This window comes from Mycobacterium sp. E735 (assembly GCF_001666955.1).
Taxonomy (GTDB): Bacteria; Actinomycetota; Actinomycetes; order Mycobacteriales; family Mycobacteriaceae; genus Mycobacterium.
In genome coordinates this window covers 1-46,262 of sequence record NZ_LZIX01000133.1, presented here as the reverse complement: position 1 = coordinate 46,262, position 46,262 = coordinate 1, and the positions used below count along the sequence as shown (strand labels likewise).

General features: G+C 68.3%; 47 protein-coding genes and 1 pseudogene. 22 read left to right on the top strand and 26 right to left on the bottom strand.

Annotated features, from left to right (window positions below; all coding sequences use genetic code 11):
* Positions 1-235 precede the first annotated feature (235 nt).
* The 8 genes from A5704_RS10685 to A5704_RS10655 form a co-directional block, all read right to left on the bottom strand.
* Positions 236-799, bottom strand: a complete 564-nt coding sequence (locus A5704_RS10685) for an amidohydrolase family protein (RefSeq protein ID WP_197508471.1) — start codon at positions 797-799, stop codon at positions 236-238.
* Between the two features lie 145 nt (positions 800-944).
* On the bottom strand, positions 945-1,634 hold the full coding sequence (locus A5704_RS10680; protein ID WP_067784112.1) for a TetR/AcrR family transcriptional regulator: 690 nt from the start codon (positions 1,632-1,634) through the stop codon (positions 945-947).
* Positions 1,635-1,750: 116 nt separating this feature from the next.
* Positions 1,751-2,188: a nuclear transport factor 2 family protein gene (locus A5704_RS10675; RefSeq protein ID WP_067784110.1), complete on the bottom strand. Its 438-nt coding sequence runs from the start codon at positions 2,186-2,188 to the stop codon at positions 1,751-1,753.
* Entirely contained in the window at positions 2,185-3,408 is a 1,224-nt protein-coding gene (locus tag A5704_RS10670) for a CaiB/BaiF CoA-transferase family protein (protein ID WP_067747501.1), read from the bottom strand. Before A5704_RS10670 ends, A5704_RS10675 begins: the two co-directional genes overlap by 4 nt.
* Positions 3,409-3,433: 25 nt before the next feature.
* Positions 3,434-5,029: a GMC family oxidoreductase gene (locus A5704_RS10665; RefSeq protein ID WP_067888943.1), complete on the bottom strand. Its 1,596-nt coding sequence runs from the start codon at positions 5,027-5,029 to the stop codon at positions 3,434-3,436.
* 240 nt (positions 5,030-5,269) lie between these two features.
* On the bottom strand, positions 5,270-5,503 hold the full coding sequence (locus A5704_RS10660; protein ID WP_067747497.1) for a hypothetical protein: 234 nt from the start codon (positions 5,501-5,503) through the stop codon (positions 5,270-5,272).
* A 46-nt stretch (positions 5,504-5,549) separates the two neighbouring features.
* Positions 5,550-5,690 (bottom strand): hypothetical protein, encoded by a 141-nt coding sequence (locus A5704_RS28320; protein ID WP_156669853.1) that lies wholly within the window; start codon positions 5,688-5,690, stop codon positions 5,550-5,552.
* A gap of 84 nt (positions 5,691-5,774) precedes the next feature.
* Positions 5,775-7,250 carry a DUF4185 domain-containing protein gene (locus A5704_RS10655; protein ID WP_067747495.1) on the bottom strand — a complete coding sequence of 492 codons (1,476 nt, stop codon included), beginning with the start codon at positions 7,248-7,250 and terminating at the stop codon, positions 5,775-5,777.
* Between the two features lie 394 nt (positions 7,251-7,644).
* Between A5704_RS10655 and A5704_RS10650 the strand changes: the two genes are divergently transcribed.
* From A5704_RS10650 to A5704_RS10630, 5 genes are all read left to right on the top strand, one after another.
* Positions 7,645-7,866 (top strand): hypothetical protein, encoded by a 222-nt coding sequence (locus tag A5704_RS10650; protein ID WP_067784105.1) that lies wholly within the window; start codon positions 7,645-7,647, stop codon positions 7,864-7,866.
* Between the two features lie 329 nt (positions 7,867-8,195).
* The gene (locus A5704_RS10645) at positions 8,196-9,608 is read left to right on the top strand and encodes an MFS transporter (protein ID WP_082954827.1); all 1,413 of its coding nucleotides are present in this window, start codon (positions 8,196-8,198) and stop codon (positions 9,606-9,608) included.
* 256 nt (positions 9,609-9,864) lie between these two features.
* Complete coding sequence (locus A5704_RS10640; protein ID WP_067888940.1) at positions 9,865-11,091, top strand: acetyl-CoA acetyltransferase; 1,227 nt, start codon at positions 9,865-9,867, stop codon at positions 11,089-11,091.
* Position 11,092: 1 nt separating this feature from the next.
* Positions 11,093-12,607 carry a carotenoid oxygenase family protein gene (locus A5704_RS10635; RefSeq protein ID WP_067888937.1) on the top strand — a complete coding sequence of 505 codons (1,515 nt, stop codon included), beginning with the start codon at positions 11,093-11,095 and terminating at the stop codon, positions 12,605-12,607.
* Positions 12,607-13,086, top strand: coding sequence for a VOC family protein (locus A5704_RS10630; RefSeq protein ID WP_067747479.1), 480 nt, complete (start codon positions 12,607-12,609; stop codon positions 13,084-13,086). Before A5704_RS10635 ends, A5704_RS10630 begins: the two co-directional genes overlap by 1 nt.
* Before the next feature lie 4 nt (positions 13,087-13,090).
* Here A5704_RS10630 and A5704_RS10625 read toward each other — a convergent pair whose 3' ends face one another.
* From A5704_RS10625 to A5704_RS10595, 7 genes are read right to left on the bottom strand one after another with little or no spacing between them, the layout of a single operon-like run.
* Entirely contained in the window at positions 13,091-13,525 is a 435-nt protein-coding gene (locus tag A5704_RS10625) for a hypothetical protein (protein ID WP_067747477.1), read from the bottom strand.
* A 41-nt stretch (positions 13,526-13,566) separates the two neighbouring features.
* On the bottom strand, positions 13,567-14,040 hold the full coding sequence (locus A5704_RS10620) for an SRPBCC family protein (protein WP_067747475.1): 474 nt from the start codon (positions 14,038-14,040) through the stop codon (positions 13,567-13,569).
* A 4-nt stretch (positions 14,041-14,044) separates the two neighbouring features.
* A complete protein-coding gene (locus tag A5704_RS10615) occupies positions 14,045-14,233 on the bottom strand; it encodes an antitoxin (RefSeq protein ID WP_067888933.1) in 189 nt (62 codons plus the stop codon).
* Between the two features lie 59 nt (positions 14,234-14,292).
* Positions 14,293-16,665 carry a cation-translocating P-type ATPase gene (locus tag A5704_RS10610; RefSeq protein ID WP_067888930.1) on the bottom strand — a complete coding sequence of 791 codons (2,373 nt, stop codon included), beginning with the start codon at positions 16,663-16,665 and terminating at the stop codon, positions 14,293-14,295.
* Positions 16,662-18,239, bottom strand: coding sequence for a serine hydrolase (locus tag A5704_RS10605; protein WP_067888927.1), 1,578 nt, complete (start codon positions 18,237-18,239; stop codon positions 16,662-16,664). The genes A5704_RS10610 and A5704_RS10605 overlap by 4 nt, the downstream gene beginning before the upstream one ends.
* Before the next feature lie 40 nt (positions 18,240-18,279).
* Complete coding sequence (locus A5704_RS10600; protein ID WP_156669852.1) at positions 18,280-19,392, bottom strand: MBL fold metallo-hydrolase; 1,113 nt, start codon at positions 19,390-19,392, stop codon at positions 18,280-18,282.
* Between the two features lie 5 nt (positions 19,393-19,397).
* A complete protein-coding gene (locus A5704_RS10595; RefSeq protein WP_067888924.1) occupies positions 19,398-20,129 on the bottom strand; it encodes an enoyl-CoA hydratase in 732 nt (243 codons plus the stop codon).
* 27 nt (positions 20,130-20,156) lie between these two features.
* Here A5704_RS10595 and A5704_RS10590 point away from each other — a divergent pair, with 27 nt between their 5' ends.
* Entirely contained in the window at positions 20,157-21,629 is a 1,473-nt protein-coding gene (locus A5704_RS10590) for a carboxyl transferase domain-containing protein (RefSeq protein ID WP_067888921.1), read from the top strand.
* A gap of 79 nt (positions 21,630-21,708) precedes the next feature.
* On the opposite strand, the gene A5704_RS10585 is transcribed toward A5704_RS10590, so the two are convergent.
* Positions 21,709-22,260: a TetR/AcrR family transcriptional regulator gene (locus tag A5704_RS10585; protein ID WP_067888918.1), complete on the bottom strand. Its 552-nt coding sequence runs from the start codon at positions 22,258-22,260 to the stop codon at positions 21,709-21,711.
* Between the two features lie 104 nt (positions 22,261-22,364).
* Here A5704_RS10585 and A5704_RS10580 point away from each other — a divergent pair, with 104 nt between their 5' ends.
* The 5 genes from A5704_RS10580 (at position 22,365) to A5704_RS10560 (ending at position 27,694) form a co-directional block, all read left to right on the top strand.
* Complete coding sequence (locus A5704_RS10580; RefSeq protein ID WP_067888915.1) at positions 22,365-23,504, top strand: NAD(P)/FAD-dependent oxidoreductase; 1,140 nt, start codon at positions 22,365-22,367, stop codon at positions 23,502-23,504.
* 186 nt (positions 23,505-23,690) lie between these two features.
* Positions 23,691-24,401 carry a two-component system response regulator PrrA gene (gene prrA, locus A5704_RS10575; RefSeq protein ID WP_007168707.1) on the top strand — a complete coding sequence of 237 codons (711 nt, stop codon included), beginning with the start codon at positions 23,691-23,693 and terminating at the stop codon, positions 24,399-24,401.
* 14 nt (positions 24,402-24,415) lie between these two features.
* Positions 24,416-25,756, top strand: coding sequence for a HAMP domain-containing sensor histidine kinase (locus A5704_RS10570; protein WP_067747459.1), 1,341 nt, complete (start codon positions 24,416-24,418; stop codon positions 25,754-25,756).
* Between the two features lie 115 nt (positions 25,757-25,871).
* On the top strand, positions 25,872-26,135 hold the full coding sequence (locus A5704_RS10565) for a DUF2630 family protein (protein WP_067747509.1): 264 nt from the start codon (positions 25,872-25,874) through the stop codon (positions 26,133-26,135).
* A complete protein-coding gene (locus tag A5704_RS10560) occupies positions 26,132-27,694 on the top strand; it encodes an NAD(P)/FAD-dependent oxidoreductase (protein WP_067747456.1) in 1,563 nt (520 codons plus the stop codon). Before A5704_RS10565 ends, A5704_RS10560 begins: the two co-directional genes overlap by 4 nt.
* A gap of 23 nt (positions 27,695-27,717) precedes the next feature.
* On the opposite strand, the gene A5704_RS10555 is transcribed toward A5704_RS10560, so the two are convergent.
* Both A5704_RS10555 and pdxH read right to left on the bottom strand, forming a co-directional pair.
* Positions 27,718-29,010, bottom strand: a complete 1,293-nt coding sequence (locus A5704_RS10555) for a citrate synthase (RefSeq protein ID WP_067747454.1) — start codon at positions 29,008-29,010, stop codon at positions 27,718-27,720.
* 129 nt (positions 29,011-29,139) lie between these two features.
* On the bottom strand, positions 29,140-29,799 hold the full coding sequence (pdxH, locus tag A5704_RS10550; RefSeq protein WP_067747452.1) for a pyridoxamine 5'-phosphate oxidase: 660 nt from the start codon (positions 29,797-29,799) through the stop codon (positions 29,140-29,142).
* 72 nt (positions 29,800-29,871) lie between these two features.
* Between pdxH and A5704_RS10545 the strand changes: the two genes are divergently transcribed.
* Positions 29,872-30,993, top strand: coding sequence for a citrate synthase 2 (locus A5704_RS10545; protein WP_067888911.1), 1,122 nt, complete (start codon positions 29,872-29,874; stop codon positions 30,991-30,993).
* Between the two features lie 214 nt (positions 30,994-31,207).
* Positions 31,208-31,666: a VOC family protein gene (locus A5704_RS10540; RefSeq protein WP_067273505.1), complete on the top strand. Its 459-nt coding sequence runs from the start codon at positions 31,208-31,210 to the stop codon at positions 31,664-31,666.
* On the opposite strand, the gene A5704_RS10535 is transcribed toward A5704_RS10540, so the two are convergent.
* On the bottom strand, positions 31,663-33,354 hold the full coding sequence (locus A5704_RS10535; RefSeq protein WP_067747448.1) for an FAD-dependent oxidoreductase: 1,692 nt from the start codon (positions 33,352-33,354) through the stop codon (positions 31,663-31,665). The genes A5704_RS10540 and A5704_RS10535 overlap by 4 nt on opposite strands.
* Positions 33,355-33,374: 20 nt before the next feature.
* On the bottom strand, positions 33,375-34,400 hold the full coding sequence (locus tag A5704_RS10530) for a diiron oxygenase (RefSeq protein ID WP_067273514.1): 1,026 nt from the start codon (positions 34,398-34,400) through the stop codon (positions 33,375-33,377).
* Positions 34,401-34,645: 245 nt separating this feature from the next.
* Here A5704_RS10530 and serC point away from each other — a divergent pair, with 245 nt between their 5' ends.
* Both serC and sepH read left to right on the top strand, forming a co-directional pair.
* On the top strand, positions 34,646-35,764 hold the full coding sequence (gene serC, locus A5704_RS10525; RefSeq protein WP_067747507.1) for a phosphoserine transaminase: 1,119 nt from the start codon (positions 34,646-34,648) through the stop codon (positions 35,762-35,764).
* Positions 35,765-35,925: 161 nt separating this feature from the next.
* A complete protein-coding gene (gene sepH, locus A5704_RS10520; protein ID WP_067747443.1) occupies positions 35,926-36,702 on the top strand; it encodes a septation protein SepH in 777 nt (258 codons plus the stop codon).
* A gap of 14 nt (positions 36,703-36,716) precedes the next feature.
* Here sepH and A5704_RS10515 read toward each other — a convergent pair whose 3' ends face one another.
* The 3 genes from A5704_RS10515 to A5704_RS10505 are packed head-to-tail and all read right to left on the bottom strand — an operon-like array spanning position 36,717 to position 38,247.
* Complete coding sequence (locus tag A5704_RS10515; RefSeq protein ID WP_067747441.1) at positions 36,717-36,989, bottom strand: DUF2537 domain-containing protein; 273 nt, start codon at positions 36,987-36,989, stop codon at positions 36,717-36,719.
* Positions 36,986-37,819, bottom strand: coding sequence for an RNA methyltransferase (locus tag A5704_RS10510; protein ID WP_067888908.1), 834 nt, complete (start codon positions 37,817-37,819; stop codon positions 36,986-36,988). The genes A5704_RS10515 and A5704_RS10510 overlap by 4 nt, the downstream gene beginning before the upstream one ends.
* Positions 37,816-38,247: a MarR family transcriptional regulator gene (locus A5704_RS10505; protein ID WP_067747437.1), complete on the bottom strand. Its 432-nt coding sequence runs from the start codon at positions 38,245-38,247 to the stop codon at positions 37,816-37,818. Before A5704_RS10505 ends, A5704_RS10510 begins: the two co-directional genes overlap by 4 nt.
* A 198-nt stretch (positions 38,248-38,445) precedes the next feature.
* Here A5704_RS10505 and A5704_RS10500 point away from each other — a divergent pair, with 198 nt between their 5' ends.
* Together A5704_RS10500 and A5704_RS10495 are read left to right on the top strand one after the other, a co-directional pair.
* Positions 38,446-38,721, top strand: coding sequence for a DUF2530 domain-containing protein (locus A5704_RS10500; protein WP_067747505.1), 276 nt, complete (start codon positions 38,446-38,448; stop codon positions 38,719-38,721).
* 30 nt (positions 38,722-38,751) lie between these two features.
* Positions 38,752-39,207 carry an SRPBCC family protein gene (locus A5704_RS10495; RefSeq protein ID WP_067747435.1) on the top strand — a complete coding sequence of 152 codons (456 nt, stop codon included), beginning with the start codon at positions 38,752-38,754 and terminating at the stop codon, positions 39,205-39,207.
* A gap of 272 nt (positions 39,208-39,479) precedes the next feature.
* Here A5704_RS10495 and A5704_RS10490 read toward each other — a convergent pair.
* Positions 39,480-40,256: pseudogene (locus tag A5704_RS10490) on the bottom strand (DUF3027 domain-containing protein); the annotation flags it as partial.
* A gap of 130 nt (positions 40,257-40,386) precedes the next feature.
* Between A5704_RS10490 and A5704_RS10485 the strand changes: the two are divergent.
* Positions 40,387-42,039, top strand: a complete 1,653-nt coding sequence (locus tag A5704_RS10485) for an MFS transporter (protein WP_156737658.1) — start codon at positions 40,387-40,389, stop codon at positions 42,037-42,039.
* Between the two features lie 8 nt (positions 42,040-42,047).
* Complete coding sequence (locus A5704_RS10480) at positions 42,048-42,524, top strand: DUF2771 domain-containing protein (protein WP_067747429.1); 477 nt, start codon at positions 42,048-42,050, stop codon at positions 42,522-42,524.
* Positions 42,525-42,533: 9 nt separating this feature from the next.
* On the opposite strand, the gene A5704_RS10475 is transcribed toward A5704_RS10480, so the two are convergent.
* Together A5704_RS10475 and A5704_RS10470 are read right to left on the bottom strand one after the other, a co-directional pair.
* The gene (locus tag A5704_RS10475; RefSeq protein WP_067747427.1) at positions 42,534-43,538 is read right to left on the bottom strand and encodes a glutathione S-transferase family protein; all 1,005 of its coding nucleotides are present in this window, start codon (positions 43,536-43,538) and stop codon (positions 42,534-42,536) included.
* 44 nt (positions 43,539-43,582) lie between these two features.
* Positions 43,583-43,996 (bottom strand): cold-shock protein, encoded by a 414-nt coding sequence (locus A5704_RS10470; protein ID WP_067273548.1) that lies wholly within the window; start codon positions 43,994-43,996, stop codon positions 43,583-43,585.
* Positions 43,997-44,158: 162 nt separating this feature from the next.
* Here A5704_RS10470 and A5704_RS10465 point away from each other — a divergent pair, with 162 nt between their 5' ends.
* The 3 genes from A5704_RS10465 to A5704_RS10455 are packed head-to-tail and all read left to right on the top strand — an operon-like array spanning position 44,159 to position 45,913.
* Positions 44,159-44,557 (top strand): YccF domain-containing protein, encoded by a 399-nt coding sequence (locus tag A5704_RS10465; RefSeq protein ID WP_067888899.1) that lies wholly within the window; start codon positions 44,159-44,161, stop codon positions 44,555-44,557.
* On the top strand, positions 44,554-45,633 hold the full coding sequence (gene moaA / locus A5704_RS10460; protein WP_067888896.1) for a GTP 3',8-cyclase MoaA: 1,080 nt from the start codon (positions 44,554-44,556) through the stop codon (positions 45,631-45,633). Before A5704_RS10465 ends, moaA begins: the two co-directional genes overlap by 4 nt.
* Positions 45,634-45,637: 4 nt before the next feature.
* Positions 45,638-45,913, top strand: a complete 276-nt coding sequence (locus tag A5704_RS10455; protein ID WP_067747420.1) for a MoaD/ThiS family protein — start codon at positions 45,638-45,640, stop codon at positions 45,911-45,913.
* Positions 45,914-46,262: the final 349 nt, after the last annotated feature.

Below are 46,262 nucleotides of genomic sequence, written 5' to 3'. Positions count from 1 at the left end.
TTGTGCCGATGTGGGATCCGGAATTGTGCGCGGCCGAGGTGCGGCGTCTGGCCGGCAAAGGCTGCAAGGCCATCAGCTTCCTCGAGGCGCCGCACGCTTTCGGCTTCCCCAGCTTTCACAGCGAGCACTGGGACCCGATGCTGACCGCGATGTCGGAGACGGGCAGCGTGCTGTGCATGCACATCGGGGCCAGTGGCGGCCTGATCACGCTGGCGCCTGACGCTCCGATCGACCATCACATCATCCTGCCCACCCAGCTCACGCTGATGGCCTTGCAGCCTTTGCCGGCCAGACGCCGCACCTCGGCCGCGCACAATTCCGGATCCCACATCGGCACAATGCCGATCGGGATGAACCGGCCCAGATGCGATCCGCACCACTCGTCGACGTGCCAGTCGTTGTAGGCCTTCAGCATGATCAGCGCGAGGTCCTTGTCCGCCGCCTCGCAGAACGTTCGCGCGTTGAACCCCGCCATGGTCGGGAAGTTCATCGACGCGAGGACGCCCCCGGCGTCCATGTCGCGCACCCGCAGGTTGACGTCGTAGCAGGCGGGCCGAATCTCGGAGAACACGCCGGGGTTGAAGCCCCATTCCTCTTTGGGCCACGTGACCACCGCGCACATGCCGAACGGCGTCGAGGTCTCGATGCCCTGAAATACCCAGCGATCAATGCCCTCCGGGCTGCGCTCGACCTTTGGCGCCTGGTCCGCCCACTTCTGGGGGACATGACCTTTGAACATATCCGGCGGTTCGATCACGTGGTCATCGATGCTCACCAAGATCATGTCGTCAAGATTCACCGCAAACTCTCCTCGCAGTCCGATTCGGTGTATCCGCTAGAGAAGAACACCGTTCTCATGCGAGGCTAGCCGACGCCGCAGCCTCAGGCAATGCTTGCGATACCCAGTGCAGATCTTGTCCGGGTGCGCGCCTTTCGCGCCCCGGTCAGGGCCGGGTAAAGGCGGTTTCCAAGAAGGTCCAGAACTGGTCGAACGCGACGTTCTCGCCCACATAGAAGCCGAGCACGCGCGCCTGCAGCATCTCCATCGTCGTGTGCAGCAAGATCGACGCGATCGTCGAATCATCCAGCGGCGGGCTGCGCATACCGGCGTCACGGCACGCGGCAAGTAGCTCGGTCAGCGCTCGGTGCTGGGGCTGCAGCAAGGCCGACAGCTCGGCCGGACGGGTTTCGCTGAGCCGCTGATGAAAGCTGACCAACGAGCGCTGCAACAGTGGCGGGGCCGGATCGGACGCCAACCACTCGGCTTGCATGAAGGCCCGAAGGCGATCCAGCGGGTCGGTGCCCGCTTCGGCGACCGCGGCCAGCTGCCGCTCGAGGCCGCCGAGCGTGGCTTCCTCGTAGATGGCCAGGAAAAGGTCGTCGGTACCGCTGAACGATTGGTAGAAAGACCGCAGTGACATGCCGGATCGTTCGACGACCTTTCGGACGGAGAGATTTTCCGCGCCTCCCTCACTGAGCAATTCCAGCGCGATGTGCAGGAACCGGTCGCTGCGCGCCTGAGCCCGTTTGCGCACATCCTCGGTCGCCCGCTCCGTCGAGCGCACCCGCCAGCGCGACTCCGGCCGTGGCGCCGACGTCAACCAGGCCGACACGTCGGTTCCCGATTTGCTCACACACCACAGCGTAGCGAGCCGGCGTTTCCATTAGCCGATAACGTTGGCCTCGGCCAACGGATACACGCAGTGCTCATGATGAGAACATGTAGTGACTTCGATGACGCACGGGGCCGTCAGGTGCGTTGTTCGGCTGTTGCCGCCGGCCTGGCAAGGGTCTGCACGCGGCGATCGGTGAAGCGCCACACCCCGTCGGATCCGCGGGCCAATCTATCCAGGTAGCGCCCCGCCAGGGCGATGACCGTCGCACCTTCCTGACCGCTTCGGTCCAGCATGGCCCAACCACTCACAGCGCTCGCACGGTCGCCGTCGACGGTGATGACGGGATTGACGACAGCATGCAGGGTGCCAGGGCGGTCGGTGGGCCGCAGAACCGCCCACAGCGCCGCCAGCTCGGCGCGGCCCCGGTAGGTCCGTCCCATCGCGGCGAACGAACAACTCTCGTCGAACAATTCGAGCAGTTCATCGGTCGCGCCGCTGTCGAGTAACGCGCAGTAGCGCTCGATCACCCCGCGGATACGCAGCTCGTCGACCAACGCGTCGGCGGCGGTCACGCGACGACGCCCTTGACCTTTAGGTCGATGATGTCGTCCCAGTCCATGCCGAGGTCGTCGGTCAAAATCGCGTCCCCGTGTTCATTGAAATCGGGCGCGCGTCGCGTCGGTGCCGACTCCTCGTCGAACTGGACGGGCGTGGCCACCAGCGGGTGCTTCTCACCCGAGGCGGCCTCGGCCTGAACCACATACCCGTTGGCGATGACCTGTGGGTCGGCGGTCACCTCGATAGAGTCCTGCACCGGCGCCCACTGGCCACGGAAGTCGCCGAGGCGTTGCTTCCATTCGGCCAGCGGCGCAGAGGCGAACCGCTCGGCGAGGATCGACCTCGCGACGGGGCTGTTCGCGGCGAAGCTTGCGACATCGGCGAACCGCTCGTCATCGACCAATTCGGCCAGGCCCATCACCCGACAAGTCTCGGGCCAGTAGTGGAATCCCTGCAGGCACGCCAATTGCAACCAGTGCCCGTCCGACGTCTGGTAGGTGGCCACCAGCGGGTTGCCCACATCTGTGCCGACCGGGAACTGGCCCCACGGATGGTTCAACTCGTGCGACAACGCGATGGCGGCCCCCATCGCCCACATTCCGGTGGCGAGAAGCGACACGTCGACAACCGGCGGCTGGCCCGTGCGCTCGCGATGCAGCAGTGCCGCCGAGATGCCGCCCGCGATGGTCATCGCGCCGATCGAGTCGCCGTACGCGGGCGCGGGTTGGCCCGGAATCGCCTCGAATTCAACGGGTTTGGCCCCGTAGGCGACCCCGGCGCGGCACCAGTATCCCAACACGTCATATCCCCCGCGATCGGCGTCCGGGCCGCGCGAGCCGAACCCTGATCCACGGACGTAAACGATGTTGGGATTGGCGGCCCGGATGTCGTCGACGTCGATGCGCAGCTTGGAACGCACCGCGGGCAGCTTGTTGGTCAGGAAGACGTCGCACGTCGCCGCCAACTTGTAGAGGATGTCGACGCCTTCGGGCGTGCTCAAATCCAAACCGATGCTTCGCTTTCCGCGATTGGAGTGTTGCAGCAGCGGATGCCATGCACCACCGTCGAGGCCCAGGTTGCCGGTCGACATGATGCCGCGCATCGCGTCGCCGCGCTCGGCGGGTTCCACCTTGATCACGTCCGCGCCCCAGTCGGACAGGATCGCCGAAGCCGCGGGAACGAAGGTGTGCTCGGCGACCTCGAGGACGCGGATCCCTTGCATCACAGCGGTCATGGCAACTGTCCTAACTGTCGATCGGTCATCGGTCCTCGAGGATCATTTCGGCGGCCCGCCAGGCCATCGCCATGATGGGGCCGTTGAGATTGCCGGCCACCATCGTCGGCAGGATGGACACGTCGACGACGCGCAGCCCGGGCACCCCACGCACACGCAGGCGGGCGTCCAACGGGTCGGATTCCGCCGGGCCCATCGCGCACGCCCCGGACGCGTGATACCCGGCGCCGCCGTAGAGGAGTCCCGCCCGCAGGATGCTGTCGTCGTCGTCGACCGCGGGCCCGGGTTCGATCTCGGAAAAGATCATGTCGGCCACGGGATGCTGCTCGACGATGTCCCGCATGCGCCGGAACATTGCCACCGATACCCTTTTGTCGTAATCGGTTTCGAGGTATGCGACCTCGACGCGCGGCGGCTGACTGGGGTCGGCCGATCGAATCCGCACCGAGCCCTGACTGGTCGGCCGCAGAACGAAGCCCAGGAGGGATAGGCCCGCCCGGCCTTCGATGCCCCCGTCAACGGGCCCGACACCCAACGAGAAGGGTGTCATGAGCACTTGCGCGTCGGGCCGTTCGCTGGCCGGGTCGGCGCGGATGAAAGTGAGCATGTCGTAGGCGGCGGTGCCGATCGGCCCCTTGCGGGTGGTCAGATAGCGCAGCCCCGCGCGCGCCTGGCCAACGGGGGTGGACAGAAACCGGTTGTAGCCCTTGTTGTCTTTGAGCCGCATCTGCAGCGGTATGCACCGGTGCTCGCGCAATCCCTCGCCGATTCGCGGGCTGTCCACCCTGACGTCGACGCCGGCCGCGGTCAATACGTCTTTCGGCCCAATCCCCGACAGTTGCAACAGCTTCGGAGTTGCCAAACTCCCGCACGAGACGATCACCTCGCGGGAGGCCCGGAACTCCTGCTTGCCCTTGGCCGAACTCACCTCCACACCCACGGCGCGATCGGATTCGAAGACGATTCGTTGGGCGATTGCGCCGGTCAGCACCGTGAGGTTGGGCCGCTTCATGGCGGGGTGCAGAAAAGCCCTCGCGGAGTTGACTCGTTTACCCTTCCGCATCGTGGCCGCGGTGTACCCGGTGCGCTCCTCGTCGGAGGCGTTGATGTCCTCGACCCGCTTGATGCCCAGAGTGGTCGCGGCATCCATCAGCGCCTCGGAGACCTCGTCGTGGGTGTTGATAACGCTTACACCGAGGGGGCCGCCGGCGCCGCGGACCGCGGAGGGGCCCAGACTGTGATCCTCGATAGTCCGGAAGACGCGCAGCATCTGGTCCCAACCCCAGCCGGGATTGCCGCGGGCGACGATATCGTCGTAGTCGGCCGCCTGCCCCCTGTTGTAGACCAGCCCATTGATCGAACTCGACCCGCCGAGTAGCTTGCCCCTGACCCAATGCTCCTGCTGTCGGTGCGGCCCAAACGGTTCCACGTCGTATTCCCACACGTAGCGCGGGTTTTTCATCAAGAACGCGAAGCCCTTGGGCATTGACACCAAGGGGTTGCGGTCGGTGCCGCCAGCCTCGAGGAGCAAGACTTTGTTGCCGGGGTCAACACTGAGCCGATCTGCCAATACGCACCCCGCAGACCCGCCGCCCACCACGACGTAGTCGAACTCGCTCACCGTCAGCCCTTCCGAGTCGGCGTACTCGCTGCAGGAGAACAGCGTTCTCAGCAGAGTAGCCTCGGCGGTTCAGCGACGGAAGTACCTCAGCGAATCCCTAGCGTCGAGGCGGCGCTGCGCGCGCCTGACGATTGAGATGATCGGCAGCAATTCTCGAACCCGGTGGCATCGTCACGGGGCGAGCTCGTTGCGTGTTGGTGTAGTCGGTCTGGGAACCGGCAAGCCGTTCGGCCGCAAGGCCTACGGTCGAATGCCGTATCCCTCGCCGTCGTCGGCCAGGTAAGTGACGTCGTACCACCGCCTCGGCGGCCGGACGGTGGCGTCGTACTCCTCGGTCGGGGTCGCCCGCTCCAGCCGGACGTCCGTCAACTGCGGATTGTTCGCGCGGACATAGTCTTCCAGCTCAGCGAGCAACGCGTCGCCGGTCAGACTCGTCTCCGCGAGCGCCCTCGCTTCGCGCTTCGCCCAACTCACGCGTCTATATTGCCCCGGCCCTTGCGGCCGGCCGCGACGCGCTCGGCTATGTGGCCATCCGCCCGTCGAGCAGGATGCCAAGGCGAACGGCGCCGTCTCTGCGGTGCACACCCTCGATGCGCACCTCGATGTCTGGCCGCCGTGGCTTGCCGGCGGTCGACGTGGCCGGGTTCTCGAAGGTGATCATCGCCGATCTCCTCTCTCGCTGGGCCCCCGCTTTCTTCAGGGTGCGCCTGCTTTGCCGACTATTCGGGGTGCGACACGGTCACGATTAGGGCAAGACGGTGTGCATCAGCATCACGTCGTATGCCGACCACAGCGACAGGTTGAAGTAGAGGTCCCGGCCCGACGACCAGGGGTGGATCATCGGCGCATAGATGCCGCCGGGCATCGAGAACGACGACACGAGCGGTTGCTCGGGGCTCCACGGTCCCTGCGGGGCGGGCGCGGTCCGCGCCACCACGTCGTTGCTGCCGCCGTTGGTGTAGAGCACCAGGTACTGCTTCAGGTAGCTGTTGTACTGGGCCGACATCTCGCCCACCGGCCCGGGGAAGATCGGCGTCGCCGCGCCCGGGTTGTTGGGGACCCAGCGGCCGCCCTCGTCGCCGTTCCAGTACTGATATTTGGTGAGGTCGGGCAATTGGCCCGGTGGCACTCGCGACAGGAATGCGGCGCCGCCGCGCCCCGAAGGGGTTCCGAACTGGTAGAGGTAACCGTCGTTGCCCTTCATGAACGCACCCATTTGGAAGTTCTCATTGCCGGGGGTGAACCCGGCTCCCGGGATGGCGTCCGCGGAGGCCGTCCGGATCGAAGTCGGGAAGATTCCCCAATTCTGGCCATTGTCATTGGACCTGGCGATCGCCGAGTAGTTCGTGGACCATTCGCCGTCGCGGCCCCACTGCCGGATGGACATGTAGCTCATGTACTGCGTCCGGCCGATCGAGATGCCGGCGGTCGGGATGATTCCCGTCTCGTGCGCGGCCTTGTGGATCGTGTTGACGACCTGCTTGGACAGGCTTGTCGTCCACACCGGTGACCCGGAGTACCGATCGTTGGGGAGGCCGTCCGCGATGTGGATGCCGTGCGACAGGTCATGGTCCGAGCTGCGGAACAACGTGTTGTAGCGCCACTGCTGACCCTTGACTTTGCAGTAGCCGAAGGTGTCCCCGAACGCCATCAGAACCTGGCGATTCATGGGATCGCCGTTGTCCCAGGCGATCCCGAGGTCGGTACCCGAGATGCTGAAACGCTGCAGGGTCTTGTTCGGGCCGTCGGGCCCGGTCACCCAGTCGACGAGCGACGTGGGCGCGCCCGCGATCGAGGGCGGCGGTGGCGCCGGCTGCGGCTGCGGGACCGGGGCGGCGTTGGGCTGCAGCTGACCGGCGTTCGGTGGCTGCGGCAGACCGGGTACGGGCGGATTGGGCCCGGGCGGGAGGACCTCGGCCTGGGGTCTCATCGGGGCGACCTGGCGACCCGGAGTCGTCGGTTTGAGGAACTGGGAGATCAGCGGGCCCAGCCTGGGCAGGGGTGCCTGGTCATTCGTGTGCGTCGGCCGGCGTCCGGTCGGCGGCTGGACGACCGGCTGGGGTGCGGGCATCGCCGGCGGCGCGACGGGCGGCTCCACGTTCGCTTCCGGTGCGCCACACGGGGTGGCAAAAGCCATCGGCGCGGGCCCGACCACGAAGACGAGTCCGACTGCGGCCGCCGACGCCATCGAGAGCGACACACTTCGAAGAATCGCCGACATGTAACACCTTTCGAGCGGCGGGACACCGCATTGACGTCCGCAGTTGGCTCATGTGACGATAGTGATTAGAGCGGTTGTTGTGACTAGTGATGCGACGATAGGTATCCATCCGTGACCGTGTCGCAACGCGGCCGATCGCACGGGAATTGCGCGTATCGAGCGATTAGCTCGCGCACCTCCTGGGCTAACGCCATCACCCTGCGAGCCGGCTGCCGTTTTCCGCAGTAGACCGCTCGGAACTTCCCGTAATCCATGGCGGTCGAGCGACGTTCTCGCCTTGTTTGCAGGTGTTGCCGACGCCGATTTCGGTGTTATTCTTCCGTGACATGTTGATCCGTATAACGGGTTTAAGTGATTCGCTATGCGGATCTTGTCTTCGAGCAGGGAGGTCCTGATGAAAGACCAGCGCAACGCACTGCTGACGATCGCCGGCGTTTCCGTCGCCGCGGCGGCTTGGCTGGGCCACGGCGCCGGTCCCGCCATGACCGCGGCACCGGCGGGCACCGAAACCCAGGCGCCCACCACCACGCCCACCCCGCTCACGACCCTGGCGCCGCCGTCGACTCTCTCCGCGCCGCCGGCCCCGTCGGCGCCACCGGCACCGCCGCTTCCGTAACGATCGTCGGCGATGCGAGTGGCTTCGCGCCGCTCAACCGAGCGCGTGCCCGCCCGCCTCTGAGCGTCAATCCGGTCGCGACGTCCGGCCACCCCAACTTTGTCGCTGTGCGGCGGGCACTCCCGCCTGTGCCCGTTTCGTCGTGATTACGGGACCCGTGAGCCGGACGGCCGCGACGGGCGCACGGGCGGGAGACCGTGCGTCGAGCGTGCTCGCCAGGTACGCTCCGATCCGCCAGCACACCCGCCGTCGCCGCGGTCTAGCAGTAACGCCGGTCTCGGCAAACTCGGTCGGCGCCCCGGGTGGGCGGCCCGCCGAGGAGGGCGACCATGAGTGACCGTAATGGCCTGCGTGGCAAGCTATTCGAAAGCCAGGCGTATCTGCGCCGCGTGGTCGCCGCATCCATGGTCGGCACGGTCGTCGAATGGTACGAGTTCTTCCTCTACGGCACCGCCGCAACCCTGGTCTTCAGCAAGGTGTTCTTTCCCCGCGGCGGCAACGAACTCGACGCGATCCTCGCCGCCTTCGTGACCTACGCCGTCGGCTTCGCCGCCCGCCCGCTCGGTGGGATCGTCTTCGGTCAGCTCGGCGACCGGTACGGCCGCAAGAGGCTGCTGCAGCTCAGCCTGTTGTTGGTCGGTGTCTCCACGTTCGCGATGGGGTGCCTGCCCAGCTTCGCCCAGATCGGGTACTGGGCCCCGGCGCTGCTCGTGGTGCTGCGGTTCGCACAGGGCTTCGCCGTCGGCGGCGAGTGGGGCGGGGCGGTCCTGCTGGTCGCCGAGCACAGCCCGACGTCCAGTCGCGGCTTCTGGGCCAGCTGGCCGCAGGCCGGCGTGCCGGGCGGAAACATGCTGGCCACCGTCGTGCTGCTGATTCTCACCTCGACGCTGTCGGACCGGGCATTCCTGAGCTGGGGCTGGCGCGTCGGCTTCTGGCTGTCCGCGATCGTCGTGCTGATCGGCTATTACATCCGCACCAAGGTGACCGACGCGCCGATCTTCTACGAGGCGCAACGGCAGCTGGAGCGGGTCAGTACCGCCCGCGTCGGCGTGGTCGAGGTGTTAAAGCGTTACCCACGTGGCGTTTTCACCGCCATGGGCATGCGGCTCGGCGAGAACACGATGTACTACCTCGTCGTCACCTTCTCGATCACCTATCTGAAAGTCCACGTGCACGCCGACACCAAGACCATCCTGTGGTGGCTGCTGGTGGCGCACGCGGTCCACTTCGTCGTCATCCCGCTGGCCGGACGACTCAGTGACCGATTTGGCAGGCGCCCAATCTATTTCATCGGTGCGATCAGCGCGTGCACCTGGGGCTTCTTCGCGTTCCCGATGATGAACAGCGGCCGTAACGCCGTCATCTTGTCGGCGATCGTCCTCGGCCTGGTGATTCACGGCCTCATGTATGCGGTCCAGCCCGCGGCCATGGCCGAGATGTTTCCCACCCGGATGCGCTATTCGGGGGTGTCGCTCGGCTACCAGGTCACCTCGATCGTGGCCGGTTCGCTGGCACCGATCATCGCGGTGCGCTTACTCCAGACGTACAAATCCGCGGTGCCGATCTCCTGGTATTTGGCGGCGACCGCCGCGGTGAGCGCCGTGGCCGTCGTCACCGCCGTCGAGACGAGGGGCATAGACCTGGCGGCAATCGACCTGGCCGACGCCCGCAAACACGGCGGCATCACGGCAGGTCAGCCGGACGGACCGGACCCCACCGAGCTCGTCCCCGGGGCCGTCTGAGCCGCGGGTGGGCGCGGCACCCAAGCGGTGGCCCCCCATCGAACAGGCCAGGAGGTTGACTTCACATGTTTGTCGTCCGCGGTACGGGGCAATGTTCCATGAGAGGCGCACGCGTCGGCCGGCCTTCGCGTTCGCCTAGGTCCCGTCGGTTCAGCCCGAGAGCCGACGGGGCCGCCCCATCTTCGGGCACCCCGTTCACCCCGCCCCCTCGCGGACAGACCTCAACGCCGAGGCGATCCAGGAGTACCGTGCGCGTATGGATGGCTCGACGGACGTGTGGATCCTGGGCGGCTGGCAAACCGACTTCGCCCGCAACCTGAACAAGGAGGGCCGCGACTTCGCCGCCCTGACCGCCGAGGTCGTCGAGGGCACGCTCGCCGCCGCCAAAGTGAACGCCGCCGACATCGAAGTGGTGCACGTCGCGAACGCGTTCGGCGAAATGTTCGCCGCCCAAGGCCACCTCGGCGCGATGCCGGCCACGGTCTGCGCCGACCTCTGGGACACCCCCGCGTCCCGGCACGAAGCGGCGTGCGCGTCGGGCAGCATCGCGGCGTTGTCGGCGATGGCGGATCTGCGGTCGGGCGCCTACGACACCGCCCTGGTGCTCGGCGTCGAGCTCGAGAAAACCGTGCCCGGCGACACCGCGGCCCAGCATCTGGGGGCCGCCGCCTGGACGGGTCACGAGGGGGCCGGCGCCCGCTACCTGTGGCCGTCGATGTTCGCTCAGGTCGCCGACGAATACGACCGCCGCTACGGCCTGGACGACGCGCACCTGCGGGCGATCGCGCAGCTCAACTTCGCGAACGCGCGGCGCAACCCGAACGCACAGACGCGCGGGTGGACGGTCCCCGACCCCATCACCGACGACGACACCACCAACCCGATCACCGAGGGCCGGCTGCGGCGCTTCGACTGCAGCCAAATGACCGATGGCGGCGCGGGATTGGTTCTGGTCGGCGACGCCTATCTGCGCGCCCATCCCGATGCGCGGCCCATCGGCCGCATCGACGGCTGGGGACACCGCACGGTGGGACTGGGTCTGCGGCAAAAGCTCGACCGGGCCGCCGACGACCCCTACGTGCTCCCGCACGTGCGGGCCGCCGTGCAAGACGCGCTGCGGCGCGCGCGGCTGGCCCTCGACGACCTCGACGGGTACGAGGTGCACGACTGCTTCACACCCAGCGAGTACCTGGCGATCGACCACATCGGCCTGACCGGCCCGGGCGAGTCGTGGAAAGCGATCGAGAACGGCGAGATCGAGATCGGCGGCCGGCTGCCGATCAACCCGAGCGGCGGTCTGATCGGTGGTGGCCACCCGGTCGGGGCGTCGGGCGTGCGCATGCTGCTCGACGCGGCCAAACAGGTCAGCGGCGCGGCCGGCGAGTACCAGGTCGACGGGGCAAAGACCTTCGGCACCCTCAATTTCGGCGGCAGCACCGCCACCACGGTGAGTTTCGTTGTCAGCACGGCAGCAGGTGTGTGACATGGACGTCGCGATCGTCGGCAAGTTTCTGTCCACGCTGCCCGAGGACGACGACCACCCGTACCGGACCGGACCGTGGCGTCCCCAGACCACCGAGTGGGACGACGACGACCTCACCGCGGTGGAGGGGGAGATCCCGCGCGACCTGGACGGCATCTACCTCCGCAACACCGAGAACCCGCTGCACCCGGCGCTGAAGACCTACCACCCGTTCGACGGCGACGGCATGCTGCACATGGTCGGCTTCCGCGACGGAAAGGCGTTCTACCGCAACCGTTTCGTACGCACCGATGGCTTCCTGGCGGAGAACGAAGCCGGCGAGCCGCTCTGGCCGGGGCTGGCCGAGCCGGTGCAACTGGCCAAGCGCGAAGACGGCTGGGGCGCTCGCACCCGGATGAAGGACGCGTCGAGTACCGACGTCATCGTGCACCGGGGCGTGGCGCTGACCAGCTTCTACCAGTGCGGCGACCTGTACCGGGTCGATCCGTGTTCGGGTGAGAACCTGGGCAAGGAGACCTGGAACGGGCGGTTCCCCACCGATTGGGGCGTGTCCGCGCACCCGAAGGTCGACGCCAAGGCCGGTGAGCTGCTGTTCTTCAACTACAGCAAGCGGGACCCGTACATGCGCTACGGCGTCGTCGACCAGAGCAACGAGCTGGTCCACTACGTCGACATCCCACTGCCGGGGCCGCGCCTGCCCCACGACATGGCGTTCACCGAAAACTACGTCATCCTCAACGATTTCCCGTTGTTCTGGGACCCCGCCCTGCTCGAGCACGACGTGCACGTGCCGCGCTTCTTCCCGGACATCCCGTCACGCTTCGCGATCCTCCCCCGCCGCGGCGGGCCCGCCGACATCCGATGGTTCGAGGCGGACCCGACCTTCGTGCTGCACTTCGTCAACGCCTACGAAGACGGTGACGAGATCGTGCTCGACGGATTCTTCGAGGGTGACCCTTCCCCGGCTGACACCGGTGGGTCGAAGTGGGACAAGCTGTTTCGCTTCCTGGCGCTCGACCGGCTGCAGTCGCGGCTGCATCGGTGGCGGTTCAATCTGACAACCGGCGCCGTGCGGGAAGAACGGCTGTCGGACTCCATCACCGAGTTCGGCACCATCAACCCCGACTACGCCGCGGGCAACTACCGCTACGCCTACGCCGCGACCGGCAAACCCGGTTGGTTCCTGTTCGACGGGCTGGTCAAACACGACCTGCAAACCGGAAGCCAACAGGAATTCGCCTTCGGCGAAGGCGTCTACGGAAGCGAGACGGCGATGGCGCCGCGAGTCGGTGCCACCGGCGAGGACGACGGCTACCTCGTCACGCTCACCACCGACATGAACGCCGACGCCTCCTACTGCGTGATCTTCGACGCGGGCCGGATCGCCGACGGGCCGGTGTGCAAACTTCAACTGCCTGAGCGCATCTCGAGCGGTACCCATTCGACGTGGGCACCCGGCGCACAGCTGCGACACTGGAACACCGCCGAGTCGGCGGCCGGAGCGGTCGGGCTGTGATGGCGCACAACCCCCGCCGCACCACGCACTGGCCCCCGCAGCTCGCGCCGATCGGCGGGATCCGGTTCGCCCGCCGGTCGTCGAACTTTCAGGACACGGTGCGGTTCTACCGCGAACTCGTCGGGCTGCCGCTCTTCGAGACGTTCGGCGAGAGCTACGGCAGCAACGGCGCCATCTTCGGCCTGCCCAGCTGGAACCTGACCCTGGAAATCGTGGAATCCGTCGAGCCCGTCGCGGTCGACCCGCACGAACAGCTGTGCCTCTACTTCCCCGACCGCCGGGCGCAGCAGGAGGCGATCGCACGGCTTCGGGCCGCCGGGCACGAGCCGGTCGAACAACATCCGTACTGGGAGGCAACGGGCGCGTTCACCTACCGCGACCCCGACGGCCGCGAAATCGTGTTCGCGCCCTTCGTGTTCGGCGTCAACGAGCCCAGCGAGAGCGCCAGCTCGGGCAAGCACGAGTTCCCGTCGCCCTGAATCCTCAGCGGCCGGACCGTCGGGAAGCCAACGCCGTGATGACCGCCGCGATCGAGCACACCACCGCGCACACCGCCGCCACCGCGCCGACGTAGAGGCCGTACTGCGCCGACACCGGCGGATTGACGTTCAGCTTGTAGTACCAGGCCGTGAGCGCGACGATCAGCAGCGAGATCAACAGTGCGCCAACCGAAGCCAGCCGCACCGACAGGCCGCGGCCGACCATCGCGCCGGTGACCAGCAGCGCCGAGGACAGCAGCACGATGAGCTGACCCGCGCCGAACCCGCGCGGAAGTTCCAGGTTGCCGTGCGCGCCCCCGATGGCGTTGGCCCAGCCCCCGCCGTTGACGGCCGTCGTCAGCCACGGCAGCCACGCACTGGCCGAGATCACCAACGCGAAAAGCGCCACCAGCCACCCAGGACGCAGCCGGCGAGTCATGCTAGCGAGATTAACCGACTCGGGACCGGTGGCCGAGGCGATCAGCGGTGAACGCCGCCGTGTCCATTCATGCCGGGATCGGGCCGGGTGAACACCGTGACGAAGTTCTCCAGTGACGTGTTGATGTCGCCCCGCAGGGCGGCGGCGACGATCATCCCGATCGGACCGAACAGCGCCGGGCCGCCGAGGTGGACGTCGAAGCTGACGATGGAGCCCTCCTCGGCGGGCTGAACCTTCGCCATCAGCTTGACCTTCACGCCGCCGACACCGTCCCCGTTGAGCGTCATGCCCTCCGGCGGCTTGTACCGCACCACCGTCCATTTGATCCGGTTGTACATGCCCTTGACTTCGACGATCGACTCCACGACCGTGCCCTTGTCGATGTCGTCGGGCAGTTTGCTGCGCCACACCCGGTGAATGGTCAGCCAGTCCTTGTAGCGGGACAGGTCGGAGGCATGCTTCCACGCCACCTCGGGTGGCAACGGGACATCGATGGATCCGGAGAGTTTCGCCATGAGCTCAGTTCTGGTCGTCGCCTTTTGCCGCGGCCTCGGCTGCCTTATTGGCCTCTTCCTGCACTTTGTGGATGGTGTCGGAGTACTTGCCCTGCGTCTTGTCGTCGACGAACTCGCCGGCCTTGTCGATCGCCGTCCCGACCTTGTCGGCGTTCTGCGACAACAGGTCTTTGGCCTTGTCGAAGAATCCCATGCACCCGTCCTTTCCCCGCCGCAAATCCTACTAACCCTGCGGGCCCGTGCTCCGGGTGGTCAGCGCCACATCCGCGGCTGCACGCCCAGCATCCGCGCCCGGATCCACCACATCGCCTCGACGGCGGCGGCGCCCAGCACACCGATACCCACGGCGGTCGAGGTCACCACCACGTCGGATGGATCGAGCAGAAACGCCTTGCGGGCCAGCGGGATGCTGAAGATCACGACGTAGGCCAGGGCCGAGGCGATCACCAGCGCGACCCGCCACCACTGGTAGGGGCGAGCGACCACCGCGAGCACCCACAGCGCCGTCATCAGCAACGTGATCAGGGCCGCGGTGGACGCCTGCTCCTGTTGCTGAAAGGTCGCGTGCCGGCCGTGGTAGGCCAGCAGGTAGGAAGCGAAGGTCGCGGTCCCGACGATCAGCCCGGACGGCAGCGCCGAGCTCAGCACCCGCCGGGCGAAGCCCGGATAGGCGCGTTCGTTGTTGGGGGCGAGCGAGAGGATGAACGACGGGATTCCGATGGTGAACCACGCCGCGATCGTCACGTGGATCGGCTGGAACGGGTACAACAAGGGGTCCGCTTTGATCACCTTGGCGAACAGGCATTCGATGCCGACCAGCAGCGCCAGCAGCACCGAGTAGACGGTCTTGGTCAAGAACAGGTTGGCCACGCGCTCGATGTTGCCGATCACCCGTCGGCCCTCGGCGACGACGTACGGCAGGGTGGCGAATCTGTTGTCCAGCAACACGATTTGTGCGACGGCCCGCGACGCCGGGCTGCCGGCGCCCATCGCGACGCCGATGTCGGCATCCTTGAGGGCCAGCACGTCGTTGACGCCGTCTCCGGTCATCGCGACGGTATGCCCGTGCGATTGCAGTGCGTGCACAATCGACCGCTTCTGGTCGGGCCGCACCCGGCCGAACGTGGTGTAAGCATCCAGCGCGTCGGCCAGTTGCGCGGGTTCGGACGGCAGCCGGCGCGCGTCCATCGTCTCGCCGCGCAATCCGAGTTTGTCGGCTACGGCCCCCACGGACACCGCGTTGTCGCCGGAGATCACCTTCACCGAAACACCCTGCTCGGCAAAGTAATCCAACGTCTCCGCGGCGTCCGGGCGGACCCTTTGCTCCAGAACCACCAGCGCGACGGGGGTGACGCGGCCCGGTGCGTCCGGGTGGTCGACGGTCACATCGCCGGTTCCGACCAGCAGCACCCGCAACCCCTGCGCGCCGATGCGCTCGGCCCGCTCGGCCGCTTCCGACGCCGGATCAAGCAGCACGTCCGGCGCCCCGATCACCCAATTGCCGCGGTCGCCGTAGGACACCCCGCTCCACTTGGTGGCCGACTTGAACGGGGCGGTCGCCGTGACGGTCCAGTCGGGCGGCCGCTGATAGGTCTCCGCGATCGCCTGCATGCTGGCGTTGGGGCGCGGGTCGGCGGCGGCCAGCGCCGCCAGCGCCTCCTCGACGTTGTTCCGTTGCACCGCTTCGAGTTCCTCGACCCCTGCGACGCGCATGCCGTTTTCGGTCAGGGTGCCGGTCTTGTCCGCGCAGACCACATCAACCCGGGCGAGCCCCTCGATGGCGGGCAACTCCTGCACCAGGCACCGGCGCTGGCCGAGCCGGACGACCCCGACGGCGAACGCGACCGATGTCAGCAAGACCAGCCCCTCGGGCACCATCGGCACCAGCGCACCCACCGTCCGCAGCACCGACTGCCGCCAGCCCGCGTGGGTGGTGAAGAACTGGGTGTAAATCGTCAGCAGGCCGGCAGGCACCAACAGGTAGGTGATGAACTGCAGGATCCGGTTGATGCCGTTGCGCAGTTCGGATTTGACCAAGGTGAACTTGCTGGCCTCCTCGGCGAGCTTGGCCGCGTAGGCCTCCGGCCCGACCTTGGTGGCGCGGTAGGCGCCCGACCCGGCGACGACGAAGCTGCCCGACATCACGGCGTCGCCCGTGGCCTTGCCGATCGGGTCGGCCTCACCGGTCAGCAGCGACTCGTCGATCTCCAGGTTCGTCTCCTCGACGATCTCGCCGTCGACGACGACTTGGTCGCCGGGTCCGAGTTCGATGATGTCATCGAGGACCACCTGTGCGGGCGGCAGAGTCCTCGTCCCGGATTCCCTGCGCACCAATGGTTTCGCCTGCCCCACGATCGCCAGCGCATCCAGTGTCTGCTTGGCCCGGATTTCCTGCACCATGCCGACGACGCTGTTGGCGACGATGAGCAGGCCGAACATCCCGTTGATCAGCGAGCCCGTCGCCAGCACGATCAGCAGCAGCACGCCCAGGATCGCGTTGATCCGGGTGAAGACGTTGGCCCGCACGATGTCCGGGATGCTGCGGGTGGCGCGTTCGCGGACAGCGTTGCTCTTGCCATCGGCGACCCGCTGCGCCACCTCGGCATCGGTCAATCCGGGGATCATCGGGTGAACGTCCCAAGCTTGTCGGAGTCGTAGTACTCCAAATTGAGGGTGTTTCCGGAGAACACGGCCTTGGAAACCGTTCCGGGCGGCGCATTTTCGTCGGTCAGACCGAAGGTGAAGGTGTCGCCGTCCCAGTGCGTCAGGGGGACCGCCCGGTTCTTCGGTCCCATCGTCAGTTGCAGCGCCCCGTCCCGTTCGGTGACGACGGCCGGGCCCCAGTAGTCGTTGGCGTACACGCCGGCGTATTGGCCGAGCGGCCTGGCCGGGGCGGGGTTCGCCGGCGGCTGCTTGCCGACCAGCGAGCCCTCCGGGTTGTTCAGCCAGCCGATCGCCTTGTTGTAGAGAGCGCCCCAGTCCTCGCGGATCTGGCCATACTCAACGAGGTCCATGAATTGGGCGGTCAGCGTTTCCGGGATGCCGTAGGGCGCACCGTTGGTCAGCGCGACGATGGCCAGGTCCTCCGAGGGCAGCACCACGAAGTTGGTCGCCGCGCCGAGATCGAAGGCGCCCGAATGGCTGTATTCGGTGCGCCCCGACGAATCGACCGACGCGTTGAAGCCGTATCCGTAGAACCCGGTGCGCGCCCCGGGTGTCTTCGCGGGTGTCGAAACCATCTGCGGACTGATGGCCGGCAGTAAGGCTTCCGCCGAGGTGATCCGCTGGCCGTTGTAAGTTCCGTTGCCCAGCAACATCATCAGCCAGCGCGCCATGTCGTTCACCGACGAACTCACGCCGCCCGCCGGCGACTGCGCGTCCGGGTCGCGCTGGAATCGGGGCTCCCACCTGCCGTCGATCTTGATGTGGTTCACAGCGCGGTTGGGCCGGGCGAGGAAGTCGGCGAACCGGGAACTCGTCGAGGTCATTCCCAGCGGCCGGTACAGCTCCTGGTCCGACAGGTCCTCCCACGACTTGCCCGCCGCGGTGGCCACCGCCTCGGCCGCCGCCGTCACCCCGTAGTTGGTGTAGGCGTAACTGGCCCGAAATGGGGCCAGCGGCAGGAACTTCAGCCGCTCGAGGGTCTGCCGCCGGTCATAACCCAGGTCTTCGAGTTTGTCACCGGCGTGGTCGGGCAGCCCGGAACGATGCGAATAGAGGTCGGCGACGGTCACGTGGCTGGTGACGTAGGGATCGCTGAGCGTGAACCACGGCAGCTTGGACACGACCGGCGTGTCCCAGGCGACCACGTTCTCACTGACCTCGTGCGCGACCACCGTCGAGCCGACCGATTTGGATACCGACGCCAACTGGAAGACGGTGTCCGCGTCCACCCTGTTGTCTCGACCCTGCCCCTTGCTGGCGTCCTTGATGCCGAAGCCCTTGGCGTACAGAACTTTTCCACCGTGAACGACGGCCACCGCCATGCCCGGGACGCCGGTGCTCTTCATCAGGTCGCCGACCAGGCGGTCGACCTTCGCGACGGCGTCGTCGATGCGGCCGGCGGGGATCGCAATGCCGGACACCTCGTTGGGGGGTGCGTCAGAGAGCGCGGGCGGGCTGGAAGCCGGTTGCGCGGGCCCGCATCCGGTCATGGCGAGCAGCACCGTGACAGCGGCCGCGGCCGCGCGTTTCGTCATGGCGGAACTTTAGCGTGGGGAGGTTGCCGGGCCTCAGAATTCAGAGCCGCCACCAGGGATTCGATTTCACCGGCGATGTGGGATCGATGCGCTGGCCCGGGGCGGGCACCGCGACGTTGACCCGTTCTGGTTCCGCGGCGGAGAGCAGTCGCTCCACCGGCTCGGCCCACGGGTGGGGGGCCAGCCGGAAGGTGCCCCAGTGGATCGGCACGAGCAGCCCGGCCTCGGTGAGGTCCAGGTGCGCCCGGACCGCCTCCTCGGGGTTCATGTGGACGTCCGGCCACGCGCTGTTGTAGGCCCCGATGGGCAGCAGGGTCAGGTCGAACGGCCCGTGCTCTTCGCCGATGCGCGTGAAGCTCTCGGTGTAGCCGGTGTCTCCGCCGAAATAGGCGCGATGATTCGGGCCGGCGAAGGCCCATGACGCCCACAGCGTGGTGTTGCGGTCCAGGAAGCGTCCCGAAAAGTGCCGCGCCGGCAGGCAAGTCACGATGAGCTCGTCGACCTTGGCGCTCTGATGCCAGTCGAGTTCGACGATGCGGTGCTCGGGGATCCCCCAAGCACGCAGGTGGGCGCCGACGCCGAGGGGGACGAAGAAGGGTGCCCGCTGCGTGCGGGCCAGCGCCAACACCGTGTCGATGTCGAGGTGGTCGTAATGGTCATGGCTGATCACGACGGCATCGACGGCAGGCAGCCCTTCCAGTTGCACCGGGGGCGGATGCAGCCGCTGCGGCCCGACGATGTCCGACGGTGAGCACCGGTCGCTCCACACCGGGTCGGTGAGCACCCGGTAGCCGTCGATCTCCAACAGGGCCGTCGAGTGGCCGAACCAGCTGACGGCGAGCCGCCTGGGATCACCGTCGAAGAGCGCCGGCGCGGCCAACGGGATCGGCGAAGCGGGCCGGCCCACGCTGCGATTGCCGATCAGCTCCCAGACGACGAGCCGCAGTTCCTCGCGATCCATGACGAAGTTCGAGGCGGGGTCGAGGTTGAGGAATACGCCGTCGCGGTAGTTCGGTGACCCCTCGGCCACGGCCCGGATCGCGGCGGGGTGCGCACCCAGGGCCGCCGGTGCGCCGTGCAGCGCCCGCACCACCCAGCCGCCGGCCGCCAGCGACGCCGTGCCCGCGGCCAGCCGCAGCGCCCCCCGCAGCATGAGGGTCAGGCCCCCGTGAACTTGGGCGGTCGCTTCTCGATGCGGGCCACCTGGGCTTCGACGACGTCCTGGCTCCCCCACGCCTTGTCGAAGAGCTCCTTGTGCACCGGCAACGAATCGTCCATGGCGCCGTCATCGTTGAGCACCCGCTTGGCGTGCTGGATCGCCAGCGGCGCCAGGCCGGCGATCTCGGCGCCCCACGCCTGGGCGTCGGCCACTGTCCCGAGACGGTTGGCCAATCCACACTGCAGCGCAACTTCGGGCGTCAGCTTTTCCGCGGTCAGCAGCATCGCGCTGGCCCGCCCGTGACCGACCAGCGAGGACAGCCGACGGATGCTCCAGTTATCCAGCGCCAGGCCATATTTCGAGGTCGGAAATTGAAAGAATGCCTCCGGTGCGACGACCCGCAGATCGCATCGCATCGCCAGCTGCAGGCCCGCGCCGATGGCCGGACCGTTGATGGCGCCGATCACCGGGATCAGCGTGGCATCCATCAACTTGTGCAGCTCGATGAGCCGGTCGGGGTAGTCGGCGGCGAACGCATCGCCACTCAGGTCCGCGCCGGCGCAGAACGCCGTGCCCTGCCCGGTCAGCACGATGGCCCGAACGGTGCCGTCGCTGGCCTTCTGGAAAGTTTCCCGCAGCTCCTCGACGAGTTCGGAATTCAGGGCGTTGCGGCGCTCGGGCCGCTGCAGCTCGATGGTCAGCACGGCCTCGGCCTGGGTAACACCGATCATGGCAGCCACCCTATATAGCCTCGTGTCGTGAGTCGTATCACGGCTGCTCAGCTGCGCGACGCGGTGCTCGACGACGGTTCCTTCGTCCGCTGGGACAGCGAGCCGCTCGCCGTGCCGGTCAGCGAGGCATATTCGCGGGAATTGGCCGACGCGCGGGCGGCCACCGGCCTGGACGAATCGGTGCTGACCGGCGAGGGCCGCATCTTCGGGCGCCGAGTGGCGGTCGTGGTGTGCGAGTTCGGTTTCCTCGGCGGCTCGATCGGGGTGGCCGCGGCCGAGCGGATCACCACCGCGGTGCAGCGCGCGACCGCCGAGGGCCTGCCGTTGCTGGCCTCGCCGAGCTCCGGCGGCACCCGCATGCAGGAAGGCACGGTCGCCTTTCTGCAGATGGTGAAGATCGCCGCCGCGGTGCGCCTGCACAAGCAGGCGCACCTGCCCTACCTGGTCTACCTGCGCAATCCGACCACCGGCGGGGTGTTCGCGTCGTGGGGTTCGCTGGGTCACGTCACGGTCGCCGAGCCGGGAGCCCTGATCGGCTTTCTCGGCCCCCGGGTGTACCAGCTGCTCTATGGCGAGCCCTTCCCCGAGGGCGTCCAGACGGCGGAAAACCTGCACCGCCACGGCGTGATCGACGGTGTCGTCGCGGTCGACGAGCTGCGCGGGATGCTCAACCGCGCGCTGACCGTCATCGCCGACCCGGCCGAGCCCCTACCGGCGGCGCCGCCGCCCGAATCGATCCCCGACGTGCCGGCGTGGGACTCCGTGGTGGCGTCCCGCCGCCCCGACCGTCCGGGCGTCGGGCTGCTGTTACACCACGGCGCCACCGATCTGGTGCTGCTGTCGGGAACCGGGCGGGGGGAAGCGGCGACGACCCTGTTGGCCCTGGCCCGCTTCGCCGGACAGCCCGCGGTGGTTCTGGGACAGCAGCGCGTGACGGGCGGGATGGTGGGCCCCGCGTCGCTGCGGGAGGCCCGGCGCGGCATGGCCCTGGCGGCCGAGCTGCGCCTGCCGCTGGTGTTGGTGATCGACACCGCGGGGCCCGCGCTGTCGGCCGACGCCGAACAGGGCGGGCTGGCCGGCCAGATCGCCCAGTGCCTGGCCGAGCTGGTCACGCTCGACACCCCGACTGTGTCGGTGCTGCTCGGCCAGGGCAGCGGTGGGCCGGCGCTGGCCATGGTGCCCGCCGATCGGGTGCTGGCGGCGCTGCACGGCTGGCTGGCGCCCCTGCCGCCGGAGGGCGCCAGCGCGATCGTCTTCCGCGACACCGATCACGCCGCGGAACTGGCCGCCGCGCAAGGCATTCGGTCGCTCGATCTGCTGGCGTCGGGCATTGTCGACGCCGTGGTGCCGGAGCATCCCGATGCCGCCGATGAACCGGTCGAGTTCTGCCAGCGACTCTCGCACGCCATCGCCTCCGCGGTGCACGGGCTGCGCGCGCTACCGGCAACCGAGCGGCTGGCCGCTCGGTTGCGGCGTTACCGCCGAATCGGCTTGCCCTGAGATCGCGCCCAGCGACTCGCGACACATAAACCACGCACGCGACACGCCGGAAGACGTCGCCGTGGCTTAACTCTCCCGATCACCCCTCCGGCAGTCCGAGGTAGCGCTGAATGGTCGGGCCGAGCCAGTCGACGATCTCGTCGCGGCTCATCTGGACGACCGGAGGTAGCCGTAACACGAAGCGGCACAATGCCATACCGAGGATTTGGGTCGCGATCAGCCCGGCCCGCACGCCGGAGTCTCGGGGCGGGACGAAGGCCTCCACCAGTGGCCGGATCTGGGCACCGAAGATCTCGTGCATACGTTGCGCCGCTTCGCCATTGGTGGTGCTGGATCGGAGCAGGATCACCAGCGCCTCGTCGCCTTCCCAGCGTTCGAGGAAGTGCCGAACCAGCGACCGCCCGACCTGGGCCGGGTCGGTACTCGTGAAGTCGGGGAACCGCAGGTCGAACTCGGCCGCGGCGGCGAACAGCTTGTCCTTGCTGCCGTAGTAACGCATGACCATCGCGGGATCGATGCCCGCGTCGGCGGCGATGGCCCGAATCGTCGCGCCCTGAAAGCCCACCGCGCCGAAGCGCTCGCGGGCCGCCGCCAGGATCACCGCCTTCGTCTCGTCCGCTGACCGTCTCATGTCAACAATTGTAGGCCAACAACTGTTGACATAGCCCCGCCGGCGCGCCAGCATGGGGTTATGCCAACAAGCGTTGACTAACTCACGAGGGAGAGGAGCCGACCATGAACGACACCGATGTCCTGGTGGTAGGCGCCGGTCCGACCGGCCTGACACTCGCTGCCGCGCTGCTCAGCCGCGGAATTCGGGTGACCGTGGTGGACAAGCTGGCCTCGGGCGCCAACACGTCCCGCGCCGCGGCCGTCAACGCCCGCACCCTGGAAGTGCTCGAAGAGCTCGACGTCACCCGGCGGATGGTCAAGGCCGGGGTGATCGCACCGCGATTCACCATGCGACAGGGCCGGCGCGTCTTGATCCCCGTCGATTTCAGCGAGCTGCCGACCGAACACCCGTACACCCTGATGCTTTCCCAGGCCGACACCGAGCGGCTGCTGCTCGAGCGGCTGCACGAACTCGGCGGCGACGTGGTCCGGCCCAAGACGTTGCGCGGCATCACCCAGGATGCCGACGGCGTCACGGCGACGTTCGACGACGGCGACACGATCAGGGCCCGCTACGCCGTCGGCGCGGACGGTATGAACAGCACTGTTCGCACGCAAGCCGGAATCGGCTTCACCGGTGGCGAATTCGCGGAGTCTTTTACGCTCGCTGACGTACGAGTGACCGGCAAAGCGCCCGGCAACGAGGTGATCCTGTTCTACGCCAAAGACGGCCTGACGGTTCTGGCGCCGCTGCCCGGTGGCATCTTCCGCGTCGTCGCCCCGACCGCCGATGCGCCGCAACAGCCTTCGGCGAAGTTTGTCCAGGCACTCCTGGACACTCGCGGATTCGGGCCGGGCCAAACGGTCGTGACCGAGCTGGTGTGGGGATCGCGGTTCCACATCCATCACCGCGTCGCCGACAGCTACCGGGCCGGCCGGCTGTTGCTGGCCGGTGACGCGGCCCACGTGCACAGCCCCGCGGGGGGTCAGGGGATGAACCTGGGGATCACCGACGCGGTGGCGCTGGCCGGGGCTCTCGCCGAGGTCCTGGGGGGCGGCCCGGACGCCGCGCTGGACGCGTACAGCGCCGCCCAGCGCCGACGCGCGGAGCGGGTCCTGAAACTGACCGGACGCCTGACGCGGGTGGCGACGCTGCCGCGCCCGTTGCGGCCGCTCCGCAACATCGGAATGCGCCTGGCCGCAGGGGTTCCGGCGGTCCGACGGCGGCTGGCGCTGCGGCTGAGCGGCCTCGCGACCCAGTGATCGCTGGGCCAGACGAGGTAGGCGATCCATGATCCGAACACCCGGCTAACGAATGTCCAATTCCGCCAAAGAGTTTGGCGCGGTCACGCCGATACCAGCACGCGATTTCGGCGCAGCGTCGAAAACGTAACCTTTTAGGCAACGGTGGCCCATCCAGGGCACCGCCCCGCGCGACAATCAGGCAAGATGGGCGGCATGGACACTGGTGGGACTTCGCCTCGCGTCTTGGTCGTCGACGACGACTCCGATGTGCTCGCCTCGCTGGAACGCGGCCTGCGGCTGTCCGGATTCGAGGTGTCGACCGCGGTCGACGGCGCCGAAGCCTTGCGCAGCGCCACCGAGACCCGGCCCGACGCGATCGTGCTCGACATCAACATGCCCGTGCTGGACGGCGTCAGCGTCGTCACGGCGCTCCGGGCCATGGACAACGACGTGCCGGTCTGCGTGCTGTCCGCCCGCAGTTCGGTCGACGACCGGGTCGCCGGGCTGGAGGCCGGCGCCGACGACTACTTGGTCAAACCGTTCGTGTTGGCCGAGCTCGTCGCGCGGGTGAAGGCGCTGCTGCGCCGACGCGGCGCGACCGCAACCTCCTCCTCGGAGACCATCACCGTGGGCCCGCTGGAAGTGGACATTCCCGGCCGGCGGGCCCGGGTCAACGGCGTCGACGTCGACCTGACCAAGCGGGAATTCGACCTGCTGGCCGTGCTGGCCGAGCACAAGACCGCGGTGCTGTCCCGCGCGCAGCTGTTGGAGCTGGTGTGGGGTTACGACTTCGCCGCCGACACCAACGTCGTCGACGTGTTCATCGGCTATCTGCGCCGCAAGCTCGAGGCCAACGGCGGTCCCCGGCTGCTGCACACCGTCCGCGGCGTAGGGTTCGTCCTGCGCATGCAGTAACCAGGCGAGCGGCCATGAATTTTCTGTCCCGGATCCTGACCCGTACGCCATCGCTACGCGCTCGCGTTGTGGTCGCGACGGTCATCGGCGCAGCGATTCCCGTGCTCATCGTCGGCGTCGTCGTCTGGGTGGGCATCACCAACGACCGCAAGGAACGGCTGGACCGCCGCCTCGACGAGGCCGCGGGCTTCGCCATCCCCTCCCTGCCGCGCGGCCTCGACGAAATCCCGCGCTCCCCCTACAACAACGACGCCATCATGACCATCCGCCGCGGTGACCTGGTCAAGTCGAATTCCAACGTGACGCTGCCCAAACTGGACGTCGACTACGCCGACGCGTACGTCAACGGCGTGCGGTACCGGGTGCGCACGGTGACGATTCCGGCGCCCGAACCGACCTCGCTGGCCGTGGGCGCGACGTACGACGCGACCCTCGCCGAGACCAACAACCTGCACCGTCGGGTGCTGCTGATCTGCGGCTTCGCCATCGGCGCGGCCGCCGTGTTCGCGTGGTTGCTGGCGGCGTTCGCCGTGCGCCCGTTCAAACAGCTCGCCCAGCAGACCCGGTCGATCGACGCGGGAGACGAGGCGCCGCGGGTGGAGGTGCACGGCGCCACCGAGGCCGTCGAGATCGCCGAAGCCATGCGCGGCATGCTGCAGCGCATCTGGAACGAGCAGAACCGGACCAAGGAGGCACTGGCGTCGGCCCGCGACTTCGCCGCCGTGTCCTCACACGAGCTGCGCACCCCGCTGACCGCGATGCGCACCAACCTCGAGGTGCTGTCCACGCTGGATATGACCGACGACCAACGCAAGGAGGTGCTGAGCGACGTCATCCGCACCCAGTCGCGCATCGAAGCCACCTTGAGCGCCCTCGAGCGGCTGGCCCAGGGCGAACTGTCGACCTCCGACGACCATGTGCCCGTCGACATCACCGAGCTGCTCGACCGCGCCGCCCACGACGCGATGCGCATCTACCCCGACCTCGACGTGTCACTGGTCCCGTCGCCGACGTGCATCATCGTCGGCTTGCCGGCCGGGTTGCGCCTCGCGGTGGACAACGCCATCGCCAACGCCGTCAAACATGGCGGCGCGACCCGTGTCCAGCTGTCGGCGGTCAGCTCCCGCGCCGGCGTCGAGATCGCGGTCGACGACAACGGCAGCGGCGTGCCCGAAGACGAACGTGACGTGGTGTTCGAGCGGTTCTCCCGCGGGTCGACCGCCTCGCATTCGGGCTCGGGTCTGGGGCTGGCGCTGGTGGCCCAGCAAGCCCACCTGCACCGCGGGACGGCGGCGCTGGAGAGCAGCCCGCTGGGCGGCGCCCGGCTGGTGCTGCGGCTCCCCGGCCCCAGCTAGCGCGACTTTGTCGAAGGCACAAGGCTTTTGACTCGATCCCCCGGCCGCATGTACGCGCGGCCCGTGATGGGTGACCTACCGGGACGACCCCCGCCGGGTCGGGCACACTGGAGCGATGGCCAACGGCAACAAACCGACCGACAACGAAACCCTGGCACACATCCGCGACCTGGTCGCCGAGGAGAAGGCCCTGCGGGCGCAGCTGCAACAGCGCGACATCTCCGAATCGGAGGAGCATGATCGCCTGCGGCGGCTCGAGGTCGAGCTGGACCAGTGTTGGGACCTGCTGCGGCAGCGTCGCGCTCTGCGCGACAGCGGCGGTGACCCCCACGAGGCCGAGGTGCGTCCGCCCGACGAGGTCGAGGGCTACCTGAACTGAGCCACGCCGCAGATGTCGACGCCGTCGTCATAGGGGGCGGCCATAACGGCCTGGTGGCCGCGGCGTATCTGGCCCGGGCGGGCCTTCGGGTGCGGTTGCTGGAGCGGCTCGGACACACCGGCGGAGCGGCCGTCTCGGCGCAGGCGTTCGACGGGGTGGGTGTGCGGCTGTCGCGGTATTCCTATCTGGTCAGCCTGTTGCCGCCCCGCATCGTCGACGATCTGGGCGCCGGGGTGCGGCTGGCGCGGCGGCGGTACTCCTCCTACACGCCCGACCCGGCGACCGATGGCCGCCGTGGGTTGTTGATCGGCGCGGGCGGTGACACGTTCGCCGCGATCGGCGCCGGCCCCGACGAGCACGGGTTCGCCGCCTTCTACGACAGCTGCCGACTGGTGACCCAGCGGCTCTGGCCGACGCTGCTGGAACCGCTGCTCACCCGCGAGCAGGCCCGCCGGCGAGTCGCCGAAGGCACCGAAGCGGCGGCCGCGTGGCACGCGTTGATCGACGAGCCGATCGGGCGTGCCATCACCGCGGCCGTCGGCAACGACGTCGTCCGCGGCGTCATCGCGACCGACGCCCTGATCGGAACGTTCGCTCGCCTCGACGACCCGGCGCTGACCCAGAACGTCTGCTTCCTGTATCACGTGCTGGGCGGCGGGACCGGCGACTGGGACGTCCCGGTCGGCGGGATGGGCGCGCTGACCGGGGCCCTGGCGGCCGCCGCGGTGCGTCATGGTGCCGAAATCACCACCGGCGCCGAGGTTTACGCCGTCGAACCGGACGGTCTGGTGCGTTACCGGGCCCGCGATGCGGAGCACGTCATCCGGGCCCGGTTCGTGCTCGCGGGCGTCACACCGGCGGTACTGGCCGGCCTGCTCGGTGAACGACCGCCGACCCCCGCCCAGGGCGCGCAGGTCAAGGTCAACATGGTGCTGCGCCGGCTGCCGCGGTTGCGTGACGACGCGGTCACGGCCGAACAGGCCTTCGCCGGCACGTTTCACGTCAACGAAGCCTGGACCCAATTGGATACGGCATACGCGCGGGCAGCCGCCGGGCATGTCCCGGATCCGTTGCCCTGCGAGGCATATTGTCATTCGCTGACCGACCCGAGCATCCTGTCGGTCGACCTGCGCGAGGCGGGCGCTCACACGATGACGGTGTTCGGGCTGCACACCCCGCACTCGCTGTTCGACGGCACCTACTCCGGGGCGCTGCGTGACCGGCTGACCGAGTCGGTGCTGTCGTCGCTGAATTCCGTTCTGGCCGAACCAATTCAGGAAGTGCTGCTGCGCGATGCGCACGGACGCCCCTGCATCGAGACGACGACCACCCTCGACCTGCACCGCACGCTGCGCATGACGGCCGGCAACATCTTCCATGGCGGACTGGCGTGGCCATTCGCGGACGACGACGACCCGCTGGACACGCCGGCGCGGCAATGGGGGGTGGCCACCGCGCACGAGCGGATCATGCTATGCGGCTCGGGCGCCCGCCGCGGCGGTGCCGTGTCGGGCATCGGCGGGCACAACGCCGCCATGGCGGTGCTCGCCTCGCTGTGACTACCTGAGGTAGCGACCCGCCACTACCGCGCGTCGATGGTCTTGTAGTCGCGCTCGGTGTAGCCGGTGTAGATCTGGCGCGGGCGGCCGATCTTGCTGTCACCCTCGTCGTGCATCTCACGCCAGTGCGCGATCCAGCCGGGCAACCGGCCCAACGCGAACAGCACCGTGAACATCCGGACCGGGAAGCCCAGGGCCCGGTAGATCAAACCGGTGTAGAAGTCGACGTTCGGGTAAAGCTTGCGCTCGACGAAGTAGTCGTCGGTCAGCGCCGCCTCTTCCAATTCCTTGGCGATGTCCAGCAGCGGGTCGCCGCCGAGCTTGGCCAGGATCTTGTCGGCCTGTTCCTTGACGATGCGCGCGCGGGGGTCGTAGTTCTTGTAGACCCGGTGGCCGAAGCCCATCAGCTTGACGCCCTCTTCGCGGTTCTTCACCTTGCGGACGAACTCGCTGACGTCGTCGCCGCTTTCGCGGATCTGCTCGAGCATCTCGAGCACCGCCTGATTGGCGCCGCCGTGCAGCGGGCCCCACAGCGCGTTGATGCCACCGGAGATCGAGGTGAACAGGTTGGCCCGCGACGACCCCACCAGCCGCACCGTCGACGTCGAGCAGTTCTGCTCGTGGTCGGCGTGCAGGATGAGCAGCATGTCCAGCGCCCGGACCACCTCGGGGTCGGCCTGGTAGGGCTCGGCCGGCAGCCCGAACGTCATCCGCAGGAAGTTCTCCACCAGCGTCAGGTTGTTGTCCGGGTAGAGGAACGGCTGCCCGACGGACTTCTTGTACGCGTACGCGGCGATGGTGGGCAGCTTCGCGAGCAGGCGGATCGTCGACAGCTCGACCTGGTTGTTGTCCATCGGGTCGAGCGCGTCGGGGTAGTAGGCGCTCAGCGCGTTCACCACGCTGGACAGCACCGGCATGGGGTGCGCGTTGCGGGGGAAGCCGTCGAAGAAGCGCTTGAGGTCCTCGTGCAGCATGGTGTGCAGCTGGATCCGCTTGGTGAACTCCGCGAGCTGGTCGGAGTCCGGCAGCTCGCCGTAGATCAGCAGGTAGCTCACCTCGATGAAGGTCGACTTCTCGGCTAGCTGCTCGATCGGGTAGCCGCGGTACCGCAGAATTCCGGCGTCACCGTCGATGTAGGTGATCGCGCTCTTGCACGCGGCGGTGTTGACGAAGCCGTTGTCGAAGGTGGTGTGCCCGGTCTTGGACAACAGGGGACCGAGCGCAATGCCGTCAGCACCTTCGGTGGCGTGAACGATTTCCAGGTCGATCTCGCCCCCCGGGTACTTCAGAGTTGCGGTGTCGTCGGTGTCGGCCACGAGAACCCCTTTGCGCTCTGACTGGTATGGCTGCCCTGACTAGGGGCTTACAGGTGAAGGTAGTCGTTGTCGCGTTCGCGTGCCTGCCCGGGGTCGAGTCTGCGGCGTCGCACCGATCCCGGGCGCGGGCTAGGGCTGGAGGCGATCGACACGGGCGCCGGCGACCCGGATCCGGTTATGCAACCGGTTCTCCCGCCCCTGCCAGAATTCGACCGACTCCGGAGCGAGCAGGTAACCGCCCCAGCCCGGCGGCACCGGGATCTGGTCTTGGTCGGCGAACCGCGCGGTCACCTCGGCCAGCTGGTCGAGGAGCGCCGCGCGCGACTCGATCGGCTGAGACTGCTGCGATGCCCACGCGCCCAGTTGCGAGCCGCGCGGCCGCTTGGACCAGTAGTCCTCGGTGTCCTGCCGGGTGACCTTGCTCACCGGCCCCCGAAGGTGCACCTGCCGCCCCAGTTGGTACCAGGGAAACGTCGCCGACGCGTACGCGGTAGCGGCCAAATCGGCGCCCTTGGCCGAGTCATAGTTGGTGAAAAATGTGATCCCCGACTCGTCCACGCTCTTGCACAACACCGATCGACTCGCCGGCCTGCCGTCGGCGACGGTGGCCAGCACCATGGCGTTGGGCTCGGCGACGCCGGACCGCTCGGCGTCATCGATCCATTTGCGCAGCAAGGCAACCCAACCGTCGTCGAGCCAATCCGCGTCGAGATCGGGACTGCCGTCCTTTTCCACCGATCCGTATTCCACGCGCATCCTTTGCAGGTGCTCGGGGTCTGGTCCTGCCATCGCGCCAACGCTACCGGGGCTTGCTACCGGCCGGTAGCGTCCGCCCGAGGGTGGGGTGCGAGAATTTTGCCTATGACTGTGGTCCCCGAAGACTTTGTTCCCGGCCTCGCAGGCGTGGTCGCCTTCACGACCGAGATCGCCGAGCCGGATAAGGACGGCGGTGCACTGCGCTACCGCGGAGTCGACATCCAAGACCTGGTGGACCAGCAGGTCACCTTCGGTGACGTGTGGGCCCTACTGGTCGACGGCAAGTTCGGCCACGGATTGCCGCCCGCCGAGCCGTTCCCGCTGCCCATCCACACCGGCGACGTGCGCGTCGACGTGCAGGCGGGCCTGGCGATGCTGGCCCCGATCTGGGGCTACCGGCCCCTGCTCGACACCGACGACGCCACGGCGCGCGACCAGCTGGCCCGGGCGTCGGTGATGGCGCTGTCCTACGTCGCGCAGTCCGCCCGCGGCATCTACCAGCCGGCCGTTCCGCAGCGAATTATCGACGAATGCTCAACTGTGACAGCACGGTTCATGACGCGCTGGCAGGGCGAGCCGGATCCGCGGCACGTCGAAGCGATCGACGCCTACTGGGTGTCGGCCGCCGAGCACGGCATGAACGCCTCGACGTTCACCGCGCGCGTGATCGCCTCGACAGGGGCCGACGTCGCGGCGGCGTTGTCCGGGGCGATCGGGGCCATGAGCGGACCGCTGCACGGCGGCGCGCCGGCCCGTGTGCTGCCGATGATCGAAGAGGTCGAGCGCACCGGCGACGCCCGCGCCCTGGTCAAGAAGATCCTGGACAGCGGCGACAAGCTGATGGGCTTCGGGCACCGGGTCTACCGCGCGGAGGACCCGCGGGCGCGGGTGCTGCGCGCGACCGCCGAGCGGCTCGGCGCACCACGCCACGAGGTCGCGGTCGCCCTGGAGCAGGCCGCCCTGGCCGAGCTGCGCGAGCGCCGCCCGGACCGGGCCATCGAGACCAACGTCGAGTTCTGGGCGGCGGTGATCCTGGACTTTGCCCAGGTCCCGGCCAACATGATGCCCGCGATGTTCACCTGCGGGCGCACCGCGGGATGGTGCGCGCACATCCTCGAGCAGAAGCGGCTCGGTAAGCTGGTTCGCCCGTCGGCCATCTACGTGGGACCGGGCCCGCGCAGCCCGGAGTCCGTCGAGGGTTGGGACCGCAGCCTCACCCACGCCTGAGGCAGGACCGCTGTCGGCCGTTGCGCGCGAGCGTAACGGCATCGCGAATTTCGGCTCAATTCTTCGCACCGGCGCTACGCTCGCGTGCGCTTGTTGTCGGTGCCCGGCGATTAAATGAGTGTCGCCGCGATGAGTTTGTGTCGCGGGCGCAGTCATAACTCGCGAGCCTGCCCGCTTCGGGCCGGCCTGGGAACCGACAGCAAGGAGAACCACAATGGCGATCAATATCGAGCCGGCCCTGTCCCCGCACCTGGTGGTCGACGACGCGGCCGCGGCGATCGACTTCTACGTCAAGGCCTTTGGCGCCGAGGAGATCGGGCGGGTGCCCCGCCCGGACGGGAAACTCGTCCACGCCGCGGTGCGCATCAACGGCTTTCTGGTCATGCTCAACGACGACTTCCCCGAGGTGTGTGGCGGCAAGTCGATGACGCCCAAGTCCTTGGGCGGCACCCCGGTGACCATCCACCTGACGGTCACCGACGTCGACGCCAAGTTCCAGCGGGCGCTGGACGCGGGCGCCACCGTCGTCGCTCCGTTGGACGATCAGTTCTGGGGTGACCGCTACGGCGTGGTCGCGGACCCGTTCGGCCACCACTGGTCGATGGGACAGCCGGTCCGCGAGGTCGGCTACGACGAGATCCAGGCGGCGATGGCCGGGCAGGGCGCCGGCTAGCCGAGCAGGCGGTCCAGCAGCCGGCGCCGCGGCGGCGGCCCGGCGGCGGCAGCGGCGGCGAGCATGTCGGCGACCTCGGTGAATTTGGCTCGCGGCCGACCGTCGGCGCTGCCGCGGGCGACCTCGGCGGCGTCGATGGCCCGCCAGCCGCGGGCATCGACGGCGTCGGGCTGCCGGTCCCGCACCAGCTCGGCCAGCGCCTCGGGCTGCCCCACCGGATCGCCGAGCCTGCCGGCGTTGAAGTCGGCCACCAGGGCGTGAACGGTCTGCAGCGAACACGACTTGTTCGTGCCGATGAACCCGCTCGGGCCGCGCTTGATCCAGCCCGCGACATAGGCTCCGGACACCGGTTGCCCGGAGTCGGGGTCGACCACGCGCCCGCCCTCGTTCGGAACGACCGCCGCGGACTCGTCGAACGGCAGGCCCGCAATCGGCTTGCCGCGGTAGCCGATCGACGTCAGCACCAGGCCGGCGTCCAGCCTGCGCAACTCGTCGCCCCCGGTCGCCGCGAACTCCACGCCGGTGGCGCGTTGCTCACCCAGAACCCGCTTCGGGGTGAGCTGGTAGGCCAGCCGGATCCGCGGACGGCCGTTCCCCTGGGCCGGCGACGAGTCGTCGCCGAGCGTGGTGAGGATTTCCAGCTTGCGTTTCGTCAGGCCGTCCGTCGCGGTGGCGAGGTCGGCCGCGACCCGCTCGTGGTCGGCCGCGCTGAGCACGACATCGGACGAGCCCGTGAGCCCGATCAGTTCGGGCAGGGTGAACGCCGAATGGGCGGGGCCGCGCCGGGCGGCGACCACTATTTCGCGGACCGCCGAAGCGCGCAGCGTCACCAGCGCACGGTCGGAGATGTCGGTGCGCGCCAGGTCGTCGGGGTTGGCCGTGAGCACACGGGCCACGTCCAGGGCGACGTTTCCGTTGCCGATGATCACCACCCGCTCATGGCTGAGATCGACTGGCAGACCGGCGAACTCGGGATGCCCGTTGATCCACGCGACCAATTCGGTGGCGGTTCCGGTGCCCGGTAGGCCCATGCCCTCGATCTGCAGGCGACGGTCGTCGGGGGCCCCGACGGCGTACAACACGGCATGGTGGTGGGCGAGCAGATCCGCGTGGCTCAAGTGCCTGCCGACCTCGACATTGAGGTAGAACCGGAAGCGCCGGTGACCGGCGACTCGATCGAACAGCCGCGTGACGCGCTTGGTGTTCTGATGGTCGGGCGCCACCCCGGCGCGCACCAGCCCGTAGGGCGTCGGCAGCTTCTCAAAGACGTTGACCCGCACGCCATGCTGCGTGAGCAGTTCGTCGGCGGCATACATGGCCGCCGGCCCGGACCCGACGATGGCCACGGTCAGTGGCCTGCGGTGGGCACGCACCTGGGCGGCCGGGATCACCGGCGCCAGCTTCGACGTCGGGGGCAATTTCTCGTCCGCGGGGCGGTCCGGGTAGAAGGACGCGTTGATCTCGACGAACGGCAATTGCTTGACGTCCAGGCGGGTGTCCGGCGCGATCGCGCCGACGGGACAGGCGCTCACGCACGCTCCGCAGTCCACACACGCCACCGGATCGATGTGGAGCATCTCCGAGGTGGCGAAGCCGGGCTCATCGGGCGTGGGGTGAATGCAGTTCACCGGGCACGCGAAAACACAGGACCCGTCGTTACAGCACGACTGGGTAATGACGTGCGGCATAGGCGATTACCCGCGCGGTCCTAGGCGGCCGGCGCCGCGGCCAGGTGCTGACGCTGCGGCTCGCTGCGGTAACGCGACGGCTTGCCGTCGATCTTGCAGAGTCGCCACATGAGCCGCGCGGAACGCGTCTCCATCAGCCCGGTGTCGTGGGCCAGCATCCGGACATCACCGAACATGTCGCTCAACCACTTTCGCGATTCCGGCGACCGGAAGAACAGCTCCCGCTTCACCTCGCGCGGGATGTCGAACTCCTGCCAGAACGCTTTGGGCGGCACGACGATTGCCCTGCAGAGGACCTTCATCGTCAGGGGCAGGTACAGCGCCGTCCAGAACCGCTGCCTGCGTGTCAATTGCGGCACCCGCTTGCGCAGGAACTCATGGGCGAAGGAGATGTGCCGAGCTTCCTCGGCGACGTGAATGGCCATCACCCGCTCCATGATCGGGTGCAGCGACTTGCCCTCGCGCAGAACGTTTTTCTGCGTGTGATCGATCGGCTCTTCCCCGGCGAGCACGCCGATGAAGAACGCCACCGGCAACGGACCGGCCACCAGCGGAACCAACGGCGAGAGCCACTTGAGCAGTCGCGGCATGCCCGGGACGTCGGCGCCGACGCGGTTGACCATCTCCTGGAACATCATGGTGTGGTTGCACTCTTCGACGGATTCGTGCAGGCAGTACCGGTATTCGGGGGACCCGTTGGGCACCCAGAACGTGTAGTTCATCAGGCCGCGGATCAGGATCGACTCGAAGTGCAGCCCTACCTTGGCGACGTTGGCCTGGCGCCACATGCCGATTTTGATCTTGCGCTCGTCGGACTGCGCCTGGTACCAGGGATGACGCCCCAGCGGGTCGGTCGCCGGCAAGATCCACCGAGGATCGTTCTCGGTGACGGCGAATTCCGGTGAGTCCCAATCGATGTCGGTGTACGGGTTGAAGTTCCGCCGCACCGACCCCTCGGACAGTGTGGCAAGCGTGTTGACGTACTCGGTATCGTCGCGCACTTCCATATTGCGGCGCCAACGCCGAACCATGCGTGTCCTGGCCATATCCAAGCCTCCCCAACGAGGTTTACATTTGGACGTGCTGTGTCCAGACAGTACCGCAGGTACCGCATATCTTCCAGACCCCCGGCGGGCACTGTGGCCTGACCAGTGGTCAGCGTTTTGGTGTGCCCTGCGTCACACCCCGTTGAACACTCCGCTGTGCGCGGCCAGGCGTTTTGCGCCGGAGGAAGGGGTCGCCAGTCGGACCGCCGCATGGCGGGCCACGTCCGCTCACTACCCTGATGAGCATGGCTGACCAGCTCGAGATTCCCTCTGACATCAAACCCCGCGACGGCCGCTTCGGATGCGGCCCTTCCAAGGTGCGGCCAGAACAATTGGAGGCGCTGACGACCACCGCGGCCCCGCTGTTCGGCACATCGCACCGGCAGTCGCCCGTCAAGAATCTGGTGGGGCGGGTCCGGTCGGGGCTGGCCGACCTGTTCTCCGTACCGGACGGTTACGAGGTCATCCTCGGCAACGGCGGCGCGACGGCGTTCTGGGACGCGGCGGCGTTCGGACTGATCGACAAGCGCTCGCTGCACCTGTCCTTCGGCGAGTTCAGCTCGAAGTTCGCCTCGGCGGTCGCCAACAACCCTTTTATCGGCGACCCGATCGTCATCAAGGCGGACGCCGGCAGCGCACCCGAGCCGCAGAGCGATCCCTCGGTCGACGTGATCGCCTGGGCGCACAACGAGACGTCGACCGGGGTGGCGGTGCCGATCCGCCGTCCCGCCGACTCGGGCGAGGCCCTGGTCGTCATCGACGCCACCTCCGGCGCGGGCGGACTGCCGGTGGAGATCTCCGAGACCGATGCCTACTACTTCTCGCCGCAGAAGAATTTCGCCAGCGACGGTGGCCTGTGGCTGGCCATCATGAGCCCGGCAGCCCTGGCGCGGGTCGAATCCATTGCCGGGTCCGGGCGTTGGGTCCCCGACTTCCTGTCGCTGCCCATCGCGGTGGACAACAGCCTGAAGAACCAGACGTACAACACCCCCGCGGTCGGCACCCTGGCGCTGATGGCCGAGCAGATCGACTGGATGCTGGGCAACGGCGGGCTGGAGTGGTGCGTCAAGCGCACGGCCGACTCGTCCCACCGGTTGTACTCGTGGGCCCAGGAGCGGCCCTACACCACGCCATTCGTCGCCGACCCCGCCCTGCGGTCCCAGGTGGTGGGCACCATAGATTTCGCCGACGACGTCGACGCCGCGGCAGTCGCGAAGATTTTGCGGGCGAACGGCATCGTCGACGTCGAGCCGTACCGCAAACTCGGCCGCAACCAGTTGCGGGTCGGGATGTTCCCTGCGGTCGACCCCGACGACGTCAGCGCCCTGACCCAGTGCGTCGACTGGGTAGTCGAGCGGCTGTAGCCGGGCGAGCGGGGGCGGGGCCAGGCCCGCAGCCGGGCCGTAACCCGCTCGCAATCAGCACGCAACCGCCCAGCGTGTCAGCACCGGTTGTGGGCGTTAGCTGAACTAGAGTGCGCACCAGACGGGTCCGTCGACCTGCACGGAGCCTGCGAGGAGAAGCCATGCGGGAACTCAAAATGGTTGGGGTCGATGCCGACGGCAAAAACATCATCTGCGAAGCCGGCGATCGGGGGGAACCGTTCAAGCTCGCCGTCGACGATCAACTGAAAGCCGCCGTGCGCGGCGAGACCGTGTCCTCAGATCAACCGCAGCTCGATATCCAGGTCACAAACATGTTGAGCCCCAAAGAGATTCAAGCCAGGATCCGGGCTGGCGCCTCGGTCGAGCAGGTGGCTGCGGCGTCGGGCTCCGACATCTCGCGGGTCCGCCGGTTCGCGCATCCGGTTTTGCTGGAACGTGCGCGCGCCGCCGAGCTGGCAACGGCCGCTCATCCGGTGCTCGCCGACGGTCCCGCGGTACTCACGTTGCTGGAGACGGTGAGCGCCGCCCTGGTGACGCGCGGCTTGGAACCGGACAGGCTCAGCTGGGACGCCTGGCGCAACGAGGACAGCCGCTGGACCGTGCAGCTCGCGTGGAAGGCCGGCCGGTCCGACAACATCGCGCACTTCTCCTATGCCCCCGGCGCGCACGGCGGAACGGTCACGGCCGTCGACGACGCTGCCAAGGAGCTGATCGACCCGAACTTCGACCGTCCGCTGCGGCCGCTCGCGCGGGTGTCCCACGTCGACTTCGAGGAGCCGGTGAAGCCGCCCGCCGCCGCTGCTCCCGAAGACAAGCCCGCTCCCCCAGAGCAGCCGGTGCACACCCGACGGGGCAAGCCCGTCATCCCGGCTTGGGAGGACGTGCTGCTCGGCGTGCGCTCGGGGGGACAGCGCTAGACGGACGGTCGGCGCTACCGCGCCACCGTCAGCGACAGCAGCGTCAGCCACGCGCCCGCGACCCCGACCCCCGCGCCCAGCAGGAACCAGCGCAGCACCAACTTGTGCCGCCAACCCCACAGCGTGGGCGCCAGCCCGCCGGCCGCGACGACGTTGAGCCCGACGGCCAGCAGTGGATGCACCCGGATGAGTCCCAGACTCAGCACCACGATGGCGGCCCCGGTCACTGCGGCGACGAACCCGGCAACCGTCAATCCCGTTGCCCAGGGCACGGAATCGTCGGTCACGACCCGAGCCTAGCCCGCTCGTAGAACGCCAAAGCGGCCGCGGTGGCGACGTTGAGGGAGTCGGTGCCGCGCGACATCGGGATCCGCACGCGCACATCGCTCGAGCGCAATGCGGCCGGCGTGAGCCCCGGCCCCTCGGCGCCGACCAGGACGGCGACGCGGTCGTCGCGGACGGCCGCCATGGCCGCGGGCAGGGCGCAGGCCCCGGGATCCGGAGTCATCGCCAGCAGTCGAAATCCGTTTTCCCTCAGCATCGACAGCTCCGCCGGCCAGTCGGCCGCCCGCGCGTACGGGACCAGCAGGGCGTGGCCCATGGAGACGCGCACGGCGCGCCGGTAGAGCGGGTCCGCGCAACCGCTGCCGAACACCACCGCGTCCACGCCCAGTCCGGCCGCGTTGCGAAAGATGGAACCGAGGTTCTCGTGGTCGTTGACCCCCTCGAGCACCGCGACGGTGCGGGCGCGCCCGACCAGTTCGGCAAGCCCGGGCTCCGGCACCCTGCGGGCGGCCGCCAGCACGCCGCGGTTCAGGTGAAAGCCCACCACCTGAGCCATAACTTCGGCGGACGTCCGGTAGAACGGCACGGCGCTGCCCGCGAGGTCGTCCGCGAGCTCGGTGAGCCGGCGGTCGGTCCCGAGCAGGGCGTGCGGGGTGAAGCGGGAGGCCAGCATGCGCTGGACGACGAGCACGCCCTCGGCGATCACCAGGCCCTTGCCGGACGGCAGGTCGGGACGGCGGTCGACGCTGTTCAGGTCGCGGAAATCGTCGAGCCGCGGGTCGCCCGGATCGGCGACGTCCTGAACGTTCAGGCCATCGGTTCCGTCGCTCACGGGCCTTCGTCGACCAAGGCCAACATCAGGTCGGCCGCGTTGCGCAGGGTGTCGCGCTGCTCGGTGTCCAGCGTCGCCAGCCGCTTGGCCAACCACTCCTGACGGGCACGCCGGGTCGCCTTGACCAGTTCGGCGCCGGACTGGGAGACAGAGACCAGCACCTGCCGGCCATCGATGGGATGCGGGGCGCGGTCCACCAGGCCCATGTCGGCCAGCGAAGCGATCACGCGGGTCATCGACGGCGGCCGGACGCGTTCGCGGATCGCCAGCGTGCCGGGCGTCATCGGGCCCTCGTTGGCCAGCGTCGCCAGCGCCGACAGCTGGGACAACGACACTGGCGACGACGGGTTTCGGAACCGGAGTTGGCGGGCGAGCCGCATGACCGCCAGCGACAGGTCGCTGGCCAGCCGCGCATCGCTGTCAGGCATGGCGCGAGGTTACACGGAACCTCACGAAATCGGGATACGAACCGGTGAACGACGGGCTTTGATCGATGCCGCTGGGCTCACCAAATGTCGCCGAACCACCGTGCGGGCACTTAACCCGCTCTGCGCAGGCGTTTTGGGGTGGGCCCGCCCGGCATGCGGGTGTTTTGGCGGGGCGCAGCGGCGGCTATGTTAATCGCGATGTCTGCTGAACCCGGCCCGAACCGCGAGCCCCCGCCGCTGCCGCCTGCGCTGCTCAACGCGTGGCCGTTCATCGCCCTCGGCGCGCTCGGCTGGGTGGCCGCGGCGGCCGCCGCATTCCTCGTGCCGTCCCTGCACAGTTGGCGCCTGCTGACGCTGGCCGGGCTCGGGGTGACAGTGCTCGGGACGAGCATCTTCGTGTTGCAACTCGCGGAAGCCCGTCGGGGCGCACGCGGCGCGCAGGACGGACTCGAGAACTATTTCGACCACGGCTAGATTCCGCAATCATGCACTCGGGAGGGATCGATGGTAGCCCCGCTACTGCAAGCGCAAATCGATATCGACGCACCGGTTTCCACCGTCTGGGGCCTGATATCGGATCTTCGGCGGATGCCGGAGTGGAGCCCGCAATGTCGTTGGATGAAGGCGTTCGGTCCGCTGCGCCAGGGCACGCGCACGCTCAACATCAATCGCCGTAACGGCATGTTCTGGCCGACCACCTCCACGGTCGTCGAGGTCATCCCCGAGACCAAGCTGGCGTTCCGGGTCAACACCAACAACACCATCTGGAGCTACGAGCTCCAGCCCACCGGCGCGGGCACCCGGGTGATCGAGAGCCGCCATGCCGAGAACGGCGTGACCGCGTTCTCCAACCTGTCGGTGAATGCGTTGTTCGGCGGGACCACGAACTTCGAACGCGAATTGGTCGACGGCATGAACGCCTCACTCGCCAAGATCAAGGCCGCCGCCGAAAAGGGCTAGTCCGCCTCGGGCTGCGACTCCTGCGCCTCGGGCTCGGGCTGCGACTCCGGCGCTTCGGACTCGGGCTGCGACTCCGGCGCTTCGGGCTCGGGCTGCGGCTCCGGCGCTTCGGACTCGGGCTGCGACTCCGGCGCTTCGGACTGCGGCTCGGGCGTCTCCGAAGTTGTTGTCGCGGACTCCGGTTCCGCCTGTGGGCCGCCGTCGGCGTCCTCGGGCCGGGGTTCCGCCGCCTCGGTCGACTGGTCCGCAGCCTCCGGCGGCTCTGTCGGGACGGGCGGCTCCACGACGTCGAGCACGCCATCGTCGTAGGGCTGGTAAATCGGCGAACCGGTGCCCGCAGGAGCGGGGGTGTCCGAGTGCGCGCCGCAACCGTACTGCTTGTCCACGATCTGCCCGTCGGCCGACAGCTCGTTGCCGCACACGCCGAACATCGAACCGAGCGACCCCGCCAACGGCAGGTAGAAGCCGCAGTCACGGCACACCCGTTTGGTGGAGCGCGCCATCGCCGAGTCGGGACCGTGCTCTCCGGTGTGCCAGCGTTCGGCCGCCTCCGCGCGGCCGGCGGCACTCATGACCCACCGACGGCCCAGCCCGATTTCGGCGGCGGTGTCGTCGACCTGTGGGTCGCCGCTGGCGGTGTAGCCGGGAACCAGCCTCGGGTCGTCGGCCGCGGGCGCCAGCAGGTCGCCGGGGCTCAGGTCCCCCGGACGCACCCGCTGATCCCACGGGACCCACTCGGGCGCCAGCAACGCCGTCGGTCCCGGAATCAGCACCACCTCGCTGACGGTGGCGTGATCGGCGCCGGGATGGGCGGCGACGACGACGGCCCACTGCCAGCCCTGGTAACCGGGCAGATGAGCCAGGAACCGGTGGGTGGCGGCGGCCGGGTCCTCGTAACTGACGCCCAGGTAATCGCCCACGGTCTCCGCACCACTGAACTCCACGACGGCGGTCCTGGCCTGGTCTACCGCACCCGTCAGCACGGCGGCCAAACCTTCGGGCCAGTCGGCCACGGTCGCCCCGGCGGATTGCTCGCTGGGTCCGGTCAAGGTGTCCTCTTTCTCCATTGCGGTTCCAATACTAGGTTGGCGAGCCACACCCCGTTACCTGCAGACGCTTGTCGTCGGCATAGGGGAGAATCGGAACGTGTCTGGACGGCGGCGTGATCATCCGGGCCGCGTGGCCTCCACTCCGGGTCGCCGGCCCGCCAATGGGGCTGGTAAACAGCATCCGGGCATGGCCAATTACCCCGCCGACGATGCCGCCGATCGGCGTGCCCGACGTCCACCGCCGATGCCGAGCGCCAATCGCTACCTGCCGCCGATCGGCCAGCAGTCGGAACCGGATCAATACGACACCTCACCCCCACGCCCTGCCGCCCCCGGTGAACGGATCACCGTCACTCGCGCCGCCGCGCTGCGCAGCCGCGAGATGGGGTCGCGGATGTACTGGATGGTGCAACGGGCTGCCACCGCCGACGGCGCCGACAAGTCCGGCCTGACGGCCCTGACGTGGCCGGTGGTGGCCAACTTCGCGGTGGACGCTGCGATGGCCGTGGCGTTGGCCAACACGTTGTTCTTCGCGGCGGCCACCGGGGAGAGCAAGGGCCGGGTCGCGTTGTATCTGCTGATCACCATCGCGCCGTTCGCGGTCATCGCGCCGCTCATCGGCCCGGCGCTGGACCGGTTGCAGCACGGCCGGCGGGTCGCCCTCGCCGGGTCGTTCGTCCTGCGGACGGCGCTGGCGCTGGTGCTGATCATGAACTACGACGGCGCGACCGGGAGCTACCCGTCGTGGGTGCTCTATCCGTGCGCGCTGGCCATGATGGTGTTCTCCAAGTCTTTCAGCGTGCTGCGCAGCGCCGTGACGCCGCGCGTCATGCCGCCGACCATCGACCTGGTGCGGGTGAACTCGCGGCTGACCGTGTTCGGTCTGCTCGGCGGCACCATCGCCGGCGGGGCGATCGCCGCGGGCGTGGAGTTCGTCTGCACCCATCTGTTCAAGTTGCCCGGCGCGTTGTTCGTCGTCATCGCGGTCACGCTCGTCGGCGCTTCGCTGTCGATGCGGATCCCGCGCTGGGTCGAGGTCACGGCCGGCGAGGTGCCCGCCACGTTGAGCTACCGCCAGGACAGCGAACCACAGCGGCGCAGCTGGCACCATGAAGTCAAGAAGGTCGGCGGGACGCTGCGACAACCGCTGGGCCGCAACATCATTACCTCGTTGTGGGGAAACTGCACCATCAAGGTCATGGTCGGCTTTCTGTTCTTGTACCCGGCGTTCGTCGCCAAGGCGCATCAAGCCAACGGCTGGGTTCAGCTCGGCATGCTCGGGATGATCGGCGCGGCGGCCGGCATCGGCAACTTCGCCGGCAACTTCGCCGCCGCGCGCCTACAACTGGGCCGCCCCGCCGTGCTGGTGGTGCGCTGCACGCTGGCGGTCTCTGCGGTCGCGCTGGCGGCGGCGGTGGCGGGCACCCTCGCGGCGGCCGTGATCGCCACCCTGGTGACGTCCGGCAGCAGCGCCATCGCGAAGGCCTCGCTGGACGCCTCACTGCAAAACGATCTGCCCGAGGAATCGCGCGCCTCGGGATTCGGGCGTTCGGAGTCGACGCTGCAGCTGGCCTGGGTGCTCGGCGGTGCCGTGGGCGTTCTGGTGTACACCGAGTTGTGGGTGGGCTTCACCGCCGTAACCGCGCTGCTGATCCTCGGATTGGCGCAGACGCTCGTTAGCTATCAAGGGAACTCGCTGATCCCCGGACTCGGAGGTAACCGGCCCGTCATGGTGGAGCAGGAAGGCGTCCGTCGCGGCCGACCGGCGGTGGTGCCCGAGTGAAACGCAGGATGGCCGTGCTGCTCGCCGGCCTGATGACTCTGGCGTGCGTGGCCGTCGGTGTGGGCACCTGGCTGCTGGTGCGCCCGTCCGGTCCGCAGCGACCCCAGATCAGCGCGTATTCGCACGGCCACCTCACGAGGGTGGGGCCATACCTTTACTGCAGCGTGCTCAACCTCGAGGACTGCGACACGCCCCAGGCGCAGGGCGAGCTGAAGGTCAGCGAGCGCTACCCGGTGCAACTCTCGGTGCCCGACGCGATCTACCGGGCGCCGTGGCGGCTGCTGCAGGTCTACGAGGACCCGACCAACACCACCAGCACCATCTTTCGGCCGGGCACCCGGTTCGCGGTCACCATCCCGCCGGTGGACCCGCACCGCGGGCGCGTGGTCGGGATAGTGGTGCAGTTGCTGACGCTCGTCATGGATCCCGCGGGAGAGCTGCGGGATGTTCCGCACGCGGAATGGTCAGTGCGCCTTACGTATTGAGCGCCCGGGTCAGGCGCCGTGCCCAGCCGGCACCCGTTCCCCTTCGACGGGCGGGCCCGGAGGGGTCCCGTCGCCGAACGGATTGCCGCCCAGCGCTTCCCGGCCATGCGGTGACAGCCAGCTCGACAGGTCCGGCCCCTTGGGCACGATGCCGGTGGGATTGATGTCGGCGTGCACGATGTAGTAGTGCTGCTTGATCTGCACGAAGTCGACGGTGTCGCCGAACCCCGGTGTCTGGAAGAGGTCGCGCGCATACGCCCACAACACCGGCATCTCGCTCAGTTTGCTCCGGTTGCACTTGAAATGACCGTGGTAGACCGGGTCGAAGCGGGCCAATGTCGTGAACAACCGCACGTCGGCCTCGGTTATGGTGTCGCCCACCAGGTATCGCTGATCGGCCAGGCGGTCGCCGACCCAATCCAACGCGGCGAACAGCCGGTCGTACGCCGCGTCGTAGGCTTCTTGCGAGCCGGCGAACCCGCACCGGTACACCCCGTTGTTGATCTCGGTATAGACCCGCTTGTTCACGTCGTCGATCTCCGCGCGCAGCTGCTCGGGATACAGCTCCGGGGCGCCCTCGCGGTGGTAGGCGGTCCATTCCGTGGAGAAGTCCAGGGTCATCTGTGCGAAGTCGTTGGTGACGACAGCGCCGGTGGGAACGTCGACGATCGCGGGCACCGTGATGCCCTTGGGATAGTCGGGGAAGCGCTTGAAGTAGGCATCCTGCAGCCGGGGAATCTTCAAGACGGGGTCCACGCCCCCGGGGTCGAGATCGAACGTCCAGCTGCGTTCGTCGTGGGTAGGCCCGCAAAACCCAATGGACAGAACGCTTTCCAGGCCCAGCAAGCGCCGGACGATGATGGCGCGGTTGGCCCAGGGGCAGGCGCGCGCGACGACGAGCCGGTACCTGCCGGGTTCCACCGGATAGCCGTCGCGCCCGTCGGCGGTGACGCGGGTGGTGATGTAGTTCGTGTCGCGGGTGAAGTCACCTTTTCCGGCGACGTAGGCGGCCATGGTGACAATTCTGCCCCAGCCACTCGCCGCCGACCGGCGGCGAGCTAGGCGTCGAGCTCGCGGGCGACCGCGCGAACCACCTCGGAGACCCGTCGAGCCGTCTTGCGGTCCGGGTAGCGCCCCTTGCGCAGCTCGGGCTGAACGGCGCTCTCCAGCAACGTGATCATGTCCTCGACCATGCCGTGCAGTTCGTCGGGGCTGTGCTTGTGCTCGGCGGGCGTCTCGCGGCGGCCCTGAGCCTTGGTGAGGCTGGGCGGTGGCTCAATCAGCTTGAGGCTCAGCGCCTGAGGCCCGCGCCGCCCGGAGGCGATGCCGAACTCCACGCGCTGGCCCGCTTTGAGCCCCTCGACCCCAGCGGGCAACGCCGACGAGCGGACATACACGTCCTCGCCGTCCTCTTGCGACAGGAAGCCAAACCCCTTGTCGGCGTCGTACCACTTAACCTTGCCGGTCGGCACTGGTCTCACCTGCTTGTCTAACGGATCAATAGAATGGCCAACACAATAAGCGTCCCGCCTGCGCAGGACGCCGTTTGGTCCCTGATCCTACTCGGATGCTCGCCTGACGAGCACCCCCGTTATTGCCCACTCGGTACTCTGGGCATTACCGGTGGAGGAGATATGCGCCTGATCCTGAACATCATCTGGCTCTTGTTCGGCGGCCTGTGGATGGCCACCGGATACGTGGTCGCGGCGCTTGTCAGCTTCTTGCTGATCATCACCATCCCGTTCGGCTTCGCGTCGCTGCGCATCGCCTCGTACGCGTTGTGGCCGTTCGGCCGCACCATCGTCGACAAGCCGACCGCCGGCACGGGAGCGCTGATCGGAAACGTCATCTGGGTGCTGCTGTTCGGACTGTGGCTGGCGATCGGCCACGTGGTGAGCGCGGTGGCGATGGCCGCCACGATCGTCGGCATTCCGCTGGCGCTGGCCAACCTCAAGCTGATCCCCGTGTCGTTGATGCCGCTTGGCAAGCAGATCGTTCCCGTCGGTTCGCCCTCCCAGGTGATGGCCGCATGACGCTGACCGCGCTGGGTGTGCCGACGGTGCCGGGCCGCGCCGGCGGCGGCGTCGCGCGGCACGCCCCGACCACGGGCCCGTTGGTGGACACCTACGGGCGGGTCGCCACCGACCTGCGGGTCTCGCTGACCGACCGCTGCAACCTGCGGTGCAATTACTGCATGCCGGCCGAGGGCCTGGATTGGCTGCCGGGCGAGCAACTGCTGCGGCCCGACGAGCTGACCCGCCTGATGCACATCGCCGTCACCCGGTTGGGCATCACGAGCGTGCGATTCACCGGTGGCGAACCCCTGTTGGCGCGGCACCTCGAAGAGGTGGTCGCGGCGGTGGCCGGGCTGCGGCCCCGCCCGGAGATCTCGTTGACCACCAATGGCATAGGGCTGGCGAGGCGGGCCGCCGGCCTCGCCCGGGCAGGCCTGGACCGTGTCAATGTCTCGATGGACAGCGTGGATCGCGACCACTTCGCGGCGATCACCCGCCGGGACCGGCTCGGCGACGTGCTCGACGGGCTGGCCGCCGCCCACGACGCCGGCCTGACGCCGGTCAAGGTCAACGCCGTGCTCGATCCCGTCACCGGGCGGCAGGACGTCGTCGAACTGCTGCGGTTCTGCCTCGAGCGCGGCCACCAGCTACGGGTGATCGAGCAGATGCCGCTGGATGCCGGGCACCAATGGCGCCGGGGCGCCGCGCTGAGCGCCGACGACGTGCTCGACACGCTGCGCCCCCACTTCCGGTTACGGCCCGACCCCGCGCCGCGCGGCTCGGCGCCCGCGGAGCTCTGGCTGGTCGACACCGGCCCGGGCACGCCGAGCGGAAAGTTCGGCGTCATCGCGTCGGTCTCCCACGCCTTCTGTTCGGCCTGCGATCGAACCCGCCTGACCGCTGACGGTCAGGTCCGCAGCTGCCTGTTTTCGACCGAGGAGACCGATCTTCGGGCCCTGCTGCGTAGCGGCGCGTCCGACGACGCGATCGAAGCGGCGTGGCGGGTCGCGATGTGGGGCAAGCCGGCCGGTCACGGGATCAACGACCCGAGCTTCGTCCAGCCCGACCGTCCGATGAGCGCGATCGGTGGCTAGCCCGATGGGTCATGCCGTCCAACAAGACGGGATTCAGGTGACGGTGCGCTACTTCGCCGCTGCGCGGGCGGCGGCGGGCGCCGAGTCGGAGACGGTGGTGCTGCGCCCCGGGACCACCGTGGCCGAGCTCGTCGAGCGCCTCGCCGTGCGTGGCTCCCGACTCGCCGCGGTGTTGGGCAGATGCTCCTACCTGTGCGACGGGGTCGCCGTGCGCGACGAGACCGCACCGTTACGCCCCGGAAACACGATCGACGTTCTACCCCCTTTCGCCGGCGGGTAAAACTGTGAGTTATCTCACGTAACGGAACGATAACGGCGTAATCACGCTCCGATATCGGGTGCTATGACCTGCGTGGATGCCGTGTGTCCGGAGCGTTTTCCCAGATGGCCGAGAGGGAAACGCCCGGTTTCGCAGAACGTGACGGGGCCGACAGAACCCGCTACCTTTCTCCGAAGGCTCGCCAAGACAACCGAATTGGCGGACCTCCCCTCCTATCGCGCCGAGCTCCATCCAGTAGGCGGGGCCCACTGACCAACGTGGATGGAGACGGGGGACCCACCGGTCCACCGTGATCGGACTGGGGCCGCGTGCGGCCCCTAGGGGTGAAGCCGACGTCGCTCCCCAGCGG

What these genes read in the sequence shown, in the direction of transcription:
- A5704_RS10635 (WP_067888937.1), top strand. Translation starts at nt 11,093, where the DNA reads ATGGACGTCGCGATCGTCGGCAAGTTTCTGTCCACGCTGCCCGAGGAC.
- A5704_RS10540 (WP_067273505.1), top strand. Translation starts at nt 31,208, where the DNA reads ATGGCGATCAATATCGAGCCGGCCCTGTCCCCGCACCTGGTGGTCGAC.
- A5704_RS10565 (WP_067747509.1), top strand. Translation starts at nt 25,872, where the DNA reads ATGGCCAACGGCAACAAACCGACCGACAACGAAACCCTGGCACACATC.
- A5704_RS10670 (WP_067747501.1), bottom strand. Translation starts at nt 3,408, where the DNA reads ATGACCGCTGTGATGCAAGGGATCCGCGTCCTCGAGGTCGCCGAGCAC.
- A5704_RS28320 (WP_156669853.1), bottom strand. Translation starts at nt 5,690, where the DNA reads ATGATCACCTTCGAGAACCCGGCCACGTCGACCGCCGGCAAGCCACGG.
- A5704_RS10645 (WP_082954827.1), top strand. Translation starts at nt 8,196, where the DNA reads ATGAGTGACCGTAATGGCCTGCGTGGCAAGCTATTCGAAAGCCAGGCG.
- A5704_RS10465 (WP_067888899.1), top strand. Translation starts at nt 44,159, where the DNA reads ATGCGCCTGATCCTGAACATCATCTGGCTCTTGTTCGGCGGCCTGTGG.
- prrA (WP_007168707.1), top strand. Translation starts at nt 23,691, where the DNA reads ATGGGCGGCATGGACACTGGTGGGACTTCGCCTCGCGTCTTGGTCGTC.
- A5704_RS10620 (WP_067747475.1), bottom strand. Translation starts at nt 14,040, where the DNA reads ATGGCGAAACTCTCCGGATCCATCGATGTCCCGTTGCCACCCGAGGTG.
- A5704_RS10650 (WP_067784105.1), top strand. Translation starts at nt 7,645, where the DNA reads ATGAAAGACCAGCGCAACGCACTGCTGACGATCGCCGGCGTTTCCGTC.
- A5704_RS10505 (WP_067747437.1), bottom strand. Translation starts at nt 38,247, where the DNA reads ATGCCTGACAGCGATGCGCGGCTGGCCAGCGACCTGTCGCTGGCGGTC.
- A5704_RS10475 (WP_067747427.1), bottom strand. Translation starts at nt 43,538, where the DNA reads ATGGCCGCCTACGTCGCCGGAAAAGGTGACTTCACCCGCGACACGAAC.
- A5704_RS10655 (WP_067747495.1), bottom strand. Translation starts at nt 7,250, where the DNA reads ATGTCGGCGATTCTTCGAAGTGTGTCGCTCTCGATGGCGTCGGCGGCC.
- A5704_RS10585 (WP_067888918.1), bottom strand. Translation starts at nt 22,260, where the DNA reads ATGAGACGGTCAGCGGACGAGACGAAGGCGGTGATCCTGGCGGCGGCC.
- A5704_RS10630 (WP_067747479.1), top strand. Translation starts at nt 12,607, where the DNA reads ATGGCGCACAACCCCCGCCGCACCACGCACTGGCCCCCGCAGCTCGCG.
- A5704_RS10495 (WP_067747435.1), top strand. Translation starts at nt 38,752, where the DNA reads ATGGTAGCCCCGCTACTGCAAGCGCAAATCGATATCGACGCACCGGTT.
- pdxH (WP_067747452.1), bottom strand. Translation starts at nt 29,799, where the DNA reads ATGGCAGGACCAGACCCCGAGCACCTGCAAAGGATGCGCGTGGAATAC.
- A5704_RS10570 (WP_067747459.1), top strand. Translation starts at nt 24,416, where the DNA reads ATGAATTTTCTGTCCCGGATCCTGACCCGTACGCCATCGCTACGCGCT.
- A5704_RS10580 (WP_067888915.1), top strand. Translation starts at nt 22,365, where the DNA reads ATGAACGACACCGATGTCCTGGTGGTAGGCGCCGGTCCGACCGGCCTG.
- A5704_RS10610 (WP_067888930.1), bottom strand. Translation starts at nt 16,665, where the DNA reads ATGATCCCCGGATTGACCGATGCCGAGGTGGCGCAGCGGGTCGCCGAT.
- sepH (WP_067747443.1), top strand. Translation starts at nt 35,926, where the DNA reads ATGCGGGAACTCAAAATGGTTGGGGTCGATGCCGACGGCAAAAACATC.
- A5704_RS10545 (WP_067888911.1), top strand. Translation starts at nt 29,872, where the DNA reads ATGACTGTGGTCCCCGAAGACTTTGTTCCCGGCCTCGCAGGCGTGGTC.
- A5704_RS10615 (WP_067888933.1), bottom strand. Translation starts at nt 14,233, where the DNA reads ATGGGATTCTTCGACAAGGCCAAAGACCTGTTGTCGCAGAACGCCGAC.
- A5704_RS10530 (WP_067273514.1), bottom strand. Translation starts at nt 34,400, where the DNA reads ATGGCCAGGACACGCATGGTTCGGCGTTGGCGCCGCAATATGGAAGTG.
- A5704_RS10625 (WP_067747477.1), bottom strand. Translation starts at nt 13,525, where the DNA reads ATGACTCGCCGGCTGCGTCCTGGGTGGCTGGTGGCGCTTTTCGCGTTG.
- A5704_RS10600 (WP_156669852.1), bottom strand. Translation starts at nt 19,392, where the DNA reads ATGCTGCGGGGGGCGCTGCGGCTGGCCGCGGGCACGGCGTCGCTGGCG.
- A5704_RS10500 (WP_067747505.1), top strand. Translation starts at nt 38,446, where the DNA reads ATGTCTGCTGAACCCGGCCCGAACCGCGAGCCCCCGCCGCTGCCGCCT.
- serC (WP_067747507.1), top strand. Translation starts at nt 34,646, where the DNA reads ATGGCTGACCAGCTCGAGATTCCCTCTGACATCAAACCCCGCGACGGC.
- A5704_RS10535 (WP_067747448.1), bottom strand. Translation starts at nt 33,354, where the DNA reads ATGCCGCACGTCATTACCCAGTCGTGCTGTAACGACGGGTCCTGTGTT.
- A5704_RS10455 (WP_067747420.1), top strand. Translation starts at nt 45,638, where the DNA reads ATGGGTCATGCCGTCCAACAAGACGGGATTCAGGTGACGGTGCGCTAC.
- A5704_RS10605 (WP_067888927.1), bottom strand. Translation starts at nt 18,239, where the DNA reads ATGACGAAACGCGCGGCCGCGGCCGCTGTCACGGTGCTGCTCGCCATG.
- moaA (WP_067888896.1), top strand. Translation starts at nt 44,554, where the DNA reads ATGACGCTGACCGCGCTGGGTGTGCCGACGGTGCCGGGCCGCGCCGGC.
- A5704_RS10480 (WP_067747429.1), top strand. Translation starts at nt 42,048, where the DNA reads ATGGCCGTGCTGCTCGCCGGCCTGATGACTCTGGCGTGCGTGGCCGTC.
- A5704_RS10640 (WP_067888940.1), top strand. Translation starts at nt 9,865, where the DNA reads ATGGATGGCTCGACGGACGTGTGGATCCTGGGCGGCTGGCAAACCGAC.
- A5704_RS10595 (WP_067888924.1), bottom strand. Translation starts at nt 20,129, where the DNA reads ATGATCGGTGTTACCCAGGCCGAGGCCGTGCTGACCATCGAGCTGCAG.